We start from the raw sequence: 45,096 nt of genomic DNA on the forward strand, positions 1-45,096 counted from the left end.
CCTCGCCCGTCGTCGCTGCGCCCGAGCCGGTGGCCGAGCTGGACGATTTCGGCTTCACGCCGGTCGCGGCGGTGATCGACGACTTCGATCCCTTCGGCTTCGAGCCGGTGGCGGTCGAGCTGGACGATTTCGCCTCTCCGGAACCGGCGGAGCCTGCCGGATGGACCGTTCGCTTCGGCCCTTCGCGCGGCGCGCTGGCCAATGGCGGCGAACCGATGCTGGTCATCCGCGAACTGGAAGAGATGGGCGCGGCGGTCACCGCCGTCGATACCGGCGCGCTTCCGGGCCTGCGCGATCTCGATCCCGAGGACAGCTATTTCGTCTGGACCCTGACCCTGCCCGGCAGCGTGGCCGAACAGGACATCCGCGACTGCTTCGACTTCGTGGCCCCGGACTCGCTGATCGAGATCGCGCGTGCCGCCGCCGTGGTGATGGTGGTGGTCGAGGAACCGGCCGCAGAGGACTTCGACGGCTTCGGCGTATTCGAGCCGCTGCCGGTTTCCCTGCCGGATCTTGACCTGGCACCGGCCGAGCCGATGCTGACGCTGGTGCCCGCGGCCGCCGCTCCGGCGGTACCGGCCCCTGTCGTGCAGGCGGCGCCTGCGAAAGCGGCACCGGCCCAGGCCGAAAAGCCCAAGGCGGAAGCCCGCCAGGGCAGCGTCGAAGTGGCGCAGTCGATCCGCGTGGACTTGTCCAAGCTGGACCAGCTGCTCAACCTTGTGGGCGAACTGGTGATCCGCGGTTCGATCCTGTCGGACCGGCTCTCGCCCGCCGACCAGGAACGCGTCGAACTGCCGGAACTCTCGCGCCTGACGCGGCAGATCCAGGACAACGTGATGTCGCTGCGCGCGCAGCCGATCAAGCAGGCCTTCTCGCGCGTGCCGCGCATGCTGCGCGATCTTTCGGCCGAGACCGGCAAGAAGGTCGTGCTCGAAACCATCGGCGAGATGACCGAAGTGGACAAGGGCGTGATCGAGAAGATCGGCGACCCGCTGACCCACATGATCCGCAACGCAGTGGACCATGGCATCGAAAGCGCCGAGGAACGCCTTGCCGCCGGCAAGCCCGCCGAAGGCACAATCCACTTGTCCGCCGAGCAGAAGGGCGCACGCATCATCGTGCGCGTGCGGGACGACGGGCGCGGCATCAACCGCGAACGCGTGCGCGCCAAGGCGATCGAGCGCGGCATCATTTCCGCGGATGCGCCGATTTCCGACGAGGAGATCGACGGCCTGATCTGCGCGCCGGGCTTCTCCACGGCCGAGACGATCTCGAATATCTCGGGCCGGGGCGTGGGCATGGACGTGGTCCGTTCCAACGTCGAGGCCCTGGGCGGCCGCCTGGAGATCAACTCGGTACCGGGCGAGGGCACGACCTTCACGATGGCGCTGCCGCTGACTCTGGCGATCCTCGACGGCATGATCGTGCGCCTGGGCGACCAGCGCTTCGTGCTGCCGCTGGCCAATGTGATCGAGACCGTCCAGCCCGAGCCGGGCCAGGTCCAGGCGACTTCGCCCAGCTCCGAAGTGATCGAGCTGCGCGGGCAGTACCTGCCGGTGCGCCGCGTGGGCGAGCTGTTCGGCATGCGGTCCCACCGCGTGCCCGAGGACTCGCTCGTCATCATCGTCGAGAGCGAGACGGCCGGGAACGTCGGCCTCATGGTCGACACGATCGATAACCGCCGCGAAGTCGTGATCAAGAGCCTCGAGGACAACCTCCACCCGATCCGCGGTCTCGGCGGCGCGACCATCCTGGGCGACGGCTCGATCGCGCTGATCCTCGACATCGATGCCCTGGTCGCGCCGACCGGCGGCTCATCCAAGTATGCGCTGAAAGGAATGGCAGCATGAGCACCGAAGATAGCGAACTCGACGAACGCAAGATCGTCACTTTCACCCTGGGCAACCGCCTGTTCGGCATCGACATGCGCTCGCTGATCGAAATTCGCGAGTGGGAGGAACCCACCCCGCTGCCGAGCGTGCCGCCCTATGTGAAGGGCGTGACCAACTTGCGCGGCTCGGTCGTTCCCGTGGTCGGCCTGTCCGAGCGCCTGGGCTGGGCGCCCAGCGAGCTGCATTCGCGCTCGTGCATCCTCGTCGTCACCATCGGCGGTCGCCATGCCGGCTTCCTGGTGGACGAAGTGCAGGACATCGTCGTGATCCAGGGCAGCGAGATCCAGCCCGCGCCGGATGTCGAGATCAACGAGCAGGGCGCCATCGCCGGTCTCGTCAAGATCGAACGCCGCACCCATGATGCCGCGGCCAATGCCGAGGCCATGTGCCTGCTGCTCGACCTCGACGCGCTGAGCCTCACCCGCCAGGTGCCGGACTTCGCGTAATGACCGTGCTGGCTTCCCCTGAAGCGACGAGCGGCAGCGCGTTAGGCGGTACTGCCGAGCTGCGTCCCGCCCAGTTCCGCGACATTGCCGCGATCATGCAGCGAGAGGCGCGCATCCATCTGGTCGAGGCCAAGATGACGCTCGTCCACTCGCGGCTGAGCCGCCGCCTGCGCGAGCATGGGCTGACGAGCTTCGTGGACTACGTCGCGCTGGTCCAGCGCGATGCCGGGGAACGCCACGCCATGGTGGTGGCGCTGACCACCAACCACACACATTTCTTCCGCGAGAACCACCACTTCGATCACTTGCGCCGCGACGTCCTGCCCAAGCTGCAGGACCGTGCGCGCAAGGGCGAGAAAGTGCGGATCTGGTCCGCCGGCTGCTCCAGCGGCGAGGAAGTCTATTCGATCGCCATGTGCCTGGCAGGAGACGGGCCGACCAGCGCGGCCTGGCTCCAGCAGGGCGACGTGCGCCTGCTCGCCACCGACATCGCCCCGCATGTCGTGCAGTCCGTGCAGGAGGCGCGCTATTCGGCGGCCACGGTCGAGCCGGTGCCCGAGACCTATCGTCGGCGCTGGATGCGGGCCGAAGCGAACGGCGACCATGTCGTGGCCGATCCGCTGCGCGAGCTGGTGGCGGCACGGGTGCTCAACTTGTTCGAGCCCTGGCCGATGCGCCGCAAGTACGACGTGATTTTCTGCCGCAACGTGATGATCTACTTCGACGATACCGCCAAGGCCGAGCTGGAGGCGCGCTTCGTCGAGATGCTGGCGCCCGGCGGCTATCTCTACATCGGCCATTCGGAGCGCCTGATCGGCCCCGCCACCCGGCTGATGAAGCCGGCGGGGCAGACGATCTACGTCCGCAACGACGGAGGCGCGGCATGACCCTGGCGCCTGAAAAGACGCGCGTCCTGATCGTGGACGACAGCGCCGCCATGCGCGCGCTGCTGAACAAGTTGCTGAGCCACGACCCCGCCATCGAAGTGGTCGGCATGGCGCCAGAGCCCCATGCCGCGCGCGAGATGATCAAGTCGCTCAATCCCGACGTGGTCACGCTCGACATCGAGATGCCCGGGATGGACGGACTGTCGTTCCTCGAACGCATCATGCGCCTGCGGCCGATGCCGGTGGTCATGTGCTCCACCCTGACGGCGCGCGGCACCGAGGCGACCATCGAGGCCATGCGCCTGGGGGCCGTGGACTGCATCGCCAAGCCTTCCGGCAACCCGCTGGAGATCGCGCAGGACGGGGCGCTGCTGCGCAAGATCGTCAAGGCCGCGGCGCGCTCGTCGGTGCGCCGCACCGCCAGTCCGCCGACCCCGGTCAATGCCGCGCAGGGAACCTTGCGCGACGTCGTTATCGCGGTGGGCGCCTCGACCGGCGGGGTGGAAGCCCTGTTCTCGATCATCGGCGCCCTGCCGCCCGATTGCCCGCCGGTCATGGTGGTGCAGCACATGCCCGCGATCTTCACCGGCAGCTTCGCCACGCGGCTCGACAAGACCGCGCGGGTGCAGGTGGTGGAGGCCCAGAACGGCATGAACTTGCGCCGGGGCACGGTCTATCTCGCGCCCGGCGGCGCCCAGCACATGGAGCTGCTGGGCGGCACCAGCGGGCAGGTCAAGCTGGTGGCCGGCGACACGGTCAGCGGACACCGGCCTTCGGTGGACGTGCTGTTCCGTTCGGTCGCACGGCTCGGCTCGCGCGCGGTGGGGGTGATCCTCACCGGCATGGGTTCGGACGGCGCCATGGGCCTCAAGGCCATGCGCGACGCCGGCGCCCGCACGCTCGGGCAGAACCGCGATACTTGCGTGGTCTACGGAATGCCCCGCGCTGCCTTCGAGGCGGGCGCGGTGGAGAAGGAATTGAGTTTGTCCGCCATGCCCGAGGGAATCCTCGGCGCGTGTCGGAGGTAAATGGAGCGGTTCATGCCGGCAGCGTCTGCAATAAAAGTAATGGTGGTCGACGATCAGACGTCCATGCGCGCGATGATCCGTCGCACGCTACAGGATCTGGGTTTCAAGGACATTCGCGACAAGGGCGGCGCGGTGGAAGCACTCGCCTCCATCAAGACCGACCGGGTCCATCTGGTCATCTCGGACTACAACATGCCTGAAATGGACGGCCTGGAATTCCTGGAAGCCGTCCGCAACGATCCGGTGATCGGCAAGACCGTGTTCATCATGCTCACGGGTTCCGCCGACAAGGAAGTGGTCCAGAAGGCCGCGGCCCTGGGCGTGAACAACTATGTCGTGAAGCCTTTCGCGCCGGCGGCGCTGAAGGAAAAGATCGAACGCGTCTTCGGCGAACTGGTCTGAACGCCATGCGCCGCGTTGCCATCGTCCAGGGTGAATATCATGTGGTCAACCAGTCCGGCGTCGTCATCTCGACGCTGCTGGGCTCGTGCGTCGCGGCCTGCCTGCAGGACCCCGTCGCGCGGGTTGGCGGCATGAACCATTTCCTGCTGGGAGAGCCGGGCGCCGATGCGCCGGTGAACCCGGCGGACATGCAGCGCTACGGCGTCCATGCGATGGAACTGCTCATCAATGCCCTGATGAAGCGCGGCGCGCAGCGTTCGCGTCTGCGCGGCCACCTTTACGGCGGGGCGAACATCGTCGCCGGGCTGGGCGGGATCGGCACCAAGAACGGCCAGTTCGCGCGCAACTTCATGCAGACCGAAGGCATTGCGCTCGATCACAGCGACCTTGGCGGCACGCAAGCCCGCAAGGTGGAATTCATGCCTTACGAGGGCAGGGTGCGCGCGACGCTGGTGATGGACCAGCCGCTGCCGCCCGTCGTCCGTCCCAAGCCCATGCCGGTCTTCCAGCCGACCGGCGAACTGGAGCTGTTCTGATCATGGAACGGGCGGACATTCAGGGGGAAGCAATGACAATCGAATCCGAGGGACTCGGGACGGCACTGGGCACGGAACCGGGCCAGGGTCCGGCGGCCCCGCTCTGGCAGGCCCTGGCCCGCGAGATGCGCGTGGCCCGCGAACTGCTGGAACAGCTGGCCGGCGTACTGGTGAACGACGAGCGCTTCGTGCTGGACTATATCGACCAGCTCCAGGCCTTCGACCTGATCGCCCAGCATGTGGATGAAAGCGCCGCGCTGCTCGACCGCGTGGCCGGCGGGCAGAGCCCCGGCGAGGCGATCGGCCAGGTGCGGCTGAGCGTCATGCAGGACCGGCTTCGCGCCGCCCTGGACTGAGGAATTCAAAGCGTGGCACGGGGCAACGAAGATCATCCCACGATCGTCATCCGCAAGGTCAAGAAGCATGCGCACGCCGGTCATCACGGCGGTGCGTGGAAGGTCGCCTATGCCGACTTCGTGACCGCGATGATGGCCTTCTTCATGCTGCTCTGGCTGCTGGCCAACCCGGACAAGGAGCAGCTCAAGGGCCTGGCGGAATACTTCTCGCCCAATGCCGACCGGTCTTCGCCGGCGACGACGCTGACCAACCAGCCCGGCTCGCAGCCGGGGCTTGGCGGGCACAGCCGCCGCAACCAGTCGGCCGACAACCGGGCCGTGGGCCAGCCTTCCGCCGAAGCCGGCACCAAGGGTGCGGCGCGCGGCGGCACGGCCGATGTGCCTGAGGCGGCGCTGCGCGTCATGGCGCAAGAGATGCAGCTCTCGCTCGATCCGCCTGTCGATCCCAGCGAGGGCAAGCGCAGCGTCGACGTGGAGCCTTCGCGCGACGGCTTCCGCATCCACCTGATGGACAACGCCAACCGCTCGATGTTCAAGGGCCCGACCGCCCAGCTCAACGACTATGCCCGCAACCTGCTGGGCCGTATCGCTCGCAAGCTGGCCGGTACCGGCGCCCAGGTCGCCATCGAAGGACATACGGACAGCACCGGCGGGCAGAGCGAGGCCAACTGGAACCTCTCCGCGCAGCGCGCCCTTTCGGCCCGCGCGGCCCTGGTCGCCTCCGGCCTGCCGGCGGATCGTTTCTCCGAAGTGGTGGCCAAGGCAGGGACCGAGCCGGTCTATCCCGACCGCCCGGACCGCCCGGAAAACCGCCGCATCACCATCGTCGTCATGGCCGAACCTTCTGCGTTGCCGCAGGATGCGAGCTTCAAGTTCTGAGAGTCAGCATAAAAAATGGCTCGCATTTTTAGAACGGCACCGATTGGGGCCTGGGCCGGTGCCGCAAAATGCGCCTTCGGCGTATTTTCAGATAAACGAGACTGGAGACTATCGTGATCAAGCGGATCGTGATCGGCCTTGTCGCGCTGATCGCCGGCACCGGTGTCGGCATTGGCGGCGCCTATGCGGCCCGGCATTTCCTGCCGCAGGTCATGCCCGACCTTGGCCCTGTCCGGGTCGAGACCGAATTCGTGCCCACGGGCACCATCCTTGCCCCGCTGACTTTCCCGGATGGCCGCCTGTCGGGCTACGTCTCGTTCGAGTGCCAGATCGAAGTCGACAAGGGCAAGGCCGAGGATGTGACCGGCCAGCTGCCGCTGCTGCTCAACGCCGTGAACATGCGCACGTATCGCACGCCGCTGGCCAGCGGGCCGGACGGCATGATCCCCGGCGTGGAGGCCTTCCGCCGGGTGGTGATGGACGCCGCCGTGGAAGTCTACGGCAAGGATCTCGTCCACCGCGTGGTGGTCACGCAGGCCTCGCCGGTCTGAGCGGGGCGGGGGAGAAAGACGCGATGCCCTTGTCATCGTCCGCCATGCCGCAGCCTGCGGGGGCCGTCCCGTCATCGTCGCCGGTGCCGCCGCGCGTTGCGCGCGGGCCGCGGGTCACGACGATCCTGCTCATCGGCAAGCTCGCCAGCCATTCGGGCGAGACGATCTGCCGCATCCGCAACATCTCGGACAACGGCTTCATGGCCGAAGTCCACGGTGCTTTCGCCGTGGACCAGAAGGTCGAGGCGACGCTGAAGGCCGGAGACGTGCTGCGCGGCAAAGTGCGCTGGTCGCTCAACGGCCGGATCGGCGTGGAGTTCGACGCGCCGGTCGACGTCGCGGGACTGCTGGGCCATGTCGCCAATCGCATCGGTCCCGAGGGCATTGCGCGCGGGCCGCGCTTCGACGTCGATTGCGGCGCCGAGCTGCTGGCTGCGCACCAGCGCCACGACGTCCGCCTGATCGACCTTTCGCAGGGAGGCGCACGCCTGGTCGCGGAAGTGCAGATCGCGCGCGACAGCATCGTCAGGCTCACTCTTCCGGGCCTGGGCGAACGCGAAGCCGCGGTGCGCTGGGTGGGAGAGGGCGCCTATGGCCTCTCTTTCCTGGAACCCTTGCCCTTTGCGGACTTCGGCCCCTGGCTGATGAACCGCGTGCTGCGCTACGGCGCCTGATGACAAAAGGGGCGCGGCAGGCCTGATCCTGCCGCGCCCCCTTCAGGCGAACCGGATGGCGAAGGGCCGCTACCCGGGCACCCCGAAACTCTTCACCAGCGACCCGGCGATCAGCGCCCAGCCGTCCACCAGCACGAAGAAGATGATCTTCATCGGCAGCGAGATCGTCGCGGGGGGCAGCATCATCATGCCCATGGCCATGAGCACGGCGGCCACTGCCAGGTCGATCACCAGGAACGGCAGCAGCAGCAGGAAGCCGATCTCGAAAGCGCGGCGCAGTTCGGAGATCATGAAAGCGGGCATCAGCGTCGTCATCGGCAGATCCGCGCGCGAAGCTGGCACTTTGCCGGAGAGCTGGACGAACAGCTTCACGTCGTCGTCCCGGACCTGCTTGAGCATGAAAGTGTGGAACGGCTTGCTGGCACGTTCCAGCGCCTGGGTCTCGTTGATGCGGCCCTGGTTGTAGGGGACCATGCCCTCTTTCCAGGCTGCATCGAACGTCGGGGCCATGACGAAGAACGACAGGAACAGCGCCAGGCTGATGATGACCGGGTTAGGCGGCACGCCCTGGGCGCCAAGGCCCGAGCGCAGCAGCGAAAGGGCAACGATGATGCGCGTGAACGAGGTGACCGTCATCAGGATGCCGGGCGCCAGGCTCAGCACCGTCATCAGCAGGACGAGCTGGATCACCCTTCCGGACATCGCGCCTTCGCCAAGGGCGCCGGCGGCCTTCTGGGCCATGGCGGCTTCGGGCAACACGGCAAGAATTGCCGCCCCGCACAGCGCGGCGGCAATGGCATAGCGTTTATGCATCGACAGGGGCTTTCGGTGTACTTTTCGGGGAGACCGGGCCGATGCACGGCGCGGAATCGAGCATGACGACGCCTTCGGGCGAGATCAGCAGGCTGATCTCGCGGTAATCGCGGCGGATGAGGACGACCGAGCGGCGGGGATCGATGGCAAGGCGCTCGATCAGTTCCAGCCGGCGATCGGGACGAGCCTGGCCCATGCCGGCAAAAAGCTGGCCGTTCAGCCACTTCTGCGGCAGTTTCAGGTCATAGCGGCGCACCACCCAGAGCGCGCCGACCAGCATGCCGAGCACCACGCCCAATGCGCCGATGGTGCGCAGCAGAGAGAGAAAATCCATCCTCTCAGCGCTCGCGTTCGACGACCTTGGTGATCTCCAGCGACATCACCTCGCCGTTCACCAGGATCTTGCCTTCTGCCACCAGCTGGTCGTTCACATAGACGCGGGTGGGATCGTTGTGCCCGCAATCGAGCGGGATCATTGCGCCGCGGCTCATCTTGAGAACCTGCCGGATGGGGATGCTGGTCGATCCGAGTACGATCGACATGTCGATGGGAATGCCTTCGAGAACGGACATGACGCGTCTCCTTTCAAGCCTGCTTATAGGAATTATTTTATAGGAGCATGCCGCCGCTAGGCAAAAAATGCCTATAAGGATGCTGACTGCCGCAAGGGGCAGGGCAGGAGCTGTGTTGATGGAACTTCAGAACTCGATCGGCGTCTCGGCATCGGGCCTTCGCGCCCAGTCGCTGAGAATGCGCGTGATCGCGGAAAACCTGGCGAACTCGGATTCCGTGGCGAAGACGCCCGATGCCGATCCCTATCGCCGCCGGGTCGCCACCTTCACTGCCGAAGTCGACCGTGCCAGCGGTGCCACCCAGGTCGCCGTCAAGTCGATCGAAGGCGACAAGAGCCAGTTCGGGCGCGTCTACCAGCCGGGTAGCCCGGCCGCCGACGCGCAGGGCTATGTCAGCCAGCCCAACGTCAACCCGCTGATCGAGGCTGCCGACATGAAGGCGGCGCAGCGGTCCTACGAAGCCAACCTCAATGCGATCGAATCCGCGCGCGGCATGACCATGCGCACTATCGACCTGCTCAAGTAAGGAACATCTCCATGGCAATCGGAGCACTCGACGCCGCGGCCGCCTATGGCCGCGCGATGAAGACGGCTGGGCCGTCGGTCGGTGGTAGCGGGGGCGGCCTCGCCGGCCTCGGCGACATGGCCGGAGGCCTGTCCGGCGCGGTATCCGGCGCGGGCGGCAACTTCGGCACCATGGTGGAATCCATGGTGACCGACGCCTCGTCCTCGCTGCGCACCGCCGAAGCCGAAAGCGCCAAGCAAGTGGCCGGCAAGGGCGACCTGATCGACGTCGTCACCGCCATCGGCGCAGCGGAAAGCGCGCTCGACACCGTGGTGGCCGTGCGCGACCGCGTGGTCAGCGCCTATTCCGACATCATGCGGATGCAGATCTAGACGACCGCGCAGTGGCGGGGCCGGCCGGGACGGAATCCCGGCCTGCAACCGCCACATCCTGCCGCCACATCCTGCAAACGCCACATCCTTCCACCGAAAGACAGACGGCAGTCATGACCTCACCCGAAGCCATCGAGATCGCGCGCGCGGCGCTGGTGCTGGTGCTGACCATCGCCGGTCCCATGCTGATCGCCGCGCTGATCGTCGGCGTCGCCATCGGCCTGCTTCAGGCCCTTACCCAGGTGCAGGAAATGACCCTGACTTTCGTGCCCAAGATCCTGGTCCTGGGCGTGGTCATGCTGGTTTCGCTGCCCATGATCGGCCATGCCCTCGGCGCCTTCATGGACCGCATCGCCGACGCCATCGTCACTGGCTGACACCATGGCCGGCGCATCCCTCGACATGGTGACCCTGGCGGCGCTGCCGATCGATGCGGCGACGTTCCTGATCCTGTTCTGCCGGGTGGGTGCGGTGATCATGCTGCTGCCGGCCTTCTCCGAAGATTCGGTGCCGCCGCAGATCCGGCTGGTGATGTCGCTGGGCTTCACGGTCGGCCTTTACGGCATGCTCCAGGGCCAGGTCGCGCCGGCGGTGAAGTCGGACGTTTCGCTGCCGCTCCTGGTGATCGGCGAAGTGCTGGTGGGCATCGCGATGGGCATGATCGTGAAGATCCTGTTCAGCGCGGCCGCCGTCGCCGGATCGATTGCCAGCCTGCAGGTCGGCCTGGCCTCCGCGCTCGTGGCCGACCCCTCGATGGGCGGGCAGTCTCCGCTGCTCTCGCGCCTGTTCGGGATCGCGGCGGTGATCGTCTGCATGAGCCTGGGCGTCCACCACTTGTGGATCGCCTCGATCTTCCAGTCCTATTCGGTGTTCCCGGTAGGCGGACTGCCGCCCGCCGCGCAGTTCGCCGATCTTGCGGTGAAAGTCACCGGCCAGTCGCTGGCGCTGGGCGTCAGCCTGGCCGCGCCGCTGATCCTCTATGGCGCGCTGTTCAACGTCGGCCTCGGCCTGGCCGCCCGCGTGGCGCCGTCGATCCAGGTCTTCTTCATCACCCAGCCCCTCAACCTGCTGCTCGGCATCTCTTTGCTGGCGATGACTCTCGGCACGATGCTGACGGCCTTCGCGAACGCCATGGGTGCCTTCATGCAGAACGGATGGAGCCTCTAGCGCCATGGCCGAGAGCGACAAGGACCAGCGGACTCACGAGCCGACCCAGAAGAAGCTCGACGATGCCCGCAAGCGCGGCGAAGTGGCGATGGCGCCGGAAGTGCGCCACGCCACGATGATGGCCGGCGCGCTGATCGTCACGGGCTGGGTCGGCATTTCCGCGATCCGCCATCTCGGCATGATGTTGACCCGCCTCTGGGGCAGCGCCGAGGACTATCCGCTCGATCCCGATGGCGCGCAGAACCTGATGACCGGGGTGGCGCGCCATTTCATGCTCTCGATGCTGCCGGTGTTCGGCGTGCTGTTCGCCTGCGCGGTGGCCACGATGTTCCTTCAGGGTCGCGCCACGCTGAGCTGGTCGCGCCTGAAGCCGAAGTGGTCCAAGCTCAACCCGGCCAGCGGGATGAAGCGCATCTTCGGCATGCGTGCGCTGGTGGAATTCGGCAAGACCCTGGCCAAGTTCAGCGCCATCGGCCTGGTGGTCTTCCTGGTGCTGAAGCCGCGCGTGACCGGGTTGGACCAGTTGGTCGGCTTCGCGCCGGGCGCGATCGGCGCCGCGGCGGGAACGCTGGCATACGAGGCGATCCGCGCAGTGCTGATGCTGGTCATGGCCCTGGCCCTGTTCGACTTCATCTATCAGCGCCGCGCCTTCATGAAGCGCATGATGATGACCTTCCAGGAAGTGAAGGACGAGCACAAGCAGAGCGACGGCGATCCCAAGATCAAGGCCAAGATCCGTCAGATCCAGATGCAGCGTTCGCGCAAACGCATGATGGCCGCGGTGCCAGAGGCGAGCGTCATCATCACCAATCCGACGCACTACGCCATCGCGCTGAAGTACGACCACGGCGCCATGGCCGCGCCGGTGGTGGTGGCCAAGGGCGTGGACGCCATTGCCCTGCGCATCCGCGAGATCGCCACCGAATCCAGGGTGCCGATCGTCGAGAGCCCGCCGCTCGCCCGCGCGCTTTACGCCGCCGTCGACATCGACCGGCCGATCCCGATCGAGCACTACGCCGCCGTGGCCGAGATCATCGGCTACGTCATGCGCCTGGCGCGCACGGGCAGCGGCGCCGGTGCGGCCCGGAAATACCCGTGAAAATCCCTGCCGCAGCCGCCGCCAGCCGCCTCTTTCTTCCTATAAGGACAGTGATGCCCAAGCCTTTCAAATCGAGGATGCAAGGTCCGCGTCTCGCCATGATGGCAGGCCTGGTGGCACTTGCTTCGGCGCTGGCGCCCACGGCGGCTTTCGCCGGGCCCCAGCCGCGCATCAAGGACATCGTCGATGTCGAGAACGTGCGGTCGAACCAGTTGGTCGGCTACGGTCTCGTCGTCGGCCTCCAGGGCACCGGCGACCGCATCCGCAACGTTCCCTTCACCGAAGAGACCTTGCAGGCCATGCTGGAGCGCATGGGCGTGAACATTCGCGGCACGCAGATGCTGACGCAGAACGTGGCCGCCGTGACGGTGACCGCGACCATGCCGGCCTTCGCCCGCGCGGGCTCCACCATCGACGTGCAGGTCTCCGCGCTCGGCGATTCCACCAGCCTGCAGGGCGGCATCCTGCTGGTCTCCTCCCTCCGCGCGCTCGATGGCGAGATCTACGCCGTGGCGCAGGGCCCGGTCGCGGTATCCGGCTTCAAGGCGCAGGGCGCGGCGGCCAAGCTCAGCCGCGGCGTAATGACCACCGCGCGCATCGCCGGCGGCGCCATCGTCGAGCGCGAGGTTCCCTATGACTTGCGCTCCGCCCAGACGCTGAAACTGGCGCTGAAGAATCCCGATTTCACCACCGCCCGCCAGATCGCCGCGACCATCAATCGCGAGGCGCCCGGCGCCGCCCAGGTGCTCGACCCCGGCACCGTGGAGATCAACCCGGCCGGCGGCTCGGTGATCGATCTCATCACCCGTGTCGAGAACCTGCCGGTACAAGTGGACCAGCCCGCGCGCATCGTCATCAACGAAGCCGCCGGCACCGTGGTCATGGGCGCGGACGTGCGCGTCAGCCCCGTTGCCATCGCGCAGGGCGGGCTGACCATCAGCGTCACCGAGACGCCGATCGTCTCGCAGCCCGCGCCGTTCTCCAGCGGCCAGACCACCGTGGTGCCGCGCACCAACGTCCAGGCGGACGACGGCAGCGGCGCCTCGCTGGCAGTGCTGAACGGCGGCACTTCGCTCCAGACCCTGGTTGCCGGGCTCAATGCCCTGGGCGTCAGCCCGCGCGACCTCATCACCATCCTGCAGGCGCTGCGCACGGCGGGCGCGCTGCAGGCCGAAATAGCGGTACAGTAAAGATGGCAGATCCGATTCTTGCTTCGCTTCCTTCCCATCCCGCGGTCCAGACGCCGGATCGCAGCCCCGCCAAAGTGGCGCGCGATTTCGAAGGCGTCTTCGCAGGGCAGATCACCAAGATCATGCTGGAGACCGTCGAGCAGGGCGAGGATTTCAACGGCGGCCACGGCGAGGAAATGTTCCGCGGTGTCCTGGCCGAGCAGATCGGCACCCAGATCGCCAAGGGCAAGGGCTTGGGCATCGCCTCGGCCGTGGAAGCGCAGATCATCCGTTTGCAGGGAGGCAATGGCCATGCCCAATGAGCTGATCGAGATCATGACCTCGCTCTCGATGGTCATGCGCGAAGAGACCGAGCGTCTCGAAGGCCGCGAGCGCGCGCTCGAACTGGCTGAACTGGCGGCGGCGAAGACGCGGCTGGTGGGGTCGCTGGAAGAAGTCCTGGCGCGGCGCAACCGGCTCGACCCGGAATGGACCGAGCAGATGGACGACGAGACGCGCGAGCGCCTGGCCGAAGCCCTGGGCGAACTGCGCGCGGCCTCGCTGGTGAACTCGGCCCTGCTGGAGCGCCAGATCGAACTCTCGATGGAAATGATGGGCGCCATCGCCAACGAGGCCAAGCGTCTCTCTGGCAACCGCACTTATACCTATGGTTCCAAAGGCGACATCGCGCGCCTCGACCTGACCACACCCATCTCGTTCAACAGCGAATACTGACCGGCAAGGCCCGGCAGGGGACCAGCGGTCTCTCGCCGGGCTTTTCCTGGAGTCAGGGCTGGAGCTTGTGCCAGCACCGGCGCGCAGGGCTGCCTTCCGGCCGCGCGGAAGCTGCGGCACGCGGCCTTCGCGGGAGGGAAGTTCCGGGGTATGGTTCCGACGGTCCAGAAAGCGCACGACCCTTCACGCGCTTCCATTGCGTTCCAACGAGAACGCTGCTTAGCAATCCCGGCCAAACACCTCTTATGCGGAATTCGGACCCGTCCCGTGCGACATCGCGGGCGGCGAGGCGCGCCGATCAACAGGCCAGCGGAACCGTCAGGCTCCCCGCCAGGAGGGCGGCGGTCTCGTCGGCCGGCGCCGGGCGGCCGAACAGGTAGCCCTGGCCGAACGTGCAGCCCAGATCGGCGAGATAGCGTGCCTGCTGCTCGGTTTCGATCCCTTCGGCCGTCACGGGCATGGCAAGGCTCTGGCCGAGATCCACGACCACTTTCACCAGCTTGCGCCCGGCATCGCTGTCGAGCGACTGGACGAGCGTGCGGTCGATCTTGATCATGTCCAGCGGGATCTTGCACATGCGGCTGAGGCTGGCATAGCCCGAGCCGAAGTCGTCGAGCGCCACCTTGATGCCCGCTTCGCGCAAGGCGGCAACGGTGGCCTGGGCAGCGGCGACGTCGTGCATCACTGCATTCTCGGTGATCTCCACCGTCAGCCTGTCGGGCCTGAGGCCGCTGGCGAAGACGATCCGCAGCAGCCGCGAGGCGATGTGCGGTTCGCAGACCTGCCATGGCGACATATTGAGCGCGAGGCCGGTGCCGCCGCCCCACTCGTGCGCATCGCGGCAGGACTGGCGGAACATCGCATAAAGCAGGTCATCGTTGAGGCCCACGTCCTCGGCGATCGGCAGGAAGCTGTCCGGGGCAAGCAGGCCGCGCTGCGGATGTCGCCATCGCACCAGGGCCTCGAAGCGGACGACCCGGCGCGAGGCGAGCGCGACGATGGGCTGGTAATAGGGCACGAGTTCGCCGCGCAGCAGGCCACCGCGCAAGTCCTCTTCCAGCGAGGCCCGCTCGGCCAGGCTGGCGAACATCTCGGGTGAAAAGCGCCGGGCGCAATCGCCGCCTGCATCCTTGGCATGAGTGAGGGCGATCGAGGCGCCGCGCAGCAGTTCCTCCGCGGGGACTGTTCCCGCGTGGTCCGTGGCGATGCCGATGGAGGCGGTCAGGTGTACCATGTGGCGGCCGAGGCTGACCGGTTCGCCGATCGCTTCCAGCAACTGCGCGGCGAGGCGCTCGGCAGGGAGGTCGGATGTGATGATGCCTGATGCCGCGCGGGGCCGATCTTCGGGCAGGAAGCAGGCGAATTCGTCGGCACCGAGATGGATGACATGCGAGCGGCGCAGGACGCGGCGGCAGCGCTCGTGAACGATGTCGATCAGGAAGTCGCCGGTAGCAGGGCCGCAGAGATCGTTGATGAGCTTGAAACGGTCGAGATTGACCATCAGCAGCGAGACGGCCCGCGGTGGCATGGCCCGTGTGAAAGGCGCGCTTTCAGAGAGAGCGCTGCCGTCGGGAGGACGGGCTCCATCGGGCGCCCGGAGGCGGGCGAGGGCGTGCGAGACCAGCGTCAGCGGCGGAACGCGCGCGGCGGAGAATCCCGCCGGGTCGGCCGTGGATCGCGGCGGGGGCCGCTTTCCATTCGGCTTGAACAGTTTAGGTATGCGCATCGTGCCTTCCGGGGGGTCTGACACATACCATTATATGGGGCCGGTCGGGACTATGGGCCCGGCCTCATGTCATTTGCTGTTACTATTCGAACACGGCCGCCAGGACCGTGGCAAGATTGGCCGGATCCAGCTCGTCTATGGCGACTTCGAGATCGGGGTTCTCGCTGTAGCCGAGCATCCGTCCATGACGGTCGAGCGTGACCGAGAGGACGCGCAGCCCTTCGGCTTCCGTCACCACGGCAAGGCCGCCGGCAGAGGGGAAGCGGTCGGGATCGACGATCAGGACCGAGCGTCCGGGAAGCCCTGCACCGAGCGTGGCCCGGCCCAGGCGCAGGCCATAGGCGCGCGGCCCGGCATTGCGCGGCGCTTCGACCTGGGCACCGGCCGGCGTGAGGGCGATCAGTCCATCGGCCAGGGGGCTGCCGAAGACGGGCACGAGGCGAACGGAGGGGTGCTCCGCCACCATGGTATCGCCGCCGGCATCTTCCGCCAGAGCTTCCGCAGCGCGGCGCCTGCCGGCACCGCGTTCCAGCATGGGGCGCTCGCTCATGGCGCGGCCCAGGGAAGGACGATCGAGCGGCGGACGATCGAGCAGCGGATGCGGCACGGCGCGTGTGATGCCTTGCGCGCGAGACGGGCCGTGCAGTTCGTCGCGCAGGGCGGCGATGCGACCGCGGGACTTGGCGATCCGCAGTTCCGGGTTCGCCACGAGCGGCAGCACCGGATCCAGGTCTCCGCGCTGATGCGCCTCGGTGACGATGGCGATCAGTTCGCCGTCGTCCGCAGCCGCGAACAGCCGGCGCAGGGAAGCACGGACTTCCTCGTTCCAGCGATCGAAAGGCTTCAGGGCATTCTCGATACGCGACAGGATAACCGGGGCGATCCCATATTCGTGCTCGAGAGCGGCGATCGTCAGGGCATCATCCGCCGCGCGGCGTGTGCGCAGGGCCGCCGCCAGCAGCACGGCGAAACGCTCGGCAGCGGGATCGACACGGTCGCTGCCATGGAGCGGATCCGCCCAGGCCGAGATGTCGAAATCCGGATCGTCGATGTCGATCAGGAGTTCGCCGGCATCGATGCCGAGGGCGGCCGCGATATCGCGCAGCTCTCCGGCACGCGCAAAGATCTCTCCCCTCTCGATCTTCGAAAGGCGAATATAGGTGATCGTCGGAAGCTTCTCCGACAACTCTAGCAGCGATCCAATATTCAGCTGCTTGCGAAATTTCCGGATGCGGTTCGGAAAGACGAGTGTTCGATATGCATCGATCTCGATTGCGGTCGGCGCCGTGGCAAGCGCCTTCCCAGTCCGCTTCTGCGATCCAAGCGGTTTTTGGGTCATTGAAGCTCTTATCTGGCTATGAATGAGGAATTTGTTCCACGGAACGCCCACTTGGTCAATAATCCATTATGTATATCGTACCAAAGTGGGTCGGATTGTCGTGACCGGCAATAACTTCCACCAGTTGCCTTCCTATTTTGCACCATAATGGCTAGTCTTGTGGTGTTTCCCGGAAATTTCAGCTTCGTTGCAGGAAAAACTTTCCTATCAAGTGCCGCTTGTCCAGGAGGCGTCCTCGTCCCGCAAAGGCAGAGTTAAAAAGCTGAAATACAAATAGTTTCGCTTTTGAACGTGCTGCGGCTTATCCAGTTCCCTCCTATCAGAATCGCTTCGTCGATTTTTTAGGATAAGGCAGGGATAGATTGAAGGCAGGCTGAACGAACCCGCCTGATCGGCGATTCGCCTGCAGAGGGCGGCCTACCCCTTTCGAGGTATCGCACGCCGGATTTCACGCTTGTCGGATCGTCCTTTTACAGGGCGCGGCCCTCTGTGAGGTACCGCGCCCTTGGACATCCTCTCCCGAAGCGATTTAGCCGCGGCCGAGGGCCGTTTTCATGAGGCCCATCTGCTTGCGGTAGAGATTGGTCATGGCCGCAAAGTCGGCCTGGACCTGCCCCAGGGTAAGCAACTGGTCTTCCAGCGTGACATTGTTGCCGTCCGGCTTGGTTTCGGTTGTGTCGCCGTCCAGCACGACATGGCTGCCGGCCAGGGGCGGGCGGGCGCCGAGCGCGGCCATGCCGCTGGACAGCTCCACTTTCGGCCGGGAGACGCGGGGCGTACCCGCTACGCCATATTGCGAGACGAGCGAGGAGAAGTCCGGCGCGTCCACGGTCCGCGCCTTGAACCCGGGCGTCTCATTGTTGGCGATGTTCTCGGCGATCACGCGCTGGTGCTCGGCCATGTATTTCATGGCCTGGCCCATGCCATCGAAAATAGGAGGAAGAGAAGACATGAAGGTTTACCTCAGGAACCGGTAAGCCGCGACAAGGCGGCCTGGTAGTTGGCGAGCTGTTTCTGCTGGTAGACCGTGCCGCCGCCGGTAATCGCGCCGTCCACCAGGGTCGCCTTCGACGAGTCCCAATAGAGCGAGCGATAGGCGGTCTGGGTCATGGAGAGGGCCGACTTGATCTGGGCCAGCGCGACTGCAGCCGTCTTGGCATCCTTCACCGACAGGGTCGTGGCGAGGCCCAGGCTGTAAGTGCCGCCGGGCGTGACCTTGGGCGCATCGGCATCGGGTGCCTTGGAAGCGACCAGGCGTACAGGGTCTATGCCCAGTTTGGACAGGGCGTCCTTGTTGTCCGGACCGGAACCGAGTTCGACCTGGTAGCCGGACTTCACCTGGATCTTGAGCGTCGTCTGGCCGTTCACGCGCGGGGTGGTGATGGTGGCCTTGGTGCCGGTGATCTTCTGGATCTTCTGCGCCAGCGAGACCATCGTCTCGTCCTTGCCGATGGTGATGGTGCGCGTGGCCCCGCCATCGACGCGGATCGTGAACTTGTCGCCCGCCTGCAGGTTGGTCTGCGAGGAAAGTGTGGTCGATTCCTGCTCGTTCAGTGTGCCGCGGTTGAGGCCCAGCGCGCCCAGCACCGTGGATCCGCCTGCCACGGCGGAGATCTTCACCGGCTCCGTGGTCGAGGTATACATGCCCCACTGCGAAATCTTCTCGATCGCGCCCGTGGAAGCATCGATCCGCGCGACGAAGCCGTCGACAGTGCCGGACTTCGTTCCCGACAGGTCTCCCGCCGTGCGGCCGCCGACATAGAGCGTACCGTTCAGATACGTGACGCTGTCGGCCTGATCGGTGGCCGAGGTGCCGATATACGTCGTGCTGGCCGAGGACAGGGCGGCATCGATGCGGGTGACGAACGCGTCCTGTCCGCCATTGATGCTGTTGACCTGCGTGCCGCTCACCGCCGAACTCGTGGTGCCGACGACGGCAATCTCGCCGCTGTCGGACACGGCGATGGCGCGTGCGGAAACCTTGCCGAGCGTGATCGAGCCGAGATCGGTGGAGAGCGAGGTGGAGTCGATCCGATGGATCGTGGCCACGCCGCTTTCGCTGGTCAGGGCAAGGAGGTTGCCGTCGTTGTCGATGGCGAGCGAGGTGACGGAATCGAGGCCGCCGCTGTCGATCGCGCGGCGTTCCTGAAGTTTGCCGGTCGCATCGAGCTTGGCGATGAACGCATCGCCGCCGCCCGTCGATGATTTGCCCGCGACATAGATGCTGCCATCGTCGCCCACGGTCACGGCGCTTGCGGTTTCGTTACCGACCTGCCGGATGACGGTGGCGGAAAGCTGGTCGCCCTTGATGTTGTAGCGCGCGACCAGCATGTCGGTCTGGCTGTCGTCGCCGCCGTTGTAGGCACCGTCTACCGTGCCGGCGACCACGATGTCGCCATTGGCGGCAATGCTGACGGCGGCGCCCTGCGCGCTGCCTGCAGCGCCCAGGCTGCGCTGCCATACGACATTGCCCTTGCTGTCGACCTTGGTGAGGAACAGATCGTCGGAGCCGTCCGAGATGCGCGTGCCGACATCCCCGGCCGTGGTGCCGACGACATAGCTGAAGCCTTCGGAATCCGTCGCGATCGCCTTGGCCTGGGTGGCCGCGGCGACCGTATAGTCCTTGTCCTCGTCGTCAGTGGAGGATGCGTTCGCCTTGGCGTCTGCCGTGGCGGTGCCGTCTACCGCGTTGAGCTTGCTCAGGCGCTGCCAGGACAGGGAATCGTCCAGGTCTTCCACCCGGTACACGCGCGCAGCGGTGGCGGCATCCTTCGCGGTCTCGCCGCTGGCCACCATCAGTGCGTCGCCGCCGCCGACCTGGTCGATGGCGACTTTCTCGCTGCCCGCCGGATTGAAGACGAGCCCCCATTTGCCGTCGTTCTTTTCGACGGTGAAGTTCGACTTCCACTTGCTGATCGGGTCGCCATTGGCATCGACCACGGGATTGCCGCTGGTGTCCAGTGCCTGGCTGCTGCCGATGGCGGCATTAAGCGCGGCCGCGACCGAATCGAGCGTGGGCGGCTGTGTCGTTGCCGAAAGGTCGACATTGACGGTCTCGGTGGTGCTGCCCTTGGTCAGCTTGATCTGCAGCACTTCGCTGCCGGTCATGCCGGAGATGGCCGCATTGCGCGTGGCCGATACGCCTTCACCGATGACCGCGCCGCTGGAGTTCGTGGACTTGATCGCGACGGAAGTGGCGTTGCTGGTCTTCGACCCGAAATAGAGCGAGACGAGATCGGTGTCGGCCGAACCCAGGAAGGACTGAAGGTCCAGCAGCCCTTGCGCGAATGTCTTCTGGAGCGAGGCGCGCTCCGTGGAAGACGTCGTGGCCTTGGCGGCGCTTTCGGCCAGGATGCGGAGCCGGTCGAGCGCCTTGTAGGTGGTGAAGGCGGTCTGGACATCCGGCAGATCGCCCAGCGAGCTGTCCTTGGTGGTGTCCACCAGCGACAGCATCCGCTTGAGCGCGACGATCTGGGCGCTGACCGGGCGGGTATCGGCGGCTTCCTGCCAGGGCGGCGTCGTTTCCGGCGTGGCGAGGGTGAAGGCCTTCTTGGCCTTGAGAACGGCAGCGCTGTCCAGGGCGGCGAGGGAGGACGACAGGGCGGAATAGGCACTGGTGCCACCCAGAACCGACAGTCCGATCAACCCGTTGTTTATATTTATCGTCAATTCTGTCTCCATCGGGCGGTTGCGCAAGCCTTCCTCCTATAAATAGAAGGAACAGCGCCCAAACCGTGCGGAATTGAGCAATTTTTCGGGGGTATCGAAGTGACGATGATGGCCGCGGTGGCTGAGCCGCCGGAGCTCAAGAAATACTCGGGAATTCAGCGCGCTGCCGCGCTGATGCTGGCCCTTGGACGCGACCATGGCGGTCCGATCTGGGAACAGCTGACCACCGAGGAAATCAAGGAGCTGTCTTCCACGATCGCCCAGCTCGGCCGGGTGCCCGCAGTCGTCGTCGAGCACCTGCTCGTCCAGTTCTCGGGCGAAGTGGCGAGCATGGCGACGCTGCATGGCTCCTACGAGACCACCGAAAGGCTGCTGGAAGGCATTCTCTCGGCGGACCGCGTGAAGGAGATCATGGAGGACATCCGCGGTCCTTCCGGCCGTACGATGTGGGACAAGCTGTCCAACGTCAGCGAGGCCGTGCTCGCGGGTTACCTCAAGAACGAATATCCGCAGACCGTTGCGGTGATCCTGCACAAGCTGCGCCCGGACCATGCCGCGCGCGTGCTGTCCGAACTGCCGCGCGATTTCGCGACCGACGTGGTCATGCGCATGCTGCGGATGGATACCGTGCAGAAGGACGTGATCGTCCAGGTGGAGCAGACGCTCAAGAGCGAGTTCATGACCAACCTGTCGCGCGCCCAGCGCCGCGACCCGCATGAGACCATGGCGGAACTGTTCAACGCGCTGGACCGCTCGACCGAAGAGGCCATGCTTGGCGCGCTCGACGAGAAGGCGCCGGAATCGGCCGAACGTATCCGCGCACTCATGTTCACCTTCGAGGATCTCGGCAATCTGCTGCCGGGGGCGATCCAGACGATCGTGCGCAATTGCAACAAGCGCGAACTGGCGCTGGCGCTCAAGGGTGCGCCGGACGAGATGAAGAAGCTGTTCTTCGGCGCCATGACCGAACGTGCCGCCAAGCTGATGCGCGACGACATGTCGGCCATGGGTCCGGTGCGCGCGCGCGAATGCGAGGAAGCGCAGACGGCTCTGGTGCGTCTTGCCAAGTCGCTTGGGGATCGGGGCGAGATCATGCTCGTCGATCCCAAGAGCGACGACGCCATGATCTATTGATCGGTGCGATGACCTGTTTGATATCCTGCTCGTCCGGGTTAACGTACGGAACGAGCAGGGAAGATTCCGGTATCCGGTGCGCTCGCGGCTTGTGTCGCGAGCTTGCCATTTGGGGAAGCCAATGGCGTATCGGCCGAACGATTTCGAACTGTTTCATGCCTCGCGGGACCATGTCCGCGATGCGCGACCGGAAGGTCGTCCGAATTCCGAGGGTGCGGCGATGATGGAGGATCCCATGACCATTCAGCCATTCGGTTTCGACAGGATATTTCGTTTTCCGTCCAGTGAGCAGGTCGACGAACGACGACACGATGAACTGCGCGAGCACGTCGAGGAACTCCAGGCCCGTATAGAGCGCCTGCACGAGGACCACGTCGCCGAGCTGGCGCGGGCGCGGGTCGATGGCTTCGAGGCGGGCCTGGAGCAGGCGCGGGGCGAGCGGGCGGAAGCCATGCTGGCCGCCACCGATGCGCTTCATGCCTCGATCGACGATGTCGAGAGCCGTTTCGATGCGGTGATGGATCAGGTCATTGCCGAGGCCGGGGCGATTGCGCTCCAGGCCGCCGAACTGCTGGCCGGACATGCCATTGCCGCCGAACCCGCGCGCGCCATCGACGAAGCGCTGACCCGCGCGCTCGATCAGGTTTCGCGCGATACCGCGCTGTCGATCCGCGCGAACCCGGCCATGCGTGAAGATATCGAGCGCCTTGTCGAGGAACGCCGCGCGCGCGAGCGGCGGGCGATCTCCATCGTCGTGGTCGACGACGACACGCTCCCTTCCGGCGATGCCCATATCGGCTGGGCCGAAGGCGGCCTGAACATCGACGCGGCCTCGCGCCGTGCCGCGGTCATGGCCGAACTCGCCGGTGTTCTGGGGCAGGAACCCGAAAGCGACGCCGTCTCGTCGTGAGCCGGTCCGGCGCTTGGCCGGCTTTCCGGCGCGCCGCAGACCGTCAGGCTCCCGATCGGCCGGGAGCCGCTTCCACCGAAAAGACCTGGGTGCAGACTGGGGCGCAGACCGCGTGGCAATGGCCAGCGGGACTGCGGCCTCGCTGACGGCGGCGCGCCGGTTGCGCCCCTGACTCTCCAGCCCGTCCGGCATCTGCACGGGGCCGTGTCCAAGTTCGACTACCGGCCCGGAAATTCCTGCATAAACTTTTCCTGTTCCCGGCAAGAGTTGCCTAGCGTTTATCCTATAATGTCAGGGGCGACACCAGGGGGTGACGCCGCTGACGTAAGAGGCGACTTTTGAACCCGTTGCGGAACTTTATCGAGCAGGTCGGTCCCCGCCGTGCCCTGCTGATGGGCGGCGTGGCCCTTGCCCTGCTGGCCGGGCTCGGATGGATGGCGTTTCGCAGTCCTGCGACTGAGATGGGCTATCTCTATACCGATCTCGATCCTTCGGCGGCCCAGTCGATCAGCGAGAAGCTCAAGGGCCAGAACGTGCCCTTCCAGCTCTCCGCCGACGGCTCTGCGGTCATGGCCCCGGTCGACAAGCTGGCGGAGCTTCGCATGTCGATGGCCTCCGAGCAGCTGGGCGGCAAGATCGGCTACGAAGTGCTCGATGCAGAGGAGCCTTTCGGCATCTCTTCCTCGCGCGCGAAGCTGAACGAGACCCGCGCCATCGAAGGCGAACTGGTCCGCTCGATCGAGAGCCTCGAAAAGGTCAGCAAGGCCCGCGTCCATGTCGTCATGCCGGACCACGCGATGTTCGAAACCGAACCGCGCAAGGCCAGCGCCGCGGTGACGGTGAAGACCAACGGGCGCCTTTCCAGCGAGCAGGTCCAGGCGATCCGCTACCTCGTCTCCTCGGCCGTTCCCGATCTCAATCCCGAGGCGGTTTCCATCGTCGACCAGACCGGCGCGCTGCTGGCGCGGGCGGGCGAGGGCGGTGACGCCGGTGCAGGCAATCTCGAAGACCGCCAGAACGCCGTCGAAGCGCGCCTGCGCACCGAGATCGAGGCGATGATCGAACCGATCGTGGGCCAGGGCAAAGTGCGCGCCGAAGTGGCGGCCGTGCTCGAACGCGATCAGGTGCGCGAGGAATCGGAAGTCTTCGATCCCGATACCCAGGTCGTGGCCCACACGGTCACCGTGGAATCGAACAACCAGAGCGACGAGAATTCCGCCGGCGCCGAGGGCGTGACGGTCGGCTCGCAGCTTCCCGACAACCAGGGCAACGTCAACGGCAATGGCGGCGACGCCCGCCGCTCGGCGCAGAACGAGACCTCGGAAGACACCACCTACCAGAACAGCCGCACCCAGAAGGTCGCGGTCCGCACCCCCGGCCAGGTCAAGCGCCTGACCGTGGCGGTCATGGTGGACGGCGGGCCGCAGGGCCTTCCCGCGCCGCAGGTCCAGCGCCTGCAGCGACTGGTCGAGAATGCCGTGGGATTCGATGCCGACCGCGGCGACAGCGTGGTGGTCGAGAACATGGCCTTCAACGCGCCGACCGATCTCGACGGCGCCGAAGGCGGCCTGCCTTTCGGCCTGACCATGGACCGCATCTTCGACGTGCTGAAGATCCTGATCGTGGGCGGCATCATCCTCTTCGCCATCCGCATGCTCAAGCCCAAGCTGGCCGAGCCGCCGCTGGTCGAAGGCGTGGTGGAGCGCCGCCTGACCGCCGAGGATGCCGAAATGATGGCCCTCAACGAGCGGGCCGCGGCCGGCGACGAGGAGGCCATCCGCCAGCTCGACGAAATGCGCGCCAACGAAGGCGAGATGCTCGACCAGGAAATTGCCCTGGCGCAAGTGGACGGGCGCATCAAGCTCTCCGCCCTGCGCCGCATCGGTGACGCCATCTCGGCCAGTCCCGGAGAATCCGCATCCGTAATCCGTCAGTGGATGAACAGTTGAAAGGTATGACCATGAGCGACGAGCTCGAGCCGCGCCAGCTGGCGCCTGCTCACCTGTCCGACGAAAACCCGAACGGCGAAGCGAGCGAGGATGCCGCAGCCGCCTGGTCTCCCCGTCCGACCACGCCGCCCACGCCCGACGACCTCCAGGCCGTGTTCGACGTGCCGGTCAAGGTCCAGGCCGTCCTGGGCCGGTCGCGGATGGACATCGGCGACCTGCTGCGCCTGAAGCCCGGCATGGTGGTGGAACTGGACCGCCGCGTCGGCGAGCCGGTGGACATCTTCGTCAACAACCGCCTGATCGCGCGCGGCGAAGTCGTGCTGATCGACAGCACGCTGGGCATCACGCTCACCGAAATCGTCCGGCAGGAGGCATGATGCCTTACTCCGAACACGATCCGACCCGGCTGATGCTGGTCGGCGACCTCGGCAACGCGATGGGCCTGGCGGTGGAGATGGTGCGCGGTTCGCCCGCCAGCATCGCCGTGGGCACCGCCAGCTCCACCGTGCTGGAGGACTGGCACCGCGCCAAGGACGATCTCGTGGTCGTGGACATCGCGGTGAACCTGCAGGACGTGCTCTCGCGGCTGCGCGGCGAGCGGGCGAACCAGCCCGTGGCCATGGCCGTCTCCGAGCTGGTCGGGCAGAACATCGCCGATGTCGAGCGCGAGCTGATCCTCAAGACCCTGGAACATTGCCGGGGCAATCGCACTTCCGCCGCCTCGATGCTGGGCATTTCGGTTCGGACCATGCGCAACAAGCTGCGCACGTTCCTGTCCGACGGTGTCGCGGTGCCGCCCGGCCTGATCCGTCATTGACCTCCTGAAAGCCCGGTGAAGCGATGAACGCACTCGTCTCTGCAAGGCTGGACCAGTTCCTGGCCCGCCTCGGCCCCAGCCGCGATCTCGCGCTGGCGCTGGGGGTCAGCGCTATTATCGGCATGCTGATCCTGCCGATGCCCGGCTGGATGCTCGACATGGGCCTGGCCCTGTCGATCACCGCCTCGGTGCTGATCCTGATGACGGCGCTGTTCATCGAGAAGCCGCTGCAACTGTCGAGCTTCCCGACGATCCTGCTGATCGTGACGATGCTGCGCCTGGGCCTCAACCTGGCCTCGACCCGCCTGATCCTCGGTCACGGGCACGAGGGGCATCATGCGGCGGGCGGCGTGATCGCGGCCTTCGGCGAGTTCCTGATGGGCGGCGAGACCGTCATCGGCCTCACCATCTTCGCGATCCTGATCGTCATCAACTTCGTGGTCATCACCAAGGGCGCGGGCCGCATTGCCGAAGTGGCGGCGCGCTTCAGCCTCGATGCCATGCCCGGCAAGCAGATGGCGATCGACGCCGATCTCAACGCCGGCACCATCACCGAGAGCCAGGCGCGTGAGCGCCGCGCCGAGATCGAGGCCGAGAGCGGCTTCTACGGCGCGATGGACGGTGCCTCTAAGTTCGTGAAGGGCGATGCCGTTGCCGGCCTGCTGATCACGGCGATCAACATCGTCGTCGGCCTGATCATCGGCGTTGCCATCCACGGCGTGCCGTTCGGCGAGGCTTTCACCACATACACCATCCTCACGGTGGGCGACGGCCTTGTCAGCCAGATCCCGGCGCTGATCGTCTCCACGGCGGCGGGCCTGCTCGTTTCCAAGGGCGGCGTCGTCGGCAAGACCGGCGCCGCGCTGGGCGACCAGCTCGGCCGCTACCCCAAGGCCTTCGGCATCGTCGGCGTGCTGATGACGGTTCTGGCGCTGATGCCGGGCCTGCCGTTCATTCCCTTTGCCGCGATGGGCGGCATGTGCGGATGGATGGCCTGGTCGATGTCGCGCAAGGCGCAGGCCAGCGCCGCGCAGGAGCGCATGCAGGAGGCGATGGCGCAGCAGCAGCAGATGGAAGCGCAGGCCGAGGAACCGATCTCGCGCACGCTGGCCATCGACGCGCTGCGCATCGAACTCGGCTACGGGCTGCTGCCGCTGATCAACGATTCCCAGGCCGAGCCGCGCCTCGACGACCAGGTCCGCGCGCTGCGCCGGCAGATGGCGATCGACTACGGCTTCGTGCTGCCTTCGGTCCGCATTCTCGACAATATGGCGCTTCAGCCGAACGAATATATCGTCTTCGTCAAGGAGACCGAGATCGCGCGCGGCGAACTGCGCATCGGCAAGTTGCTGGTGATCAACGCGGCCGGGCAGGACATCGGCATTCGCGGCGAGCCCACCAAGGAGCCGGTCTTCCAGTTGCCGGCGCTCTGGATCGACCGCGACATGCGCCAGGAAGCCGGCTTCCGCGGCCTGACCGTGGTGGACTGCGGCACCGTGGTGACGACGCACCTGACCGAGATCGTCAAGGACAACATCGCCGACCTGCTCTCCTATACCGAGACGCAGAAGCTGCTGAACGAAGTCCACAAGGACACCGAGAAGCTAATCGCGGACCTGATCCCCAGCAAGATCTCCATCTCCGGCGTGCAGCGCGTGCTGCAGAACCTGCTGGCCGAAGGCATCTCGATCCGCGACGTGCCCACGATCCTCGAAGGCGTGGCCGAGGCGACGGCGATGACCGGCAACCTGACGCAAGTGACCGAACATGTCCGCGCGCGCCTGGCCCGCCAGATTTCGGCGCAGCAGACCTTCGACGGCGCAATCCCCATCGTCACGCTTGGCGGCGAATGGGACGAGGCGTTCGGCGAGGCCATCGTCGGCCTCGGCGACGACCGCCACCTGGCCATGGCGCCTTCGCAGCTCCAGGCGTTCATCGCCTCGGTCCGCGACACTTACGACCGGTTGGCCGGGCAGGGCGAAATTCCCTGCCTGCTTACCAGTCCGCCGCTGCGGCCCTTCGTGCGCTCCATCATCGAGCGCGTGCGCCCGGCGACCGTCGTGCTCTCGCAGAACGAGATCCATCCGCGCGCGCGGCTGCGCAGCCTCGGCACGGTCGGTTGAGCGGTCCCGCGCCAGGGGCCTGAATATAGGATCGCACGACCGGGCAGGCTGCAATCCCTCTATGATGAAGTGTTGGCCGCGGATCGTCGGCCGGGAGACGTCCTCTAATGCCGGTTTCCGTGAATTCCCTGTTCCCCATGGCCGCCGCGACGGGCGGCAGCACCTCGGCCGCCGCCGTCTCCGGAGTTGCAGCCGCTGACAGCCTTGCCGGCGGGCTTGCCGGCGGGGGGGCTTTCAAGAGCGCGGAACAGGCTACCGGTTCCTTCCAGTCGCTGCTCGGCGCAGCGCAGGCGGTGCCCGCGGGTGCCGCCTCCGGCACGGTCCAGGCAGGCGCGCCAGCAACGGCAGCGACGGGCGAGGCACCGGCTGCTGCCGAGCTGATCCCGGCACCTGTCATTTCCGCCGATACGCTTGCTCAGGACGCGGCAGCCGCTGCGGGCGCCTTGCCGGCCGAGAACCTGCTGGCGAAGCCGGCGACGTCCACGCCGGGAGCCAGGCCCGCCGATGGGAGCCACGCGGCGAAAGCCGACCATATCAAGCCGCCTGTCGCGACAGCCGGGGCAGTTCTGCCGCAGCTCGTCGCCGAGGCGGCAGCTTCGGCAGATGCGGCCCCGACCGGCGAGACCGGCGAAGCCGCAGGCGATGTCGCCCCGGCAGGGGAGGATGCCGATGCCCCGGAGGCGAAGCACCTCGACGCCGACGCTTCCGCATTGATCCCGGCCGCCCAGGCGCAAATCCCGCAGACGCCGACGACGGCGGTGCAGCCGCAACTCGCGGTCGCGCCGCAGGCCGTGCCGGCGCCGTCCGAGGAAGTGCCCGGGGAGCCCGCCAAGATCGCCACCGACGGTGAGGGCAAGGCTTCGGTGAAGCTGGCCAAAACGGGAAATGCCGGGACGTTCGCGGGGGCCGAGCGCGCCGCAGCGGAACCGGCAGGCGCTCGCAGCCAGGGCGCGGCGGCCAATGCCGCAAGCCCGGTCGATACCGCGCAGGCGCCCGACCAGGCCGCCGCCACGCCCGATGGCAATCTTTCCGCACCGCTGTTCAGCCAGACGCTGAACGCCGCCGCCAGCCGCCCCGCCGCGCTGCCTTACGCGCCCACCGCACAGGCCGCGCCGCAGAGCGCGACCGTTGCCGTGCAGCAGGGGCAGTTCGGAAACGACATCGGGGTCGAGATCGCCCGCGCGCTCGACAAGGGCAGCGATGACCTGCTGATCCGCCTCGACCCGCGCCACATGGGCCGGATCGACGTGCGGCTCTCATTCGACCACGACGGCGTCCTGCGCGCGGTGGTCTCGGCCGACAGCGCGTCCTCGCTGGACATGCTGCGCCGCGAAAGCACCGATCTCAACCGTGCCCTGGCCGATGCCGGCGTGCGGTCCGACGGGCAGTCCCTGCGCTTCGACAGCCGCTCTGGCGGGCAGGGCGGCGGGCAGCGCTGGCAGGGTGAACAGAACCAGCGTCAGGCCCAAAGCGGCCTGTCCGACGGCTTCGGCGGGAGCGACGACCCGATCTACCGGCCTCTGCGCAGCAGCGGCCATGTCGATCTCATGGCATAAGGCACAAGAGCAATGACCACCGTTTCAGGCACCTCGTCCACCGCGACGACCGACACGACCGCGGCCTCCACTTCGGGCCTGCTGACCGATTACAACTTGTTCCTCAAGCTGCTGACCACGCAGATGACGAACCAGGATCCGCTCGATCCGATGGACACTTCGGAATATACGCAGCAGCTCGTGCAGTATTCGCAGGTGGAACAGTCGATCCAGCAGACCGGCTCGCTCAAGGACATCCTCAGCCAGCTTTCCTCGCAGCAGATGTCGCAGGCTTCCAGCTACATCGGCCGCGAAGCGCGCTTCGATTCCCCGGTGTCCGGTCTCGGCGATGCTCCGGCGCACTGGACCTATTACGTGGACGGCACGCCCGCCGCGATGACCGCCACGATCAAGGACTCCTCGGGCGCGGTCGTCAACACCGTCACGCTCGATCCCGAAACGCAGGGTTCCTACTCGTGGGACGGCACCAAGGCGGACGGCAGCAAGGCTGCGGACGGCGCCTATACCTTCTCGGTCACGGCCACGGACAGCGCCGGCAATGCACTGGACACCACGATCAACTCGGTGGCGATCGTCAACGACGTGGTGACGGACGGCACGAACATCATGCTCGGCGTGAACGGCATCCGCATGTCGGCATCGGGCCTCGTCGCGATTGCCGCGGCCGGGACCAATATCGACAACTGAGGCCTTCCCACCGGGGCTTCACGGCGCCCCGGTCCGTAAAAGAAGAACACCCCTGAACCACGCGGTTCAGGGGTGTTCTTCGTTCGACCGGCCAAAGCCTTTCCCATCAAGTGGAATGACCCGATGCCCCGGAAAACCGCGACAAACCGGAAACCTGAAGCACTCGATCCGACGCAGTGGGATCGAGTGCTCCGGTTCAGGCCTGGCCCACCGTGGAGCGACAATCGCTGCTGCCGATCGTGGCCGCTAGGCTGGGGCTTTCCGAGGCCTGAAGGGCCACGTCCAGCCGCGTGCAGCCCGGAATACGGTCCGGCAGCGCCAGGATCATCAGGCAATCGGCGATCGAGGGATCCTCGATCGGGCCGATCAGTTCGTCCACGTCCTCATAGGACATGTCCGCATGGCTCATGCAGCGAAGCGCGGCCGCCTGCCAAAGCTGAGAAGTTGAATCAACCCTCAGTTTCAGCGAGAACCAGAACTCTTCGTGCGAAACGACATTTGGACCGGCCTCGCCGGCGCAATTCCAAGGTAAATTTTCTACCATCGCACTCTCAATAGTACAGCGAACCGAATAGATGCAGTCCGTGCCCCCGGACCTGAGAGGGAATTCCACAACCCCCGCCAGAGCAATGGCTGTAGGGGTCGACAGGACCAACTAAGGGATTTCCCGTATTCGATCGGAATTAAAGTAAATCATCTCTTACCGCGGAAAACCGGCGAGATTCCGAGAGCGATAGCGGTGTGATGCGACGTTGAAATTACAAGATAATCGATTCGCCGAGGGGGCGTGCGAGGGCGGCGTTGCGCATAGCAGCTAACGCTCCGCGAGGCGGTGAATTCTTGGTAATCGGAAGGTGGGAAGCCTTCACAAGGCTCCCGCAGGAGCCTTTCCTGCCTTCAGGGGGCCGTCGGCGGGCCTGCGAGGCGGCGGGCGCTGACGATTTTCACCATCGGCTCCAGCATCTGGCCCTTCATCACACCGTCACCCTTGGTGGCGGAGCGCGGCTCGTCCCAGATCTTGCGCACCACGTCCATGCCCGAGACGACGTGGCCGAAAGCGGCGAAGCCGGCGCGGGTGTCCGGGTTGTCGGAATCCGGCTTGGCGTCGAGGGAAGGTATGTCCCCCAGCATGATGGTGAAATCGGCGGTGGCGCTGCCCGGCGCAAAGCGGGCCATGGAGATCGTCCCGGCCTTGTGGCTGATGCCGGTTATGTTGGTCGGTTCATGGGCGACGGGCGGCAGGACATTGACGCCCTGAAGCCCGCCCTGCAGCAGCCCGTTGGGCTGGTCGCCCCAGTCGATGTGCATGGCACGGTAGAAGTTCGCGCCGTCAAAGCGCTTGCTGTCTACGTATTTCAGGAAATTGGCGACGGTCAGCGGGGCGTGGGTCTTGTCGAGATCCAGCACGATGACGCCCGCGCTCGTGGTGAGTGCCACATAGACATGCTCGACAGGCGCTGCTGCCACGGGCGGCGCGGCGATCGGCGCTTCCTGGGCCAGGGCAGGGGGAACCATGGCACCCGCCGCGAAGGCGGCTACAAGGGCGAGCGATGCCCTTGCGGAAAGAGGCGCGGCCAGGAGCCGGAATGCCGGGTTCACGGGCCGCGCCTTCATCATCGGATCAGCGTACCCGCGGGCCGCCGAAGGGCAGGGGCGGAGGGGGACGGCGCGCGCCGCGCGGCAGCTGGGCCTGATAGGCCCGGCCGCAGTGCTCGACGCAATAAGGGAACCCGGGGTTCACCTTGTCTCCGCAGAAGTGGAAGTCGGGCTCGCCCGGGTGACCCATCGGCCAACGGCAGACGCGGTCGTTGAGGTCGAGCAGGCTGGTCTTGTCGGCGATCTCCGCGCTCGGCTTGGCCGGCACCAGGCGGCGCGGCGGCGCCGGCGGGATCGGCTGCTGCTGGTCGCCAGGGCCCTGACGCAGGAAGCCGCCAGGGCCGACCGAGACCACGCGCGGCCCCTTGGGGGCAGGTGCGGGAGCGGCATCGTCGGCGGCAACCGGCGGCGCGGCGGGTTCCGGCGCGCGCGGAGCAGGCGCGGCGGCCGGCTGCGGCGCAGCAGCGCGCACCACCGGGGCTTCGGCCTGAGGCTCGGGCGCAGCGGGCGCTGCTTCCACCGGCTTCGGCTTCTTGGGGGCCGGCGCCGGGCGCGCGGGCTTCTCGTTGGCCTTCACCGGCGAAGGGCGTGCCTTGAGGCCGAGGCGGTGGGCCTTGCCGATCACTGCATTGCGGCTCACGCCGCCAAGCTCGTCCGCGATCTGGCTGGCGGTGGCACCACCTTCCCACATCTTGGTCAGCTTCTCGATCCGCTCGTCCGTCCAGCTCATTCGTGTTCCATCTCTTCATCGGGCGACCTGAGAATCGCCAAAATTCCGTGGCGCGGCTTGCCTTGGAAAGCCGCAGCCGATACTCGCCGGTCCATGCCCGATCAAACGAATTCGACCGAACTGCCGACGTCCGACGGGATCGCGCCCGCCGCAATTTCGGCGCGCCATTTCCCGGCGAAGGGAGAAGCCCTGATCCACCAGGTGAACTGGGAGGGGCTCAAGACGCTTTATATGAAGGAGGTGCGGCGCTTCTTCAAGGTCCAGACCCAGACGATCTGGGCACCGGCGATCACGACGATGCTGTTCCTCGTCATCTTCACGGTCGCGCTGGGGCGCGGAGGCCGGGAAGTGCTCGGCGTCAACTTCGCCACTTTCGTGGCACCGGGCCTCATCGTCATGGGGATGATGCAGAACGCCTTCGCCAATGCCAGCTTCTCGTTCCTGGCCGGGAAGATCCAGGGCACCATCATCGACTACCTGATGCCGCCGCTGACCGAAGGCGAACTGATGCTGGCCATGACCGGCGCCGCCGTGACCCGCGCCTTGCTCGTCGGCCTGGCGCTGACCGCGGCGATGATGCTGTGGCCCGGCGTCGACTTGTCCATGGCGCACCCCTGGGCTGTCGTATGGTTCGGCCTCACCGGCTCGATCTTCCTCTCGCTGCTGGGCCTGCTGTCCTCGATCTGGGCCGAGAAGTTCGACCACAACGCGGCCGTCACCAATTTCGTGATCGCCCCGCTCTCGCTGCTGTCCGGCACGTTCTACGTGATCGACAACCTGGCCCCCGCCTTCCAGGTGGTCAGCCGTCTCAACCCGTTCTTCTATGTGATCTCGGGCTTCCGCTTCGGCTTCCTGGGTGTCAGCGACATTGGCGACACCAACATGGCAGTGCTGCACAGCGCGCTGGGCATGGGCCTGCTCGACGCGGTCCTGGCGGCGATCGTCTACATGGTCCTGCGGTCGGGCTGGAAGATCAAGGGCTGACCGTCCGGCACTTCAAAGTCTTCGAAAAACCCCGGTCGGACCCTCCGGCCGGGGTTTTCTGCGTCTGGAGAGACGGCCCGTCAGGCCCTCAATGCGTCAGCCCGCGCCGCAAGTGATAGCGGCCGTTGTCGAAGTCATCGAAGATCTGCGAGAGCGAGGGGTGGTCCACCGGGCCGCCATCGGAATCCGTGATCAGGTTCTGCTGGCTGACATAGGCGACGTAGCTGGAATCCTCGTTCTCGGCGAGCAGGTGGTAATACGGCTGATCGCGTCGCGGACGGACGTTCAGGGGAATGGACTCGTACCATTCATCGCTGTTGGCGAAGACAGGATCGATATCGAAAACCACACCCCTGAAGTCGTGGTTCCGGTGGCGAACGACATCCCCGATCGCGAATCGCGCACGCGTTTCACGCGGCGCGTCGATGACGCGGCCCGCTGTCGGAGAAAAAAATGACGCCTTGTTCATAGGAGAAATATAGGTTTCCTGCGGCCTGCCCACAAGCAAGCCTTGTGGACAATCCCCATTTTTTGAAAACAGGGGCTTGGCAAGTCCGATAAGCCGGGCTATCGGCGCGCTTCCTGACCCGGCGGCTCTGTCCGCTGCATCGCATCTCTAGCGGAGAGGTGGCAGAGTGGTCGAATGCGCTGCACTCGAAATGCAGTGTACGGGAAACCGTACCGTGGGTTCGAATCCCACCCTCTCCGCCAAGAGACCATCCCACCACATCACGATTTAGTCTCATAAACCCAAGGATTTCCTTGGTTTATGGCCTGATTCGCATCCCACCGCATCCCATTCCATCGCACGGCGTCCGATTGGTTTCGTGGGAAGAAATGTGGGAAGGTTTTGGCATGGGAAAACTGTCCGCAACAAGCGTCAGAGCAGCCACTCGGCCGGGCCGAATGGGCGACGGCGAAGGCCTGTACCTCTTGGTCCAGCCCGGCGGTTCAAAGAGCTGGATATGCCGGGTACAGAAGCATGGCCTGCGGCGAGATTTCGGTCTCGGCAGCACTTCGAAAATTTCGCTCGCGACCGCCAGGGAGATGGCGAGAGAAATCCGAAGCTGGATGGAGATGGGCCTCGACCCCATTTTCGAACGCCGCAAGGCTCAGGGCATACCGACTTTTCGTGAAGCAGCTGCCAAGGTGATCGCCGCTAACGGAAAGACCTGGCGCAACGAAAAGCACGCGGCGCAGTGGTCCAGCACATTGGAAGCCTATGTCTTCCCACATATCGGTGATCGGCAGGTCAGCGAGATCACAGGTCCGATGATTCGCAATCTCCTTTCGGAGATTTGGCTCTCCAAGCCCGAGACCGCTCGCCGTGTTCGCCAGCGTGTCGGCGCCATTCTCGATTGGGCTTATGCCTCGGGATTTCGCGAGACCGAGGCTCCGATGCGGGCGATCACCAAGGGGCTTCCGCGTCAGCCCAAGAAGGACGGCCATTTCGCCGCGATGCCCTATGACAAGGTCCCGGCGTTCCTGCGCCGGCTGCCCGAGCGCGAAACGTTCAGTCGGCTCGCATTGCAGTTTGCGATCTTCACCGCCGCTCGCTCAGGCGAGGTGCGGGAGGCAAAATGGAGTGAGATCGATTTCGATACCAAGCTCTGGACTGTTCCCAAGGAGCGCATGAAAGCCAACCGTGAGCACGTGGTGCCGCTGAACGATGGGGCTTTGAAAATTCTACGGCGGTGTCTGGAACTGAGGCTCGGGGAGGCGGCCCTGATCTTCCCCGGATCTCGGCCAAAGTCCCCCTTGTCCGACATGACTCTTTCCAAGCTGCTCAAGGAAATGCGCGAACCCTACACGCCCCACGGCTTTCGCTCGTCGTTCCGGGATTGGGTAAGCGAGGAAACCCAGCATCCTAGCGATGTTGCGGAGGCGGCGCTTGCCCACGTGGTGAAGAGCAAGACCGAAGCGGCCTATCGCCGAGGCAACCTCCTCGAGAAGCGCCGGGTGATGATGGAAGACTGGAACGCATTCTGTGTCAGCTAGCTCGCAGTACATCCTGAATGACTGGCTGGATGGGAACGGTTACGATTTTCGTATATTTCGCTTGTTGCGTTCATTGCGAATATCGTATGCTTGCGCGCAGCAGAGGAGCCCAATCATGACCATCCCAGCCTTCGCCGAGGAGATCGGCGCGCGTCTGCCTTCTGCGAGCGAGAAGGTGGCGGCGAACCAGTTACGACAGATCATCGCCGCCCACGCCGACGGCGGCGCAACCCTGCGCCTGCTTGATGACGACCGCCAGCCCGTTGACGTGACTCTTACTCCGGCGCTGTCGCACTTGCTGCTCGATTTGCTTGGTCATATCGGGCGGGGCGATGCCGTGACGTTGGTGCCGGTCCACCAGATGCTGTCGACACAGCAGGCGGCTGACATCCTGAATGTGTCACGTCCCCATCTGATCTCGTTGCTGGACAAGGAGGCGATCCCCCATGTCCTGGTGGGGAGGCACCGCCGCATCCGTGCCGAAGACCTGTTCGCCTACAAGCAGGCGCGCGACGCACGCCGCGGCGCTGCGTTGGCCAACCTGGCAGAGAATGACTCGGAGCTGCTGTAGCCTTGTTCGCCAACCGCTATACGGCATTCGTCGACGCTTGTGCGCTTGTGGGTGTCCTCAAGCGTAACATGCTGCTCACGCTCGCAGAGGCGGGCTTCTTTCGCATTCGATGGTCCGCCAGAGTCCTCGACGAAGTGGAAGTGGCACTCGAACGAATCCATGCGGACAAGGGACGGGAGGGCGCAGCGGCGATCGCTCAGCGTCAGCGTGCCAATATGGAGACCGCTTTCGAGGAAGCGGCCATCACCGATTACGAGGCACTTGAGCCTGCCTGTGCATCGATCCCCGATCGAAATGACCACCATGTGGTCGCGGCTGCCCTGAAGGCTCAGGCGGCAACGATCGTGACGGACAACCTCAAGGACTTTCCCGCCGAGGTGCTGAACGGGCTCAACATCGAGGCGAAGTCCACGGACGCTTTCATTGCGGACACTATCGAGCTTGATCCTGGTCGTGCGGTCGGCGCGCTTAGGTCGATGCGAGAGCGTTTCAGGAATCCGTCCCTGACAGCCGAGACCTTGTTGCTTAAAATCGAAGCAGTAGGTCTCAACGAGACGGCAGGCACGCTTCGACCTTACCTCGCCGTGCTGTAAAGTCCTCAATTCAGTTTGTTAAGCCATACGTAGCAGAAGTGAAACGCTGTTGCGAATGCGCGGAACCTACGATTTGCTTGCTCAAATACGCCGCGAAAAAACCCGAAACACCCAGGCGGGTATTTCGGGTTAAGGCGTTGGGTCGCAATGCGCCGAAGCGCACCTGATGACCAGCCGGAGGGAGGAAGGTTACCGGCCGAATCACATGCGCAGTTTGTGGTTGCGACTGAAGGCTTTTGCGAATGAAAAATGCTGTCACCCACGGCATGAACGATATTTTCGTTTAGTTTTCGGCACGAGCTTTAACATCCTGGGAGGGATCGCACCGACGTATGGGATGTCGGTTGACCATGGGCGTCTCAGGCCCGGCGGCCTGACCGCGCTCTACCTCCGCTTACGCTCGGGCCGAGCCGCCCTTGGCGTCTCGTCGGCACAGCCGTTACGATCGCTGACGCGCTCCGGGCGCCGCTGGCGCCCCGGGCTGGACGCGTTTGCGCGTCCCATCAGCGGTCTCCGCACCTTCGGCGCGTCGGAGCTTGCCCTGCTCCTGGCTGGCGAGGGGCGTCACGGCCCCTTGGCCCCGCCATGGCGCGCCGCAAGGCGGGCTTTGCCCGCCTCCTCCATTTCATTTCGGCCCTGCGGGTGCGCCCCGCCATTCGAGGCGAGGCCTGTGGTCCGCTCCTGCCGCCCCCCGCCACCCCGGCGCCGGTCAATGGCGGTTGGAGAAAGGAAGCAGGAGAAAATGAACAAGCCAGATCGCCAGAGCCTTTACGGCGAAGTTACCGCGCGGATCATTGCCGAGCTCGAGGAGGGCAGGCTTCCCTGGGTGCAGCCATGGGATAGTTCGCGGTGTCCCTGCATGATGCCGTGTAATGCGGCATCGGGGCGGGCCTATTCGGGAATCAATATTCTCATCCTGTGGTGCGAGGCAGCGGAGCGGCAGTTCACGTCGCAGCGCTGGCTTACCTACCGGCAGGCCGTGGCGGCGGGCGGGAATGTCCGGCGGGGCGAGAAGGGCACAGTCGTGTGCTACGCGGATCGCTTCACCCCGAAGGACGAGGCCGAGAACGCAGCAGCCGGCGACCGCGAGGCGAGGACAATCGCGTTCCTGAAGCGCTTTGTGGTCTTCAATCTCGATCAGGTGGAGGGGCTGCCCGAGCGCTTGATGACGGAACCGGGGGTGCCAGATCCGGTGATTCAGATTGCCGAGGTGGACAGGCTGATCGCTGCCAGCGGGGCGGACTTCCGGATCGGCGGCGATGAGGCGTTCTATTCACCGGCGCCGGATTACGTGCAGGTCCCGCCGCAGGCCGCCTTCCATGATCCGATCAACTGGTTTCGCACGGCCCTTCACGAGATGGGCCACTGGGCTGGCGGGAAGGCAAGGCTGAACCGGGACATGTCCGGAAAGTTCGGCTCGGCCCAATATGCCAGGGAGGAACTCGTTGCCGAGATGACGGCGGCGTTCTCCTGCGCATCGCTCGGTATCCAACCGACGGTGCGGCATAGCGATTACCTGGGGACGTGGCTCGAGGTCATGCGCGCTGACGAGAAGGCGATTTTCCGGGCGGCGAGCGCGGCCAGCAAGGCGGCCGATTTCCTCCTCACCTTTGCGGAGGACGCGGCATGAGGTGGCATCTCTACAGGATCGAGCAGCGGGTTCGCGAGGCTTTCCTGCGGGATGCCTTTTCCGAATACGAGGATCCGGAACTGCGCCGGCTGGCGCGGGCAATCTACTCGCTTCCCTGGCTGCCCAAAAATGTGTTCGGCATGCTGCGGTACGATAGGCTCACTTATGAGCAGATTGCCGAAAAGCTGCGTATCAGTCCCCGGCGCGTGCAGACCGAGGTGGGGCGAGCCATGGCCCTGATCATTCGCTCGCGAGACCGGCAGAAGCGCAAGGGATGGTGAGACATCAGGGCGCGTCCGCAGCTGCGGACGCGCCCAAGTTTTTGCACGTTGGACGCTTTGCGGCTCAGGAGCGCGGCAGGGTGTCGTCGACCAAATAAGAGATCGGACTGTTCATCCATTCGTTGACGGCGCTCTCGCGCCAGTCGCAGCATCTTTCGGCGAGGCGGACCTGGGCCGGGAAGGTCCCGGTCTGGATTTTGCGGTAGAGGGTGGCACGCGACAGGCCTGTGCGGGTGAGCACGGCATCGAGGCGCAGGAAGCGTTCAGGGGGTGTCATGTTCATGTGGCATGTCCTCGCATTAAGTGAAGTGGACTGGCCGGCCACGAGTAAGTTTGGCTCAGATCTGCGGGCTTACAAGTGCGCTGAACAGCGCTGAACAGCGCGGAACAGGTAAAAAACGGGCCCCAGTTCACCGGGTGGCACCAGCAAGAACCTTGTGTGCCCCGAATCGACCCCATAAAAAAATTTGCGCGCCAAAGCCGTGATTTCCGCATTTCATTCTCATGCCATCTCGGCGGCCCCCTGGCGCGAAGGTCTGGCCTTCGCGCGAAGAGGATCGGCCGCCGAATCGCATCGGGCTACCGCTAGCCCCGAGCTCCGGCCTTCGCCGATCGCCTCCACCAAGGGCGAGATCAGGACGGTGTCGTTCGCCGCCGCGAACGGGCATGGCCGGTGACATGGCAGACATGATCGACGAGCCCGCCGACCAGGGTCCGCACCTGATCCCCAGTGAAGCCGCCATCGTCAGGATGCTTGCCGTTCATGAGGTGCCGCCGGTTCCATTTCCAATAGGGCGCCAGCACCTGGACCAGCCGCGCCGTCTCGGTGCAATCGTAGCCGAACGCGGTAACGTTGGCGTAAGCCAGCGAGCGGTCGACATTTAGGCTGATATGCCGCGCGCACCAGCTGTCCGGAAAGCCGACATCGAGCAGGTGCGAGGACAGCGCGAGTTGGACGACGATGCCGGTCGAGTAGAGGAAATCGGGCCAGTTACCGGGCGTATCATGTGCCAAGCTGCCCATGAATTCTTCGGCACGGTGATAGCGCGCGAGGCTGAGGTTGCGGCCCTCCTGCGTACGGACCAGGCGCACCGGCTCGGCGCCATAGATCTTCCACAGCGCGGCGAGCGCGGAATTGTCGTGCGGCAGGGAGTTCAGCGCCGCCGACACGGCGGCCATTTCATCGGGTGAAGTCGCAGGAACAAGATTGTTCATTTAGCACCTCCGGGTCCGCATCAGGGCGGGTAGGCGGAAGGCTGAGGACCATGCGGACCAGTCCCGAACTCCCGCACGCTAACGCGCGGGAGCCGCCGGAGCTGGTAACATGCAAGTGACATGCGCCGCCGCCTTTCACCCGAAGGTTTGGACATGCGCGACGGCACCCCGGAAAACCATGTTTTCCGAGCTCGATTCACTTGCGGGATTACCAGTCCCGGCGCTGCCCTTTGCGCAGCGCCTTGGCAGGATAACAGACGGGAATCCCTAGGCCAAGGACTGACTGGATCGCGCAGATTGTGCGTGCTTCGGACGGATATCTGGGCCGTCGTCGCGGCATTCCAGCTAGAAGTGAAAGCGTATCCTGCGCCGATGCGAACGATGACCGCGATAAGGCTCGCAAGCAGTGCCGTCTCCGTCGGCATCGAGCTCGGCGCGGTACCCCGGCTCCCCGGTCCGGATCGGCGCATGTCCCACCGCGCGCGCCGCGTCGCAATCGGCATAGTAGACCCAGCTATTAGGGGCGGCCGAGGAGCGGCCTTCCGGCAGCAGGCGCGCCGCGGCATTGCCGATGTCGCCGGCGTGCAGGCTGAGGTACCCAGCGCCTCCGCCTACGAGCGCAGCGAGCATGAACCACGAGCAGACTTTGCCGACCGTTGCCTGCCGTCTCCGGAGAAGAGAGCGCTTTCGAAAAAGCCGGCCGTGCTCAATTGGAATCGCTCGAAACGGCCTGTCTTTTGCCATCGGTCTTCCACCCCGCAGTTCGGCCCCTCGAGTGTGCGCGGCCGCGCGTGCAAGCCGGGGGGCCGAACCTGGTTTTGCCGCTAAGTGTCTAACGGATCGCTAAAGGCCCGAACCCCGCGCCGCCGCCACAACGTCAGCGCCTGCTCGCGATCCTGTCCGCGTAGTCTGGCTGCGGCTTCGACGAGCAGGCCGAGGATCACCGCACGGTCGTCGTCGGTCAGCTCGACCAGATCGGCTTTGACGACAAGCCCGCCGAGCTCGATGAGCTGGCGGGTGCGTTCGCGCCGCTTCACTTGCCACGCGCGGCGGTCATGCCGGGCCCGGCTCGCCGAGAGGCAATTGCGTGCTGCCTGGCTGCGCCGCAGCGCCGCGCGGCTTGTTGCCAGTTCCTGCGCCAGGGGTTTTGCCGCCTGCAGAAAAGAACGCGGCGCCGCGCCCCCGCCACGCCTCCTTTCTGGCCGCGTCGCTCATGGAGGCAGCCTCGAGCAGGGCGCCGGCCAGCACTTCGGCGGCAAGGGCATCGGCGCCGGTTGCATTCACCAGCTCGCCGAGCTGAGTGATCCGGCGAAGTTTAAGTTGCCGCGCCTTGTCGGTAAGGGCTTTGAGCTCGGCATCATAGTCACGGGGTTTGCGCATTGTCCGTTCTTTCGTTGATGGAGGCGGACAGTTCAGTTATCGGGAGTCTCATTCCCAAACAATAGCGTGAAATCTTCTGGGATTTCGTGTTCCCGAGAGCGATGAAATCGTTCGAGGGCGCGCTTATACGTCGTGCCGACGCGCTCTTTGCAGTGTAAATGGTATGCCGTCATGGCGATCTACCATTTCTCGGCCAAAGTCATTTCCCGCGCCGCCGGCTCTTCGGCCGTGGCCGCCGCCGCCTATCGCTCCGCCTCGCGGCTGCACGATGAACGGCTTGAGCGCGATCATGACTTTTCGAACAAGGCGGGTGTCGTCCACTCGGAGATCCTGCTGCCCGAGAACGCCCCCGAACAGTGGCTCGAGCGCGAGCGCCTCTGGAATGACGTCGAGGCGGCCGAGAAACGCAAGGACGCGCAGCTGTGCCGCGAGGTCGAGTTCGCCATTCCCCGCGAGCTTGACCAGGCCGAGGGCATTCGTTTGGCGCGTGACTTCGTCAGCCGTGAGTTCGTGGCGCGCGGCATGGTCGCCGATCTCAATGTGCATTGGGATATCGGCGAAGACGGCCAACCCAAGCCCCATGCCCATGTGATGCTCGGCATGCGTGAAGTGACCGAGGAAGGGTTCGGGCCCAAGGTGCGCGAGTGGAACCGCACCGAGCTTCTTACTCATTGGCGCGAAGCCTGGGAGATCCACGTCAACCAGCGGCTTGCCGAGCTCGATATCGACGCGCGGATCGATCATCGCTCGCTGGAAGCCCAGGGCATCGACCTCGAGCCGCAGCACAAGATCGGCCCTGCTGCCTCGCGCATGGCAGGACAGGGGCTCAAGAGCGAGCGGCTCGAAGAGCATCACGCGATCGCGCGGTCGAACGGCGAAAAGATCCTCGCCAATCCTGCAATTGCCATCGATGCCATCACGCACCAGCAGGCTACCTTCACCACCCGTGACCTCGCCAGGTTCGTCCACCGGCACAGCGACGGGAAAGAGCAGTTCGACCAGGTGCTGGGGGCGGTCCGCTCCTCGCCCGAGCTGGTCACGCTGGGCAAGGACGGGCGCGGTGAGGATCGTTTCACGTCCCGCGCGATGATCGAGACCGAGCGGCGGCTCGCGAATGCCACCATCAGGCTCGATGCCGGCCGGCGGCACGGCGTCAATCGCGCTATCCAGGAAAAGGCCCTGGCACGCGCCGAAGCACGCGGGCTCGTCCTCTCAGGCGAGCAGCGCGGCGCCTTCGAGCAGGTGACCAACAACCGGGGGCTTTCCTCGGTGATCGGCTATGCCGGCACCGGCAAGAGCGCGATGCTCGGCGTGGCGCACGATGCCTGGCGCTCGGCAGGTTACGAGGTGCACGGTGCTGCGCTCTCCGGGATCGCAGCCGAGAACCTCGAAAGCGGTTCGGGAATTGCCAGCCGCACCATCGCCAGCCTGGAGCGGCAATGGGGGCAGGAGCGCGAGCTGCTGAGCGATCGCTCAGTGCTGGTCATTGATGAAGCCGGGATGGTCGGCACCCGGCAGATGGAACGGGTGATCCACGAGGCGGAAAAGCGCGGCGCCAAGGTCGTGCTCGTCGGCGATCCCGAGCAGCTTCAGGCGATCGAGGCAGGGGCCGCCTTCCGCAGCATTGCCGAGCGGCACGGCAGCGTCGAAATCATGGAAGTGCGCCGGCAGGGCGAGGAGTGGCAGCGTCAGGCCACGCGCGATCTGGCCACCGGGCGGACCGGCGAGGCGCTGCTGGCCTACGAGCGAGCCGGGCATGTCCATCATGCGCCTACCCGCGACGCGGCGCGAGAGGCGCTGGTCGGGCAATGGAACCGAGATCGCCGGGCGCATCCCGAAGCCAGCCGGATCATCCTCACCCATACCAACGACGAAGTCGGCGAGCTGAACCAGGCAGCACGCGCTCGCCTGCGGAAGGCCGGCGAGCTTGGCGAGGATGTGACGCTCAAGGTCGAGCGCGGCGAGCGCAGCTTCGCGGCGGGCGACCGGGTCATGTTCTTCCGCAATGAGCGCAGCATGGGCGTGAAGAACGGATCACTGGGCACACTGCGCAGCGTCTCGCCCTTCAGCATGGCGGTCATGCTTGACGATGGTCGCTCCGTCGCCTTCGATCTCAAGGACTATGCCGATGTCGATCACGGCTACGCCGCGACCATCCACAAGGCGCAGGGCATGACCGTTGACCGCGTACAGGTCCTCGCCACCCCGGGGCTCGATCGCCACGGCGCCTACGTGGCGCTCTCGCGCCACCGGGCGGAGGTCGACCTGCACTATGGCAAGGACGACTTTGCCGATCGCGCGAAGCTGCTGCGCGCGCTCAGCCGTGATCGCTCGAAGGACATGGCCTCCGATTACGGCCCTGCCTTCGAGAAGAAGCGCGAGCCGGAACCCGCCATCGCTGTGAGGCGCGACCCCTTCGCCGGGCTCAGGCTGAAAGCGCCCGGGCAGGTGCGGCAGGCAGCGCCGCTCGAGATCGCGGTACAGCGCTATGGGCGCGCGGCGCAGGATATCTTCAGGATGCGTGAGCAAGGGCTGAAACCGATTGGTCTGCAACATCAAGAGATGACCAGGGCGGCCGACAATCTCGACCGCGTGCAGGAGCACGGTGCGCGCGATCTCTATGCCGCGATCCGGAAAGAGCCTGAACTTGCCGATGAAGCCGGCAAGGGCCAGACCCGCCGCGCTATCCAGGCGATGATGGCTGAAAGCGAGATCCGCATCGCGGCCGATCTGCGCGCCGACCGCTTCGTGAATGAATGGCAGACCCAGACCCGGCAGTTCATGCGCATGCAGAAGATGGGCAACGCGCGCGGCGAAGAGCAGGCCATGGCGCGAATCGATCACCTCACCAAAAGCCTTCACCGCGACCCTGAGCTCGAGTCGCGGCTGCGCAAGCGCGGCGCCGAAATGGGCTTCGGATCCTTTGAGAAAAAATCGCTATCTCAGGAAATCCAGGGTTGGGTAGACCGCTGGCGTTCGCGCGGCCTCGGGCTTTAGGCTGGCTGGATGCCCCAGAACCAGACCCCCGAAGAGCTCGATCCTGCCGCTGCGTTTGAAGTCATGGGCCAGCGCCTGGCAGGACTTACCGCTGCCATCGACGGCCTCGCCGTCAAATTCCAGGAGGTGCACGGACGCGACTACAGCCCCGAACTGGCACGGATCGATGCGCGGTTTGAAGCCGTGCGGGATTTTGTTGACCAGCTGATGCAGAAACCGGCGATGGCGCTGACGCCGGAGAAGATCGCGGCCGAAATCGAGGCGGCAGGAAGGAATGGGCGTCAGGCAGATCATGCCGCTTGGCATCAAGCCCAGACACAACTGAATGCTGCGACGAAATCAATCAGCAGGGTCGTTGGTTCTGCGCTGGAGGAACAGAGGCAGTTCAAGTGGCTCATGATTGCCGCTGGCGTTGCCCTTGTCTCAGGCGTCGTGCTTGGGAGTATCGTTCCGCCCATGATCGACCGTCAGATGCCCGAGAGTTGGCAGTGGCCGGAGCAGCGGGCCGCGGACATCCTTAACCGGGACCGCTGGGCAGCTGGCGAACGTCTGTTGGAGGTTTCGGATGCAGAGAGGTGGTCGAAGGTTAAGGCTGCCTTGCAATCGCTGGAGGACAAGAGCGCCGAGGTTGGGAAGAGAGAGAAGCCAGAGGCGGGGCGTGGCAAGAACGAGGGTGCTAGAGGTCGTGACCGGCGCAGGTCGAAGTGACGGATTGGCTTTAAACAAACGAATCCGCCTTGGGCATGGACGTAAGTTTATCGCTCCCAGAGATCGACGCACGCGGGCGCCAGCTGCCTATGTTGTTGGGATGCTCAAACGCCAATTGAGAGACAGAAGGGCCGGGGGGACCCGTATAGGGGCAGGTCGCGACCAGAGCACGAACATGGGGTAATCGCGGGAGCGCTGGCCATCGTAAAGGAACTGGTCGATGCGACCGGACACACTGTGGAGTTTCCGGAACCCCCTGACGCAAGTTCGCGCGTAGCTCTTAGCTGGGTGCCGAAGCCCTAGCCGGGACTGTCAGGAATTCCGTGTGTGGGCAGGCATAATGGGTAACAAGGAGTCCCACTATGTCACGACGCAAAGAACCGGCGATACCTCACGAGCT

The 45,096-nt window shown here is 65.4% G+C and carries 50 protein-coding genes and 1 tRNA gene (1 of these 51 only partly in view); 35 read left to right on the plus strand and 16 right to left on the minus strand.

Annotation, left to right across the window (positions count from 1 at the left end; genetic code table 11):
- The 10 genes from EDF58_RS19720 to EDF58_RS19765 form a co-directional block, all read left to right on the plus strand.
- Positions 1–1,850, plus strand: partial view of a chemotaxis protein CheA gene (locus tag EDF58_RS19720; protein ID WP_132268617.1) — the 3' portion only. It extends 400 nt beyond the left edge of the window; the window shows 1,850 of its 2,250 coding nt (coding positions 401–2,250); its start codon lies off the left edge, out of view; the stop codon is at positions 1,848–1,850.
- Positions 1,847–2,338 (plus strand): chemotaxis protein CheW, encoded by a 492-nt coding sequence (locus EDF58_RS19725; protein ID WP_132268618.1) that lies wholly within the window; start codon positions 1,847–1,849, stop codon positions 2,336–2,338. The genes EDF58_RS19720 and EDF58_RS19725 overlap by 4 nt, the downstream gene beginning before the upstream one ends.
- Entirely contained in the window at positions 2,338–3,225 is an 888-nt protein-coding gene (locus EDF58_RS19730) for a CheR family methyltransferase (protein WP_132268620.1), read from the plus strand. The genes EDF58_RS19725 and EDF58_RS19730 overlap by 1 nt, the downstream gene beginning before the upstream one ends.
- Positions 3,222–4,253, plus strand: a complete 1,032-nt coding sequence (locus EDF58_RS19735; RefSeq protein WP_132268622.1) for a chemotaxis response regulator protein-glutamate methylesterase — start codon at positions 3,222–3,224, stop codon at positions 4,251–4,253. Before EDF58_RS19730 ends, EDF58_RS19735 begins: the two co-directional genes overlap by 4 nt.
- A 12-nt stretch (positions 4,254–4,265) precedes the next feature.
- Positions 4,266–4,655, plus strand: coding sequence for a response regulator (locus tag EDF58_RS19740; RefSeq protein WP_207913048.1), 390 nt, complete (start codon positions 4,266–4,268; stop codon positions 4,653–4,655).
- 5 nt (positions 4,656–4,660) lie between these two features.
- Complete coding sequence (locus EDF58_RS19745) at positions 4,661–5,191, plus strand: chemotaxis protein CheD (RefSeq protein WP_132268626.1); 531 nt, start codon at positions 4,661–4,663, stop codon at positions 5,189–5,191.
- A gap of 32 nt (positions 5,192–5,223) precedes the next feature.
- Positions 5,224–5,547 (plus strand): hypothetical protein, encoded by a 324-nt coding sequence (locus EDF58_RS19750; protein ID WP_243654383.1) that lies wholly within the window; start codon positions 5,224–5,226, stop codon positions 5,545–5,547.
- A 12-nt stretch (positions 5,548–5,559) separates the two neighbouring features.
- Positions 5,560–6,426 (plus strand): flagellar motor protein MotB, encoded by an 867-nt coding sequence (locus EDF58_RS19755; protein ID WP_132268628.1) that lies wholly within the window; start codon positions 5,560–5,562, stop codon positions 6,424–6,426.
- Between the two features lie 113 nt (positions 6,427–6,539).
- The gene (locus EDF58_RS19760; protein ID WP_314463893.1) at positions 6,540–6,977 is read left to right on the plus strand and encodes a hypothetical protein; all 438 of its coding nucleotides are present in this window, start codon (positions 6,540–6,542) and stop codon (positions 6,975–6,977) included.
- A gap of 23 nt (positions 6,978–7,000) precedes the next feature.
- On the plus strand, positions 7,001–7,651 hold the full coding sequence (locus EDF58_RS19765; RefSeq protein WP_132268629.1) for a PilZ domain-containing protein: 651 nt from the start codon (positions 7,001–7,003) through the stop codon (positions 7,649–7,651).
- A 69-nt stretch (positions 7,652–7,720) separates the two neighbouring features.
- On the opposite strand, the gene fliP is transcribed toward EDF58_RS19765, so the two are convergent.
- Genes fliP through EDF58_RS19780 form a run of 3 tightly spaced genes read right to left on the minus strand, consistent with a single transcriptional unit; the run spans position 7,721 to position 9,036 of the window.
- Complete coding sequence (gene fliP, locus EDF58_RS19770) at positions 7,721–8,464, minus strand: flagellar type III secretion system pore protein FliP (protein ID WP_132268631.1); 744 nt, start codon at positions 8,462–8,464, stop codon at positions 7,721–7,723.
- Positions 8,457–8,798, minus strand: a complete 342-nt coding sequence (locus EDF58_RS19775) for a flagellar biosynthetic protein FliO (RefSeq protein ID WP_132268633.1) — start codon at positions 8,796–8,798, stop codon at positions 8,457–8,459. The genes fliP and EDF58_RS19775 overlap by 8 nt, the downstream gene beginning before the upstream one ends.
- A gap of 4 nt (positions 8,799–8,802) precedes the next feature.
- A complete protein-coding gene (locus EDF58_RS19780; RefSeq protein WP_132268634.1) occupies positions 8,803–9,036 on the minus strand; it encodes a FliM/FliN family flagellar motor switch protein in 234 nt (77 codons plus the stop codon).
- A gap of 118 nt (positions 9,037–9,154) precedes the next feature.
- Here EDF58_RS19780 and flgC point away from each other — a divergent pair, with 118 nt between their 5' ends.
- From flgC to EDF58_RS19820, 8 genes are all read left to right on the plus strand, one after another.
- The gene (gene flgC, locus EDF58_RS19785; protein ID WP_132268636.1) at positions 9,155–9,562 is read left to right on the plus strand and encodes a flagellar basal body rod protein FlgC; all 408 of its coding nucleotides are present in this window, start codon (positions 9,155–9,157) and stop codon (positions 9,560–9,562) included.
- Positions 9,563–9,573: 11 nt separating this feature from the next.
- Positions 9,574–9,933, plus strand: a complete 360-nt coding sequence (locus EDF58_RS19790) for a flagellar hook-basal body complex protein FliE (RefSeq protein WP_132268638.1) — start codon at positions 9,574–9,576, stop codon at positions 9,931–9,933.
- Between the two features lie 113 nt (positions 9,934–10,046).
- The gene (locus tag EDF58_RS19795; RefSeq protein ID WP_132268639.1) at positions 10,047–10,310 is read left to right on the plus strand and encodes a flagellar biosynthetic protein FliQ; all 264 of its coding nucleotides are present in this window, start codon (positions 10,047–10,049) and stop codon (positions 10,308–10,310) included.
- A gap of 4 nt (positions 10,311–10,314) precedes the next feature.
- Positions 10,315–11,100 carry a flagellar biosynthetic protein FliR gene (gene fliR, locus EDF58_RS19800; protein ID WP_132268641.1) on the plus strand — a complete coding sequence of 262 codons (786 nt, stop codon included), beginning with the start codon at positions 10,315–10,317 and terminating at the stop codon, positions 11,098–11,100.
- Between the two features lie 4 nt (positions 11,101–11,104).
- A complete protein-coding gene (gene flhB / locus EDF58_RS19805; RefSeq protein WP_132268643.1) occupies positions 11,105–12,199 on the plus strand; it encodes a flagellar biosynthesis protein FlhB in 1,095 nt (364 codons plus the stop codon).
- A 98-nt stretch (positions 12,200–12,297) separates the two neighbouring features.
- Positions 12,298–13,389, plus strand: a complete 1,092-nt coding sequence (locus tag EDF58_RS19810; protein ID WP_243654384.1) for a flagellar basal body P-ring protein FlgI — start codon at positions 12,298–12,300, stop codon at positions 13,387–13,389.
- A gap of 2 nt (positions 13,390–13,391) precedes the next feature.
- The gene (locus tag EDF58_RS19815) at positions 13,392–13,691 is read left to right on the plus strand and encodes a rod-binding protein (protein ID WP_132268646.1); all 300 of its coding nucleotides are present in this window, start codon (positions 13,392–13,394) and stop codon (positions 13,689–13,691) included.
- Positions 13,681–14,103 carry a flagellar biosynthesis protein FlgN gene (locus tag EDF58_RS19820; RefSeq protein WP_132268648.1) on the plus strand — a complete coding sequence of 141 codons (423 nt, stop codon included), beginning with the start codon at positions 13,681–13,683 and terminating at the stop codon, positions 14,101–14,103. The genes EDF58_RS19815 and EDF58_RS19820 overlap by 11 nt, the downstream gene beginning before the upstream one ends.
- A gap of 298 nt (positions 14,104–14,401) precedes the next feature.
- On the opposite strand, the gene EDF58_RS19825 is transcribed toward EDF58_RS19820, so the two are convergent.
- From EDF58_RS19825 to EDF58_RS19840, 4 genes are all read right to left on the minus strand, one after another.
- On the minus strand, positions 14,402–15,829 hold the full coding sequence (locus tag EDF58_RS19825; RefSeq protein WP_132268650.1) for a bifunctional diguanylate cyclase/phosphodiesterase: 1,428 nt from the start codon (positions 15,827–15,829) through the stop codon (positions 14,402–14,404).
- Between the two features lie 82 nt (positions 15,830–15,911).
- A complete protein-coding gene (locus EDF58_RS19830) occupies positions 15,912–17,015 on the minus strand; it encodes an XRE family transcriptional regulator (RefSeq protein ID WP_243654385.1) in 1,104 nt (367 codons plus the stop codon).
- A 682-nt stretch (positions 17,016–17,697) separates the two neighbouring features.
- Positions 17,698–18,120 carry a flagellar biosynthesis protein FlgB gene (locus EDF58_RS19835; protein WP_132268651.1) on the minus strand — a complete coding sequence of 141 codons (423 nt, stop codon included), beginning with the start codon at positions 18,118–18,120 and terminating at the stop codon, positions 17,698–17,700.
- Positions 18,121–18,131: 11 nt separating this feature from the next.
- Entirely contained in the window at positions 18,132–20,837 is a 2,706-nt protein-coding gene (locus tag EDF58_RS19840; protein WP_132268653.1) for an SBBP repeat-containing protein, read from the minus strand.
- A 99-nt stretch (positions 20,838–20,936) separates the two neighbouring features.
- Between EDF58_RS19840 and EDF58_RS19845 the strand changes: the two genes are divergently transcribed.
- The 8 genes from EDF58_RS19845 (at position 20,937) to EDF58_RS19880 (ending at position 30,013) form a co-directional block, all read left to right on the plus strand.
- On the plus strand, positions 20,937–21,971 hold the full coding sequence (locus EDF58_RS19845) for a flagellar motor switch protein FliG (protein ID WP_132268655.1): 1,035 nt from the start codon (positions 20,937–20,939) through the stop codon (positions 21,969–21,971).
- A gap of 235 nt (positions 21,972–22,206) precedes the next feature.
- Positions 22,207–22,881 carry a FliH/SctL family protein gene (locus EDF58_RS19850; protein ID WP_243654386.1) on the plus strand — a complete coding sequence of 225 codons (675 nt, stop codon included), beginning with the start codon at positions 22,207–22,209 and terminating at the stop codon, positions 22,879–22,881.
- Between the two features lie 392 nt (positions 22,882–23,273).
- Entirely contained in the window at positions 23,274–24,830 is a 1,557-nt protein-coding gene (fliF, locus tag EDF58_RS19855) for a flagellar basal-body MS-ring/collar protein FliF (protein WP_207913063.1), read from the plus strand.
- An 11-nt stretch (positions 24,831–24,841) separates the two neighbouring features.
- Positions 24,842–25,207, plus strand: coding sequence for a flagellar motor switch protein FliN (fliN, locus tag EDF58_RS19860; RefSeq protein WP_207913050.1), 366 nt, complete (start codon positions 24,842–24,844; stop codon positions 25,205–25,207).
- Positions 25,207–25,647 carry a helix-turn-helix domain-containing protein gene (locus tag EDF58_RS26660; protein ID WP_132268661.1) on the plus strand — a complete coding sequence of 147 codons (441 nt, stop codon included), beginning with the start codon at positions 25,207–25,209 and terminating at the stop codon, positions 25,645–25,647. The genes fliN and EDF58_RS26660 overlap by 1 nt, the downstream gene beginning before the upstream one ends.
- A gap of 23 nt (positions 25,648–25,670) precedes the next feature.
- Positions 25,671–27,770: a flagellar biosynthesis protein FlhA gene (gene flhA / locus EDF58_RS19870; protein WP_132268663.1), complete on the plus strand. Its 2,100-nt coding sequence runs from the start codon at positions 25,671–25,673 to the stop codon at positions 27,768–27,770.
- Positions 27,771–27,877: 107 nt separating this feature from the next.
- Positions 27,878–29,326, plus strand: coding sequence for a flagellar hook-length control protein FliK (locus tag EDF58_RS19875; protein ID WP_165921490.1), 1,449 nt, complete (start codon positions 27,878–27,880; stop codon positions 29,324–29,326).
- Between the two features lie 12 nt (positions 29,327–29,338).
- Positions 29,339–30,013: a flagellar hook capping FlgD N-terminal domain-containing protein gene (locus EDF58_RS19880; RefSeq protein WP_132268667.1), complete on the plus strand. Its 675-nt coding sequence runs from the start codon at positions 29,339–29,341 to the stop codon at positions 30,011–30,013.
- A gap of 196 nt (positions 30,014–30,209) precedes the next feature.
- Here the strand turns inward: EDF58_RS19880 and EDF58_RS19885 are convergent, their stop codons facing one another.
- The 3 genes from EDF58_RS19885 to EDF58_RS19895 form a co-directional block, all read right to left on the minus strand.
- The gene (locus EDF58_RS19885; protein ID WP_207913052.1) at positions 30,210–30,407 is read right to left on the minus strand and encodes a hypothetical protein; all 198 of its coding nucleotides are present in this window, start codon (positions 30,405–30,407) and stop codon (positions 30,210–30,212) included.
- A gap of 503 nt (positions 30,408–30,910) precedes the next feature.
- Positions 30,911–31,528 (minus strand): peptidylprolyl isomerase, encoded by a 618-nt coding sequence (locus EDF58_RS19890; protein ID WP_243654391.1) that lies wholly within the window; start codon positions 31,526–31,528, stop codon positions 30,911–30,913.
- 106 nt (positions 31,529–31,634) lie between these two features.
- Positions 31,635–32,339 carry a GcrA family cell cycle regulator gene (locus EDF58_RS19895; protein WP_132268672.1) on the minus strand — a complete coding sequence of 235 codons (705 nt, stop codon included), beginning with the start codon at positions 32,337–32,339 and terminating at the stop codon, positions 31,635–31,637.
- Between the two features lie 93 nt (positions 32,340–32,432).
- On the opposite strand from EDF58_RS19895, the gene EDF58_RS19900 reads away from it, so the two are divergent.
- Positions 32,433–33,323 (plus strand): ABC transporter permease, encoded by an 891-nt coding sequence (locus tag EDF58_RS19900; protein WP_132268674.1) that lies wholly within the window; start codon positions 32,433–32,435, stop codon positions 33,321–33,323.
- A gap of 88 nt (positions 33,324–33,411) precedes the next feature.
- Here EDF58_RS19900 and hspQ read toward each other — a convergent pair whose 3' ends face one another.
- Complete coding sequence (gene hspQ / locus EDF58_RS19905) at positions 33,412–33,792, minus strand: heat shock protein HspQ (protein WP_132268793.1); 381 nt, start codon at positions 33,790–33,792, stop codon at positions 33,412–33,414.
- Positions 33,793–33,944: 152 nt separating this feature from the next.
- Between hspQ and EDF58_RS19910 the strand changes: the two genes are divergently transcribed.
- The 6 genes from EDF58_RS19910 to EDF58_RS19935 all read left to right on the plus strand — a co-directional run bounded on the left by EDF58_RS19910 (position 33,945) and on the right by EDF58_RS19935 (position 38,396).
- Positions 33,945–34,034 (plus strand) — tRNA-Ser (locus EDF58_RS19910).
- 144 nt (positions 34,035–34,178) lie between these two features.
- On the plus strand, positions 34,179–35,321 hold the full coding sequence (locus tag EDF58_RS19915) for a tyrosine-type recombinase/integrase (RefSeq protein ID WP_279388335.1): 1,143 nt from the start codon (positions 34,179–34,181) through the stop codon (positions 35,319–35,321).
- Positions 35,322–35,436: 115 nt separating this feature from the next.
- Positions 35,437–35,892, plus strand: coding sequence for a helix-turn-helix domain-containing protein (locus tag EDF58_RS19920; RefSeq protein ID WP_132268678.1), 456 nt, complete (start codon positions 35,437–35,439; stop codon positions 35,890–35,892).
- 2 nt (positions 35,893–35,894) lie between these two features.
- The gene (locus tag EDF58_RS19925; RefSeq protein ID WP_132268680.1) at positions 35,895–36,485 is read left to right on the plus strand and encodes a PIN domain-containing protein; all 591 of its coding nucleotides are present in this window, start codon (positions 35,895–35,897) and stop codon (positions 36,483–36,485) included.
- Positions 36,486–37,227: 742 nt separating this feature from the next.
- On the plus strand, positions 37,228–38,115 hold the full coding sequence (locus EDF58_RS19930) for a zincin-like metallopeptidase domain-containing protein (RefSeq protein ID WP_132268681.1): 888 nt from the start codon (positions 37,228–37,230) through the stop codon (positions 38,113–38,115).
- Positions 38,112–38,396, plus strand: coding sequence for a sigma factor-like helix-turn-helix DNA-binding protein (locus EDF58_RS19935; RefSeq protein ID WP_132268683.1), 285 nt, complete (start codon positions 38,112–38,114; stop codon positions 38,394–38,396). Before EDF58_RS19930 ends, EDF58_RS19935 begins: the two co-directional genes overlap by 4 nt.
- A gap of 64 nt (positions 38,397–38,460) precedes the next feature.
- Here the strand turns inward: EDF58_RS19935 and EDF58_RS19940 are convergent, their stop codons facing one another.
- From EDF58_RS19940 to EDF58_RS19960, 5 genes are all read right to left on the minus strand, one after another.
- A complete protein-coding gene (locus tag EDF58_RS19940; RefSeq protein WP_132268685.1) occupies positions 38,461–38,679 on the minus strand; it encodes an AlpA family phage regulatory protein in 219 nt (72 codons plus the stop codon).
- Positions 38,680–39,029: 350 nt separating this feature from the next.
- Positions 39,030–39,611 (minus strand): hypothetical protein, encoded by a 582-nt coding sequence (locus EDF58_RS19945; protein ID WP_132268686.1) that lies wholly within the window; start codon positions 39,609–39,611, stop codon positions 39,030–39,032.
- Between the two features lie 345 nt (positions 39,612–39,956).
- The gene (locus tag EDF58_RS19950) at positions 39,957–40,241 is read right to left on the minus strand and encodes an excalibur calcium-binding domain-containing protein (protein ID WP_207913053.1); all 285 of its coding nucleotides are present in this window, start codon (positions 40,239–40,241) and stop codon (positions 39,957–39,959) included.
- Between the two features lie 194 nt (positions 40,242–40,435).
- Positions 40,436–40,648 (minus strand): conjugal transfer protein TraD, encoded by a 213-nt coding sequence (locus tag EDF58_RS19955; RefSeq protein WP_132268689.1) that lies wholly within the window; start codon positions 40,646–40,648, stop codon positions 40,436–40,438.
- Between the two features lie 16 nt (positions 40,649–40,664).
- A complete protein-coding gene (locus tag EDF58_RS19960; RefSeq protein WP_132268691.1) occupies positions 40,665–40,991 on the minus strand; it encodes a conjugal transfer protein TraD in 327 nt (108 codons plus the stop codon).
- A gap of 171 nt (positions 40,992–41,162) precedes the next feature.
- Between EDF58_RS19960 and traA the strand changes: the two genes are divergently transcribed.
- Together traA and EDF58_RS19970 are read left to right on the plus strand one after the other, a co-directional pair.
- Positions 41,163–43,988: a Ti-type conjugative transfer relaxase TraA gene (gene traA, locus EDF58_RS19965; protein WP_132268693.1), complete on the plus strand. Its 2,826-nt coding sequence runs from the start codon at positions 41,163–41,165 to the stop codon at positions 43,986–43,988.
- A gap of 9 nt (positions 43,989–43,997) precedes the next feature.
- Positions 43,998–44,696, plus strand: a complete 699-nt coding sequence (locus EDF58_RS19970; RefSeq protein ID WP_132268694.1) for a DUF6118 family protein — start codon at positions 43,998–44,000, stop codon at positions 44,694–44,696.
- Positions 44,697–45,096: the final 400 nt, after the last annotated feature.

This window comes from Novosphingobium sp. PhB57, from assembly GCF_004342985.1.
In the GTDB taxonomy this organism is placed as follows: Bacteria; Pseudomonadota; Alphaproteobacteria; order Sphingomonadales; family Sphingomonadaceae; genus Novosphingobium.

Coding starts and splice junctions, on each gene's coding strand:
- EDF58_RS19725 (WP_132268618.1), top strand. CDS start 1,847: ATGAGCACCGAAGATAGCGAACTCGACGAACGCAAGATCGTCACTTTC.
- EDF58_RS19730 (WP_132268620.1), top strand. CDS start 2,338: ATGACCGTGCTGGCTTCCCCTGAAGCGACGAGCGGCAGCGCGTTAGGC.
- EDF58_RS19735 (WP_132268622.1), top strand. CDS start 3,222: ATGACCCTGGCGCCTGAAAAGACGCGCGTCCTGATCGTGGACGACAGC.
- EDF58_RS19740 (WP_207913048.1), top strand. CDS start 4,266: ATGCCGGCAGCGTCTGCAATAAAAGTAATGGTGGTCGACGATCAGACG.
- EDF58_RS19745 (WP_132268626.1), top strand. CDS start 4,661: ATGCGCCGCGTTGCCATCGTCCAGGGTGAATATCATGTGGTCAACCAG.
- EDF58_RS19750 (WP_243654383.1), top strand. CDS start 5,224: ATGACAATCGAATCCGAGGGACTCGGGACGGCACTGGGCACGGAACCG.
- EDF58_RS19765 (WP_132268629.1), top strand. CDS start 7,001: ATGCCCTTGTCATCGTCCGCCATGCCGCAGCCTGCGGGGGCCGTCCCG.
- fliP (WP_132268631.1), bottom strand. CDS start 8,464: ATGCATAAACGCTATGCCATTGCCGCCGCGCTGTGCGGGGCGGCAATT.
- EDF58_RS19775 (WP_132268633.1), bottom strand. CDS start 8,798: ATGGATTTTCTCTCTCTGCTGCGCACCATCGGCGCATTGGGCGTGGTG.
- EDF58_RS19780 (WP_132268634.1), bottom strand. CDS start 9,036: ATGTCCGTTCTCGAAGGCATTCCCATCGACATGTCGATCGTACTCGGA.
- flgC (WP_132268636.1), top strand. CDS start 9,155: ATGGAACTTCAGAACTCGATCGGCGTCTCGGCATCGGGCCTTCGCGCC.
- EDF58_RS19790 (WP_132268638.1), top strand. CDS start 9,574: ATGGCAATCGGAGCACTCGACGCCGCGGCCGCCTATGGCCGCGCGATG.
- EDF58_RS19795 (WP_132268639.1), top strand. CDS start 10,047: ATGACCTCACCCGAAGCCATCGAGATCGCGCGCGCGGCGCTGGTGCTG.
- fliR (WP_132268641.1), top strand. CDS start 10,315: ATGGCCGGCGCATCCCTCGACATGGTGACCCTGGCGGCGCTGCCGATC.
- flhB (WP_132268643.1), top strand. CDS start 11,105: ATGGCCGAGAGCGACAAGGACCAGCGGACTCACGAGCCGACCCAGAAG.
- EDF58_RS19810 (WP_243654384.1), top strand. CDS start 12,298: ATGATGGCAGGCCTGGTGGCACTTGCTTCGGCGCTGGCGCCCACGGCG.
- EDF58_RS19815 (WP_132268646.1), top strand. CDS start 13,392: ATGGCAGATCCGATTCTTGCTTCGCTTCCTTCCCATCCCGCGGTCCAG.
- EDF58_RS19820 (WP_132268648.1), top strand. CDS start 13,681: ATGCCCAATGAGCTGATCGAGATCATGACCTCGCTCTCGATGGTCATG.
- EDF58_RS19825 (WP_132268650.1), bottom strand. CDS start 15,829: ATGCGCATACCTAAACTGTTCAAGCCGAATGGAAAGCGGCCCCCGCCG.
- EDF58_RS19835 (WP_132268651.1), bottom strand. CDS start 18,120: ATGTCTTCTCTTCCTCCTATTTTCGATGGCATGGGCCAGGCCATGAAA.
- EDF58_RS19850 (WP_243654386.1), top strand. CDS start 22,207: ATGACCATTCAGCCATTCGGTTTCGACAGGATATTTCGTTTTCCGTCC.
- fliF (WP_207913063.1), top strand. CDS start 23,274: ATGGGCGGCGTGGCCCTTGCCCTGCTGGCCGGGCTCGGATGGATGGCG.
- fliN (WP_207913050.1), top strand. CDS start 24,842: ATGAGCGACGAGCTCGAGCCGCGCCAGCTGGCGCCTGCTCACCTGTCC.
- EDF58_RS26660 (WP_132268661.1), top strand. CDS start 25,207: ATGCCTTACTCCGAACACGATCCGACCCGGCTGATGCTGGTCGGCGAC.
- flhA (WP_132268663.1), top strand. CDS start 25,671: ATGAACGCACTCGTCTCTGCAAGGCTGGACCAGTTCCTGGCCCGCCTC.
- EDF58_RS19875 (WP_165921490.1), top strand. CDS start 27,878: ATGCCGGTTTCCGTGAATTCCCTGTTCCCCATGGCCGCCGCGACGGGC.
- EDF58_RS19880 (WP_132268667.1), top strand. CDS start 29,339: ATGACCACCGTTTCAGGCACCTCGTCCACCGCGACGACCGACACGACC.
- EDF58_RS19885 (WP_207913052.1), bottom strand. CDS start 30,407: ATGTCCTATGAGGACGTGGACGAACTGATCGGCCCGATCGAGGATCCC.
- EDF58_RS19890 (WP_243654391.1), bottom strand. CDS start 31,528: ATGGTTCCCCCTGCCCTGGCCCAGGAAGCGCCGATCGCCGCGCCGCCC.
- EDF58_RS19895 (WP_132268672.1), bottom strand. CDS start 32,339: ATGAGCTGGACGGACGAGCGGATCGAGAAGCTGACCAAGATGTGGGAA.
- EDF58_RS19900 (WP_132268674.1), top strand. CDS start 32,433: ATGCCCGATCAAACGAATTCGACCGAACTGCCGACGTCCGACGGGATC.
- hspQ (WP_132268793.1), bottom strand. CDS start 33,792: ATGAACAAGGCGTCATTTTTTTCTCCGACAGCGGGCCGCGTCATCGAC.
- EDF58_RS19915 (WP_279388335.1), top strand. CDS start 34,179: ATGGGAAAACTGTCCGCAACAAGCGTCAGAGCAGCCACTCGGCCGGGC.
- EDF58_RS19920 (WP_132268678.1), top strand. CDS start 35,437: ATGACCATCCCAGCCTTCGCCGAGGAGATCGGCGCGCGTCTGCCTTCT.
- EDF58_RS19930 (WP_132268681.1), top strand. CDS start 37,228: ATGAACAAGCCAGATCGCCAGAGCCTTTACGGCGAAGTTACCGCGCGG.
- EDF58_RS19935 (WP_132268683.1), top strand. CDS start 38,112: ATGAGGTGGCATCTCTACAGGATCGAGCAGCGGGTTCGCGAGGCTTTC.
- EDF58_RS19940 (WP_132268685.1), bottom strand. CDS start 38,679: ATGAACATGACACCCCCTGAACGCTTCCTGCGCCTCGATGCCGTGCTC.
- EDF58_RS19945 (WP_132268686.1), bottom strand. CDS start 39,611: ATGAACAATCTTGTTCCTGCGACTTCACCCGATGAAATGGCCGCCGTG.
- EDF58_RS19950 (WP_207913053.1), bottom strand. CDS start 40,241: ATGCTCGCTGCGCTCGTAGGCGGAGGCGCTGGGTACCTCAGCCTGCAC.
- EDF58_RS19960 (WP_132268691.1), bottom strand. CDS start 40,991: ATGCGCAAACCCCGTGACTATGATGCCGAGCTCAAAGCCCTTACCGAC.
- traA (WP_132268693.1), top strand. CDS start 41,163: ATGGCGATCTACCATTTCTCGGCCAAAGTCATTTCCCGCGCCGCCGGC.
- EDF58_RS19970 (WP_132268694.1), top strand. CDS start 43,998: ATGCCCCAGAACCAGACCCCCGAAGAGCTCGATCCTGCCGCTGCGTTT.